50 protein-coding genes (1 of these 50 cut by a window edge) are annotated in these 56,155 nt (G+C 67.8%); 24 read left to right on the top strand and 26 right to left on the bottom strand.

Annotated elements, in window-relative coordinates:
• Positions 1-756 carry the 3' portion of an ABC transporter ATP-binding protein gene (locus A9974_RS03775; protein WP_183002822.1) on the top strand. It extends 36 nt beyond the left edge of the window, so the window shows 756 of its 792 coding nt (coding positions 37-792); the start codon falls outside the window, past its left edge; the stop codon is at positions 754-756.
• A 30-nt stretch (positions 757-786) separates the two neighbouring features.
• Here the strand turns inward: A9974_RS03775 and A9974_RS03770 are convergent, their stop codons facing one another.
• Positions 787-1,311 (bottom strand): DUF4952 domain-containing protein, encoded by a 525-nt coding sequence (locus A9974_RS03770; protein ID WP_220805831.1) that lies wholly within the window; start codon positions 1,309-1,311, stop codon positions 787-789.
• 67 nt (positions 1,312-1,378) lie between these two features.
• On the bottom strand, positions 1,379-2,347 hold the full coding sequence (locus tag A9974_RS03765; protein WP_183002821.1) for a LysR substrate-binding domain-containing protein: 969 nt from the start codon (positions 2,345-2,347) through the stop codon (positions 1,379-1,381).
• Positions 2,348-2,441: 94 nt separating this feature from the next.
• Here A9974_RS03765 and A9974_RS03760 point away from each other — a divergent pair, with 94 nt between their 5' ends.
• Together A9974_RS03760 and A9974_RS03755 are read left to right on the top strand one after the other, a co-directional pair.
• Positions 2,442-6,068, top strand: coding sequence for an ABC transporter ATP-binding protein (locus A9974_RS03760; protein ID WP_183002820.1), 3,627 nt, complete (start codon positions 2,442-2,444; stop codon positions 6,066-6,068).
• 478 nt (positions 6,069-6,546) lie between these two features.
• The gene (locus A9974_RS03755; protein WP_183002819.1) at positions 6,547-8,445 is read left to right on the top strand and encodes an ABC transporter ATP-binding protein; all 1,899 of its coding nucleotides are present in this window, start codon (positions 6,547-6,549) and stop codon (positions 8,443-8,445) included.
• A 63-nt stretch (positions 8,446-8,508) separates the two neighbouring features.
• Here A9974_RS03755 and A9974_RS03750 read toward each other — a convergent pair whose 3' ends face one another.
• On the bottom strand, positions 8,509-9,138 hold the full coding sequence (locus A9974_RS03750; RefSeq protein ID WP_183002818.1) for a LysE family translocator: 630 nt from the start codon (positions 9,136-9,138) through the stop codon (positions 8,509-8,511).
• 133 nt (positions 9,139-9,271) lie between these two features.
• Here A9974_RS03750 and A9974_RS03745 point away from each other — a divergent pair, with 133 nt between their 5' ends.
• Positions 9,272-9,754, top strand: coding sequence for an Lrp/AsnC family transcriptional regulator (locus tag A9974_RS03745; RefSeq protein ID WP_183002817.1), 483 nt, complete (start codon positions 9,272-9,274; stop codon positions 9,752-9,754).
• A gap of 51 nt (positions 9,755-9,805) precedes the next feature.
• Here the strand turns inward: A9974_RS03745 and A9974_RS03740 are convergent, their stop codons facing one another.
• Positions 9,806-10,486: a DJ-1/PfpI family protein gene (locus A9974_RS03740; protein WP_183002816.1), complete on the bottom strand. Its 681-nt coding sequence runs from the start codon at positions 10,484-10,486 to the stop codon at positions 9,806-9,808.
• Here A9974_RS03740 and A9974_RS03735 point away from each other — a divergent pair.
• Positions 10,481-11,455: a GlxA family transcriptional regulator gene (locus tag A9974_RS03735; protein ID WP_183002815.1), complete on the top strand. Its 975-nt coding sequence runs from the start codon at positions 10,481-10,483 to the stop codon at positions 11,453-11,455. The two genes, A9974_RS03740 and A9974_RS03735, sit on opposite strands and share 6 nt — an antisense overlap.
• Before the next feature lie 25 nt (positions 11,456-11,480).
• On the opposite strand, the gene A9974_RS03730 is transcribed toward A9974_RS03735, so the two are convergent.
• Positions 11,481-12,119, bottom strand: a complete 639-nt coding sequence (locus A9974_RS03730) for an alanyl-tRNA editing protein (RefSeq protein WP_183002814.1) — start codon at positions 12,117-12,119, stop codon at positions 11,481-11,483.
• Between the two features lie 138 nt (positions 12,120-12,257).
• On the opposite strand from A9974_RS03730, the gene A9974_RS03725 reads away from it, so the two are divergent.
• Positions 12,258-12,653 carry a hypothetical protein gene (locus A9974_RS03725; RefSeq protein WP_183002813.1) on the top strand — a complete coding sequence of 132 codons (396 nt, stop codon included), beginning with the start codon at positions 12,258-12,260 and terminating at the stop codon, positions 12,651-12,653.
• Between the two features lie 72 nt (positions 12,654-12,725).
• On the opposite strand, the gene A9974_RS03720 is transcribed toward A9974_RS03725, so the two are convergent.
• Positions 12,726-13,448, bottom strand: coding sequence for an SDR family oxidoreductase (locus A9974_RS03720; protein WP_183002812.1), 723 nt, complete (start codon positions 13,446-13,448; stop codon positions 12,726-12,728).
• The gene (locus A9974_RS03715) at positions 13,445-14,440 is read right to left on the bottom strand and encodes a tripartite tricarboxylate transporter substrate binding protein (RefSeq protein WP_183002811.1); all 996 of its coding nucleotides are present in this window, start codon (positions 14,438-14,440) and stop codon (positions 13,445-13,447) included. The genes A9974_RS03720 and A9974_RS03715 overlap by 4 nt, the downstream gene beginning before the upstream one ends.
• 185 nt (positions 14,441-14,625) lie before the next feature.
• Between A9974_RS03715 and A9974_RS03710 the strand changes: the two genes are divergently transcribed.
• From A9974_RS03710 to A9974_RS03695, 4 genes are all read left to right on the top strand, one after another.
• Positions 14,626-15,654: a cyclase family protein gene (locus A9974_RS03710; protein ID WP_183002810.1), complete on the top strand. Its 1,029-nt coding sequence runs from the start codon at positions 14,626-14,628 to the stop codon at positions 15,652-15,654.
• 3 nt (positions 15,655-15,657) lie between these two features.
• A complete protein-coding gene (locus A9974_RS03705) occupies positions 15,658-17,265 on the top strand; it encodes an AMP-binding protein (protein WP_183002809.1) in 1,608 nt (535 codons plus the stop codon).
• An 11-nt stretch (positions 17,266-17,276) separates the two neighbouring features.
• The gene (locus A9974_RS03700) at positions 17,277-18,020 is read left to right on the top strand and encodes a GntR family transcriptional regulator (protein ID WP_183002808.1); all 744 of its coding nucleotides are present in this window, start codon (positions 17,277-17,279) and stop codon (positions 18,018-18,020) included.
• A 108-nt stretch (positions 18,021-18,128) separates the two neighbouring features.
• Complete coding sequence (locus tag A9974_RS03695; protein WP_370539576.1) at positions 18,129-19,418, top strand: ABC transporter substrate-binding protein; 1,290 nt, start codon at positions 18,129-18,131, stop codon at positions 19,416-19,418.
• Between the two features lie 83 nt (positions 19,419-19,501).
• Here A9974_RS03695 and A9974_RS03690 read toward each other — a convergent pair whose 3' ends face one another.
• From A9974_RS03690 to A9974_RS03675, 4 genes are all read right to left on the bottom strand, one after another.
• A complete protein-coding gene (locus A9974_RS03690) occupies positions 19,502-20,101 on the bottom strand; it encodes a 2-hydroxychromene-2-carboxylate isomerase (protein ID WP_183002806.1) in 600 nt (199 codons plus the stop codon).
• 7 nt (positions 20,102-20,108) lie between these two features.
• Positions 20,109-21,437 carry an MFS transporter gene (locus tag A9974_RS03685; protein WP_183002805.1) on the bottom strand — a complete coding sequence of 443 codons (1,329 nt, stop codon included), beginning with the start codon at positions 21,435-21,437 and terminating at the stop codon, positions 20,109-20,111.
• Between the two features lie 38 nt (positions 21,438-21,475).
• Positions 21,476-22,267, bottom strand: a complete 792-nt coding sequence (locus A9974_RS03680; protein ID WP_183002804.1) for an aldolase — start codon at positions 22,265-22,267, stop codon at positions 21,476-21,478.
• Between the two features lie 149 nt (positions 22,268-22,416).
• Entirely contained in the window at positions 22,417-23,292 is an 876-nt protein-coding gene (locus A9974_RS03675) for a LysR family transcriptional regulator (RefSeq protein WP_183002803.1), read from the bottom strand.
• A gap of 225 nt (positions 23,293-23,517) precedes the next feature.
• Between A9974_RS03675 and A9974_RS03670 the strand changes: the two genes are divergently transcribed.
• Positions 23,518-24,021, top strand: coding sequence for an NUDIX hydrolase (locus A9974_RS03670; RefSeq protein ID WP_220805837.1), 504 nt, complete (start codon positions 23,518-23,520; stop codon positions 24,019-24,021).
• A 98-nt stretch (positions 24,022-24,119) separates the two neighbouring features.
• On the opposite strand, the gene A9974_RS03665 is transcribed toward A9974_RS03670, so the two are convergent.
• Genes A9974_RS03665 through A9974_RS03645 form a run of 5 tightly spaced genes read right to left on the bottom strand, consistent with a single transcriptional unit; the run spans position 24,120 to position 28,773 of the window.
• On the bottom strand, positions 24,120-24,980 hold the full coding sequence (locus tag A9974_RS03665) for an amidohydrolase (RefSeq protein ID WP_183002801.1): 861 nt from the start codon (positions 24,978-24,980) through the stop codon (positions 24,120-24,122).
• A 14-nt stretch (positions 24,981-24,994) separates the two neighbouring features.
• Positions 24,995-26,056, bottom strand: a complete 1,062-nt coding sequence (locus A9974_RS03660; protein WP_183002800.1) for an isocitrate/isopropylmalate dehydrogenase family protein — start codon at positions 26,054-26,056, stop codon at positions 24,995-24,997.
• 33 nt (positions 26,057-26,089) lie between these two features.
• Positions 26,090-27,094 carry a tripartite tricarboxylate transporter substrate binding protein gene (locus A9974_RS03655; RefSeq protein ID WP_183002799.1) on the bottom strand — a complete coding sequence of 335 codons (1,005 nt, stop codon included), beginning with the start codon at positions 27,092-27,094 and terminating at the stop codon, positions 26,090-26,092.
• A 32-nt stretch (positions 27,095-27,126) separates the two neighbouring features.
• Positions 27,127-28,113 carry a tripartite tricarboxylate transporter substrate binding protein gene (locus tag A9974_RS03650; protein WP_183002798.1) on the bottom strand — a complete coding sequence of 329 codons (987 nt, stop codon included), beginning with the start codon at positions 28,111-28,113 and terminating at the stop codon, positions 27,127-27,129.
• A 27-nt stretch (positions 28,114-28,140) separates the two neighbouring features.
• Positions 28,141-28,773, bottom strand: a complete 633-nt coding sequence (locus A9974_RS03645) for a GntR family transcriptional regulator (protein WP_255467993.1) — start codon at positions 28,771-28,773, stop codon at positions 28,141-28,143.
• Between the two features lie 120 nt (positions 28,774-28,893).
• Here A9974_RS03645 and A9974_RS03640 point away from each other — a divergent pair, with 120 nt between their 5' ends.
• Both A9974_RS03640 and A9974_RS03635 read left to right on the top strand, forming a co-directional pair.
• The gene (locus A9974_RS03640; protein ID WP_183002797.1) at positions 28,894-29,703 is read left to right on the top strand and encodes an aminoglycoside phosphotransferase family protein; all 810 of its coding nucleotides are present in this window, start codon (positions 28,894-28,896) and stop codon (positions 29,701-29,703) included.
• A 116-nt stretch (positions 29,704-29,819) separates the two neighbouring features.
• On the top strand, positions 29,820-31,214 hold the full coding sequence (locus tag A9974_RS03635) for a GntP family permease (protein ID WP_183002796.1): 1,395 nt from the start codon (positions 29,820-29,822) through the stop codon (positions 31,212-31,214).
• Here A9974_RS03635 and A9974_RS03630 read toward each other — a convergent pair.
• Positions 31,193-32,104, bottom strand: coding sequence for a LysR family transcriptional regulator (locus A9974_RS03630; protein ID WP_183002795.1), 912 nt, complete (start codon positions 32,102-32,104; stop codon positions 31,193-31,195). The genes A9974_RS03635 and A9974_RS03630 overlap by 22 nt on opposite strands.
• Positions 32,105-32,212: 108 nt before the next feature.
• Here A9974_RS03630 and A9974_RS03625 point away from each other — a divergent pair, with 108 nt between their 5' ends.
• Both A9974_RS03625 and A9974_RS03620 read left to right on the top strand, forming a co-directional pair.
• Positions 32,213-32,956 (top strand): SDR family oxidoreductase, encoded by a 744-nt coding sequence (locus tag A9974_RS03625; RefSeq protein ID WP_183002794.1) that lies wholly within the window; start codon positions 32,213-32,215, stop codon positions 32,954-32,956.
• A 160-nt stretch (positions 32,957-33,116) separates the two neighbouring features.
• On the top strand, positions 33,117-34,043 hold the full coding sequence (locus A9974_RS03620; RefSeq protein WP_183002793.1) for an alpha/beta hydrolase: 927 nt from the start codon (positions 33,117-33,119) through the stop codon (positions 34,041-34,043).
• Here A9974_RS03620 and ftrA read toward each other — a convergent pair.
• Complete coding sequence (gene ftrA, locus A9974_RS03615; protein WP_183002792.1) at positions 34,006-34,995, bottom strand: transcriptional regulator FtrA; 990 nt, start codon at positions 34,993-34,995, stop codon at positions 34,006-34,008. The two genes, A9974_RS03620 and ftrA, sit on opposite strands and share 38 nt — an antisense overlap.
• Positions 34,996-35,120: 125 nt before the next feature.
• Here ftrA and A9974_RS03610 point away from each other — a divergent pair, with 125 nt between their 5' ends.
• Complete coding sequence (locus A9974_RS03610) at positions 35,121-35,534, top strand: rhodanese-like domain-containing protein (RefSeq protein WP_183003091.1); 414 nt, start codon at positions 35,121-35,123, stop codon at positions 35,532-35,534.
• Between the two features lie 65 nt (positions 35,535-35,599).
• On the opposite strand, the gene A9974_RS03605 is transcribed toward A9974_RS03610, so the two are convergent.
• On the bottom strand, positions 35,600-36,457 hold the full coding sequence (locus tag A9974_RS03605; protein ID WP_183002791.1) for a LysR family transcriptional regulator: 858 nt from the start codon (positions 36,455-36,457) through the stop codon (positions 35,600-35,602).
• A gap of 87 nt (positions 36,458-36,544) precedes the next feature.
• Here A9974_RS03605 and A9974_RS03600 point away from each other — a divergent pair, with 87 nt between their 5' ends.
• Positions 36,545-36,925: a tautomerase family protein gene (locus tag A9974_RS03600; RefSeq protein WP_183002790.1), complete on the top strand. Its 381-nt coding sequence runs from the start codon at positions 36,545-36,547 to the stop codon at positions 36,923-36,925.
• Between the two features lie 683 nt (positions 36,926-37,608).
• On the opposite strand, the gene A9974_RS03595 is transcribed toward A9974_RS03600, so the two are convergent.
• On the bottom strand, positions 37,609-38,466 hold the full coding sequence (locus A9974_RS03595; protein WP_183002789.1) for a dienelactone hydrolase family protein: 858 nt from the start codon (positions 38,464-38,466) through the stop codon (positions 37,609-37,611).
• Positions 38,467-38,691: 225 nt separating this feature from the next.
• Here A9974_RS03595 and A9974_RS03590 point away from each other — a divergent pair, with 225 nt between their 5' ends.
• The 3 genes from A9974_RS03590 to A9974_RS03580 all read left to right on the top strand — a co-directional run bounded on the left by A9974_RS03590 (position 38,692) and on the right by A9974_RS03580 (position 41,998).
• Complete coding sequence (locus A9974_RS03590; protein WP_183002788.1) at positions 38,692-39,492, top strand: enoyl-CoA hydratase; 801 nt, start codon at positions 38,692-38,694, stop codon at positions 39,490-39,492.
• Positions 39,489-40,637 carry a CaiB/BaiF CoA-transferase family protein gene (locus tag A9974_RS03585; protein ID WP_183002787.1) on the top strand — a complete coding sequence of 383 codons (1,149 nt, stop codon included), beginning with the start codon at positions 39,489-39,491 and terminating at the stop codon, positions 40,635-40,637. The genes A9974_RS03590 and A9974_RS03585 overlap by 4 nt, the downstream gene beginning before the upstream one ends.
• Positions 40,638-41,113: 476 nt before the next feature.
• On the top strand, positions 41,114-41,998 hold the full coding sequence (locus A9974_RS03580) for a crotonase/enoyl-CoA hydratase family protein (protein ID WP_183002786.1): 885 nt from the start codon (positions 41,114-41,116) through the stop codon (positions 41,996-41,998).
• 90 nt (positions 41,999-42,088) lie between these two features.
• Here the strand turns inward: A9974_RS03580 and pdeR are convergent, their stop codons facing one another.
• Positions 42,089-44,086 carry a cyclic di-GMP phosphodiesterase gene (pdeR, locus tag A9974_RS03575; protein WP_183002785.1) on the bottom strand — a complete coding sequence of 666 codons (1,998 nt, stop codon included), beginning with the start codon at positions 44,084-44,086 and terminating at the stop codon, positions 42,089-42,091.
• A gap of 353 nt (positions 44,087-44,439) precedes the next feature.
• Complete coding sequence (locus A9974_RS03570) at positions 44,440-45,435, bottom strand: tripartite tricarboxylate transporter substrate binding protein (RefSeq protein WP_183002784.1); 996 nt, start codon at positions 45,433-45,435, stop codon at positions 44,440-44,442.
• Between the two features lie 220 nt (positions 45,436-45,655).
• Here A9974_RS03570 and A9974_RS03565 point away from each other — a divergent pair, with 220 nt between their 5' ends.
• A complete protein-coding gene (locus A9974_RS03565) occupies positions 45,656-47,431 on the top strand; it encodes an IlvD/Edd family dehydratase (protein ID WP_183002783.1) in 1,776 nt (591 codons plus the stop codon).
• Between the two features lie 19 nt (positions 47,432-47,450).
• Positions 47,451-48,134, top strand: a complete 684-nt coding sequence (locus A9974_RS03560; RefSeq protein ID WP_183002782.1) for a GntR family transcriptional regulator — start codon at positions 47,451-47,453, stop codon at positions 48,132-48,134.
• 69 nt (positions 48,135-48,203) lie between these two features.
• Here A9974_RS03560 and A9974_RS03555 read toward each other — a convergent pair whose 3' ends face one another.
• Positions 48,204-49,112, bottom strand: coding sequence for a LysR family transcriptional regulator (locus tag A9974_RS03555; protein ID WP_183002781.1), 909 nt, complete (start codon positions 49,110-49,112; stop codon positions 48,204-48,206).
• 136 nt (positions 49,113-49,248) lie between these two features.
• Here A9974_RS03555 and A9974_RS03550 point away from each other — a divergent pair, with 136 nt between their 5' ends.
• Together A9974_RS03550 and A9974_RS03545 are read left to right on the top strand one after the other, a co-directional pair.
• The gene (locus A9974_RS03550; RefSeq protein WP_183002780.1) at positions 49,249-50,211 is read left to right on the top strand and encodes a 3-hydroxyacyl-CoA dehydrogenase family protein; all 963 of its coding nucleotides are present in this window, start codon (positions 49,249-49,251) and stop codon (positions 50,209-50,211) included.
• Positions 50,208-51,062, top strand: coding sequence for a 3-keto-5-aminohexanoate cleavage protein (locus A9974_RS03545; protein WP_183002779.1), 855 nt, complete (start codon positions 50,208-50,210; stop codon positions 51,060-51,062). Before A9974_RS03550 ends, A9974_RS03545 begins: the two co-directional genes overlap by 4 nt.
• Positions 51,063-51,141: 79 nt before the next feature.
• Here the strand turns inward: A9974_RS03545 and A9974_RS03540 are convergent, their stop codons facing one another.
• The 3 genes from A9974_RS03540 to dsrO all read right to left on the bottom strand — a co-directional run.
• Entirely contained in the window at positions 51,142-54,327 is a 3,186-nt protein-coding gene (locus A9974_RS03540) for a tetrathionate reductase subunit A (RefSeq protein WP_183002778.1), read from the bottom strand.
• 31 nt (positions 54,328-54,358) lie between these two features.
• The gene (gene nrfD, locus A9974_RS03535) at positions 54,359-55,393 is read right to left on the bottom strand and encodes an NrfD/PsrC family molybdoenzyme membrane anchor subunit (RefSeq protein WP_183002777.1); all 1,035 of its coding nucleotides are present in this window, start codon (positions 55,391-55,393) and stop codon (positions 54,359-54,361) included.
• 14 nt (positions 55,394-55,407) lie between these two features.
• Positions 55,408-56,155, bottom strand: a 748-nt coding sequence (gene dsrO, locus A9974_RS03530; RefSeq protein ID WP_183002776.1) for a sulfate reduction electron transfer complex DsrMKJOP subunit DsrO, incomplete at its 5' end; no start/stop codon positions are given.

The following is a 56,155-nucleotide window of genomic DNA, read 5'->3' as shown; positions in this document are numbered from 1 at the left end:
CGCGACGTGTCCAAGGCGTATGGCGACATCACCGTGCTGGACAAGGTGGACCTCGAGGTCAAGCGCGGCGAATTCCTGGTGCTGCTGGGCGCTTCAGGCTGCGGCAAATCCACCTTGCTGAACCTGATGGCCGGCTTCATCACCCCCAACACCGGCACGGTGGCCGTCAACGGCAAGCCGGTCACGGACGTCACCGCCGCCTGCGGCATGGTGTTCCAGCAGTACGCCCTGTTCCCCTGGCGCACGGTGCAGGAAAACGTGGAATTCGGCCTGAAGATGCGCGGCATGTCCCGGCAGGAACGCGCCCCCATCGCCCGCAAGTACATCGAGATGGTGGGCCTGAAGCAGGCGGCCGACAAGTACCCGCACGCGCTGTCCGGCGGCATGAAGCAGCGCGTGTCGATCGCGCGGGTGCTGGCCAACGACCCGGACGTGATGCTGTTCGACGAACCCTTCGCCGCCCTGGACGCCATGACCCGGCAGGTGCTGCAGGACCAGCTGCTGTCGATCTACGAGCAAAGCGGCAAGACGATCGTCTTCATCACGCACTCCATCGACGAAGCGTTGACGCTGTCCACCCGCATGGCGGTCATGGGCTCCAAGCCCGGGCGCATCGTGCAGGACATCCAGAACGACCTGCCCCACCCGCGCAGCGCCGACGTGCAGTTGTCGCCCCGCTTCGTCGAGCTCAAGCGCGCCATCTGGGAACGGGTGCAGGAAGAAGTGACGCGCAGCATGGAGCTGGCTGCGGACTGAACGGCGGGACCCGCGTAGCGCGCCGGTATCTCAGATATCTTCGGTGTACAGCTCGACCCGGATGTGGAAGTTCTCGATCCGCCCCCACTGCGAGCGCGACGAATAGAGGGTTTCCTCGGAGCCGAAACCGATCAGGTATTCGCGCCCCGTGCTCGGGTCGCGCCAGGATTGCGGCGCCGTCTGCCAGCCGCAGCACTGGAACCGCAGCGGCGCGATGCCGAATTTGCGCTGCAAATAGCTTTCCGCCTGGGCGGCCGACGCGCCGTCCAGGCGGTAGCGCGCCACCAGCGGCTTGCCCTGGGCGCGCAGTTCCAAGCGGCAGCCCTGGTATTCGATGAAATCGGGCTTGCCGCCCAAGGCTTCGAGGAAATCCTGGCAGCCGGGCGTGGGCGCGGCCTGGGCCTGCGCGTCCGATGACAGCAATAGGGCTGGCACTGATAAGACCGGCAGAGATAAGACCGACAGCGCCACCAGCGCGCCAGGCGATACCCGCAAGGCCAGTGGCAACAGCAGCGCGCGCAGCGGGCGCAACAGCAATGCGATCAAGGTATTCAAGGACGCCTCGACAGGAACGGGCCGCGGAAACTTGCCCTATCGCCAGATGGCGCCGCGGGCCGGCGCGCTAGGCGCGCGCCGCAACCGGATTCTGCCACGCCGCGGCGGCGCGGCCCTCTTCAGCCAGAAATTCCACCAACGCGGGCAGCGATGCGTCCATCGGCCGGTTGGCGTGGATGCGCATCACATAGCCCCACGAGCCCGCCATGCGCAGGCCCGGCGTCAATGCCACGAGGCGGCCGCTGGCCAGTTCCTCGTCGATCAGCGGCGCGCGGCCTAGCGCGATGCCCACGCCCGCCGCGGCGGCGGCCACCACGGTGCTCAGGCCGGACAGCACCAGCGGGTCCTGCCCGGCGCTGGCCGGCAGGCCCAGGCGCGGCCGCCAGGTGCGCCAGTCGGTTTCCGGGCTGTCGATGTGCTTTTCCTCGAGCCAGCGGTGCCGCGCGAAGACGCCGGGGTCGTCGCGGTCCTGCGGCGCCACCAGCGCCGGGCTGCACACCGGCACCACGGTCTCGGTCATCAGCGGGATGTCGCCGGGCGCGGCCAGGTGCGGGCCCAGGGCGCGCACATGCAGGAAGGCCAGGTCGATGTCCTGCGCCTTCCAGGCGGGGTCCTGGCTGGCGTGCAGGAACACCTGGATGTCGATATCCGGATGCAGTTCGATGAAGCGGCCGATGCGCGGCGCCAGCCACAACGCCGCCAGCGAGGGGTTGGCCGACACGTTCAGGTTGTAGCGGCGCTTGCCCCGCGCGCTGGCCCGGGCATTGCGGCAGGCGGTCTCGAGCAGGGTCAAGGCCTGTTGTACCGACGCCAGCAGCGCGGCGCCGGCTTCGGTGGTTTCCGCGCGACGCACCGTGCCGCCCCGCCGCAGCAGGCTGACGCCCAGGTCCGCCTCCAGCGCCCGCAACTGGTGGCTGACGGCGCTTTTGGTGACGTGCAGCTCGATCGCGGCGCGGCTCAGGCTGCCCAGGCGGGCAACGGCTTCGAAGGCACGCAACGCGGCCAGCGGCGGTGTATGGGTGGGCAGATCGGACATAGGGTTGAGTTTATCTCAACCCATGATTGAATAACTATCGCTTTCGCGCCGGCGGCGGATGCGTAACCATGCAAGCTCTGTTGGGAGCATTGATATGTATTTCGATTCCAGGCTTTGGCGTTTGACCGAAGGGCTGCGCGCCGCCATGGCGGGCGGCATCCTGCTGGGCCTTTTGGCACTGGCCGCGGGCATCGCCCGCTACGTTTTCCTGGGCCAGTTGCTGGCGCGCGTGTTCGACGGCGCGCCCTGGCAGAACTGGCTCGCGCCCGCCGTCTGCGTCGGCGCCATGGTGCTGCTGCGCGCCCTGTTCGATCACCTGCGCACCGTGCAGGCCAACCGCTGTTCGGCCGACGTACAGCAGGCGCTGCGCGCCCGGCTGTACGACCGCCTGGTCGCGCTGGGGCCCGCCTGGTTCGCCAACCAGCGCACCGGCGGCGTCATGCTGACGGTCGTGGACGGCGTGGAACAGCTGCAGACCTTCTTCGGCCAATACCTGCCGCAGGTCGCCATCGCGGCCGTCGCGCCGTTCGCCATCTTCGCCGTGATCGCCTTCTGGGACGTGCCTACCGCGCTGGTGTTCCTGGTGGCCGCGCTGTTCGCGCTGTTCGGCCCGATGTCGGTGCACATGCTGGACCGCCGCGCCAGCCTGGCGCGCACCCGTTCGCTGAATGAATTCGGCGAGGAATTCCTGGACGCCGTGCAGGGCCTGCCCACGCTGAAGTCCTATGGCCAGGGCAAAGCCTGGGGCGAACGCCTGGCCGCCCGCGCCCGCAAGCTCTCGGACAATACCTTCTGGGTGCTGTCGATCAGCCTGCTGACGCGCGGCATCAGCGACCTGGGCGTGGCCCTGGGCGCCGCGCTGGCGCTGACGGTAGGCGCCTGGCGCGTGGCCGCCGGCGATATGAGCGTCGAAGCCCTCTTGATCGTGCTGATGGCCGGCACCGAAATCTTCCGCCCGCTGCGCGACCTGCGCTCGGTCCTGCACCGCGGCATGCTGGGCCAATCCGCCGCGCTCAGCATCCACGCGCTGATGGATGCCCGCCCGCAAACCGCCGCACCCGACGTGCCCGCGGGCGCCGTCCCGTCGCACCTGGCCCCCACCATCGAATTCGACGACGTCGCCTTCTCGTACACCCCGGAACGCCGCGCCCACCAGGGCCTGTCGCTGCGCATCGCGGCCGGCGAGCGCGTCGGCATCGTGGGCCCCAGCGGCGCCGGCAAGTCCACCATCGTGCGCCTGCTGCTGCGCGAATGCGTGCCGCAATCCGGAACCATCCGCGTCGGCGGCCACGACGTCAACCAGCTGGACACCCAGACACTGCTTGGCCAGATGGCCCTGGTCAGCCAGGACATCACGCTGTTCCACGGCACCATCGATGACAATCTGCGGCTGGGCCGGCCCGACGCCAGCCACGAACAGGTGCGCGCCGCTGCCCGCGCCGCCAACATCGATGACTTCATCATGGCGTTGCCGCAGGGTTACGCCACCCGCATCGGCGAACGCGGCCTGCAGCTGTCGGGCGGCCAGCGCCAGCGCGTGGCCATCGCCCGCGCTTTGCTGCGCGATGCGCCCATCCTGATCCTGGACGAGGCCCTGTCGTCGGTCGACACCGAAAACGAAGCCTTGATCCAGCAAGCGCTGGACCGCCTGATGGCCGGCCGTACCACCCTGATCCTGGCGCACCGCCTGGCCAGCGTCATCGGCGCCGACCGCTGCCTGGTGCTGGACCAGGGCCGCGTGGTGGAACAGGGCACGCACGCCGACCTGATGCAACAGCAAGGCCTGTACTACCGCCTGATGCATGAGCAAGCGGTGGCCCTGGCCGCGCCCGCAGCGGCCACGCCGGTTGCCGAGCCGCTGCGCGCCGGCCCCGACAGTGCGCCCGCCGACGCCGGCCAGGACAGCAGCGGCCAAGGCCCCGCCCTGCGCCCGCTGGATGCCGACGCCGATCAGGTTGGCTGGCGCGCCACGCTGGGCACCCTGCTGTCCGTCGTGCGCCCCTGGCGCGGCACCCTGATCGCCACCATCCTGCTGGGCGTGGCGCGCGTGGCCGCCTTCATCGGCGTGGGCGTGCTCAGCGCTCTGGTCGTAGCCGCCATCCGCGATGGCCGCGACACCTCGTCATTGATCATCGGCCTGCTCATCGCCGCGCCGCTGGCCGCGCTGTTCCACTGGCTCGAATCCTGGCTGGCCCACGCCATGGCCTACCAGTTGCTGGCCGACATGCGCGTCAAGCTCTACGACAAGCTGGAACGGCTGGCGCCCGCCTATCTGCTGCAACGCCGCTCGGGCGACCTGGTCGCGCTGGCCACGCAAGACGTCGAGATGGTCGAGTACTTCTACGCCCACACCATCGCGCCTGCCATCGTCTCGGTGCTGGTGCCCCTGTCGGTACTGGGCTTTCTGGCCGTCTACAGCTGGCCCGTCGCCCTGGCCCTGCTGCCCTTCCTGGCCTACGCCCTGATCTCGCCCATCAGCGGCCGCCGCAAGGTCGACGCCCTGGGCGACCGCGCCCGCCACGCGCTCGGTGAAATGAGCGCCCACACCACCGACACCATCCAGGGGCTGGCCGACCTGACCGCCTTCCAGGCCACCGGCCGCCGCCGCGCCGAATTCCTCAAGGTCGCGGACCAGTACCGCGGCCGCCGCCTGGACATCCTGCGCGACCTCTCGCGCCAGACCGCGTGGTTCGAAGTGGCCATGGGCCTGGGCGGCCTGGCGGTCGCCGTCGTCGGCGCCCTGCAGGTCTCGGCCGGCACCCTGTCCGCCAGCATGCTGCCGCTGCTGGTGCTGATCGCGCTGGCCACTTTCCTGCCCGTCTCGGAGATCTCGCAGGTCAGCCGCCAGTTGGCCGACACCATCGCCGCCACCCGCCGCCTGCACGTCGTCAACAACGAGCCCGAGCCCGTCACCGACGGCCCCCTGCCCCCGCCGGTCGCGCCGCACGGCCTGTCACTGGCCTTCGACCACGTCTACTTCGCCTATCCCGGCAAGCAGCAAGACACCCTGCGCGACCTGTCCTTCACCGCCCCCGCCGGCGCCACCATCGCCGTCGTCGGCGCCTCCGGCGCCGGCAAAAGCACCGTCGCCAGCCTGCTGCTGCGCTTCTGGGACCCGCGCCAGGGCACCGTCAAACTCGACGGCGTCGACGTGCGCCAGCTGCAGCTGGACGGTCTGCGCGAACGCGTCGCCCTGGTGACGCAAGACACCTACCTGTTCAACGACACCCTGGAAGGCAACATCCGCCTGGCTCGCCCCGACGCCAGCCGCGAAGACCTTGCCCGCGCCCTGGAGCAAGCCGCGCTCACGCCCTTCGTCGCCACCTTGCCCGACGGCCTGGCCACCCGTGTCGGCGAACGCGGCATGCAACTGTCCGGCGGCCAACGCCAACGCATCTCCATCGCCCGCGCCTTCCTCAAAAACGCCCCCGTCCTGATCCTGGACGAAGCTACCTCCCACCTGGACACCCTGTCCGAAATGCAGGTCCGCGGCGCCCTGGACATCCTGATGCGCCACCGCACCACTCTCGTCATCGCCCACCGCCTCTCCACCATCCGCGACGCCGACCTGATCCTGGTCCTGGAAAACGGCACCCTGGCCGAAGCCGGCACCCACGACCAACTGCTGCGCAAACAAGGCGCCTACGCCAAACTCGCCAGCCACCAGGGCGCCTACGCCCAGGACCGCAACACCGGCAACACGGCGTCGATACCGACCTGACCCACCACGTCAACAACCCAGGCGTCGCGGCCAACTACCCCCGCGACGCCCCCCAACGCCCGCCAATAAGGCACTACGCGAGCCCGTCGCCGCCGCGGCGGGCGTCACCAGTACGCCCCCCCCTGCAAGCCGAGACACAACACAATCGTTAGAAAAACCCCACAAGCCCTCAAGCACCCAGTTGATTCCCCTACACCAAATCGATAGAATCATCAATCCGGGCCTACGCCCATGTTTTTCCCTTCACCTACACCTGGGAGGCGCAAGATGATGAATCCGCATACCGCCATCCCGCGCGTATCTCCGCGACGCCATTAAGTAGTCGTCGCCCGCGCGGACCCATCGCCATGCTATTTGGCGACTGGTCCTCCGTGCCCGCTCCAACCCCCTGAACGCAATGCCCGCGCCTGACGGCGCAGGTCGTATCACCCCCTTTCCCACAAGGAATCCGGCATCCCCGCGTTGCCGGCCAATCGCAATGAATCGAACAAAAATCGATCTGCGAGGACAAGCCTTCAAGGACGTCCTCGGCTTTACTTTCCGCTATTGGCGCGCCCAACCCTGCCGCACCGCCGTCATCGTCGGCCTGGCATTGCTGTCCGCGCTGGCCGACGTGCTGACCCCGCTGTATGCGGGCCGGCTGGTCGACGCGGTCGCCTCCGGCGCCGCCGCCGACGAGATGATCTGGGGCGCGGCCATCACCTCGTTCTGGCTGCTGATCGCCTTGGGCATCGGCGGCACGCTGCTGCGCCAGGGCGTGTTCCAGAACATCATCACCTTCACGCTGAAAATGATGAATGAGATGGTGTCCAACGCCTTCTACCGCGTGCAGCGCTTTTCCACCGACTGGCATGCCAACAGCTTCGCCGGTTCCACGGTGCGCAAGATCACGCGCGGCATGTGGGCGGTGGACGTCCTGAACGACACGCTGCTGGTGGCCTTGCTGCCGTCCATCGTCATGCTGGTCGGCGCCACCGCGTTGCTGGGCGTGCACTGGCCGATCATGGGGTTGGTGGTGGGCCTGGGCTCGGTGCTGTACATCGCCGTCACCGCGGCGCTGTCGCTGGGTTATGTCGCGCCGGCCGCTCGGCTGGGCAACGCCTGGGACACCCGCATGGGCGGCGCCCTGGCCGACGCGGTCAGCTGCAACCCGGTCGTGAAGGCCTTCGGCGCCGAAACGCGCGAAGAAGCCCGCCTGGGCCGCGTGGTCGACAAGTGGCGCCGCCGCACGCGCCGCACCTGGGTCCGCGCCACCATCAACGGCGGGGTCCAGGGCGCGATGCTGGTGGCCATGCAAGCCGGCATCCTGGGCGCGTCGCTGTTCCTGTGGTCGCGCAACCAGGCAAGCGTCGGTGACATCACCTTCGCACTGACGATGTTCTTCATGTTGCAGGGCCACCTGCGCGACGTGGGCATGCACATCCGCAACCTGCAGCGCTCGGTCAACGACATGGAAGAACTGGTGGCGATGGCCAAGCACCCCTTGGGCGTGGACGACCGTCCCGGCGCGGGCGAGATCCGCATCGGCGCCGGTGAAATCCGCTTCGAGGACGTCACGTTTCGCTACGGCAGGCACGACACGGCGCTGTACGACCATTTCTCGGCGCGCATCGCGCCGGGAGAGCGGGTCGGGCTGGTCGGGCATTCCGGCTCGGGCAAGACCACGTTCATCAAACTGATCCAGCGTTTGTACGACGTGAATGGCGGCCACATCACCATCGACGGGCAGGACATCGCCCAGGTGAAGCAAGCGTCGTTGCGCAGCCAGATCGCGATCGTGCAGCAGGAGCCGGTGCTGTTTCACCGCACGCTGGCCGAGAACATCGCCTACGCCCGTCCCGGCGCGACGCAGGCCGATATCGAGCAGGCCGCGCGGCTGGCCAGTGCGCATGACTTCATCATGGCGCTGCCCAAGGGCTATGAAACGCTGGTAGGCGAGCGCGGCGTGAAGCTGTCGGGCGGCGAACGCCAGCGCGTGGCGATCGCCCGGGCGTTCCTGGCGGACGCGCCCATCCTGATCCTGGACGAGGCCACTTCCAGCCTGGACAGCGAAAGCGAAGTGCTGATCCAGCAGGCCATGGAACGCCTGATGGAAGGCCGCACGACGCTGGTGGTCGCGCACCGCCTGTCCACGGTGCGCGCGCTGGATCGCCTGCTGGTGATGGACCATGGCCGCATCATCGAAGAAGGCAGCCATGACCAGCTGATCCGTTTGAAGGGCGGCCTGTACCGGCGCCTGTTCGAGCGCCAGGCCCTGGAACTGACCAAGGGCCTGACGCAGGCGGAAATGCTGGCCGACGGCGCCCAGCCCAAGCCCCCGCGCACGGACGGCGAGGACGAAGACCAGGACGAAACGTCCTTCGCCTTCGGCAAGTAGTGAAACGGGCCTGACATTGTCAGGCCCGTTTTTTTGGGTCCGGGCGGCGCGCAGCCTTCCCCGCTAGCGGCTCAACGTCAAGCGCAAGCCGAACCCGATCAACGCTGTGCCGAACACCGCGCCCTGCCACTTGCGCATGCGCGGCCGGGCAGCCAGCCAGCGGCCCAGCGCGCCGCCGGCCAGCGCGCACAGCACATCGAACGTCAGCCCCAGGCTGACCAGGATCACGCCCAGCACCGCGAACTGCTGGCCGATGGGCCCTTGCGCGGGCGACACGAATTGCGGCAACAGCACCGAGCAGAACAGCAACGCCTTGGGGTTGAGCACATTGGTCAGTACGCCGCTCAGCAACGCCGCGCCCAGGCCCTTGCCGCGCGCGGCCGCCTGCGCCTCGGCGGCGACGTCATACGACAGGGGCCCGGCGCGCAGCAGGCGCACGCCCAGCCAGACCAGGTAGCAGCCGCCCACGGTGCGCGCCGCATCGAAGGCCCAGGGGTGCGTCTTGAACAGCGCCGCCAACCCCAATGCGGCCAGCGTCACATGGGCGGCGCGGGCAATCGCCAGGCCCAGCGCCACGGCCAGCGCCGGCGCACGGCCGCGCAGCGCGCCGGTTTCGAGCAGCAGGATCATGTCGGGTCCCGGCACCACATAGACAATCAATAACGCCCCGAGAAACAACGCCATATCGGCCATGACCGCCCTCCCCGCACCCTGTTGACGAGCGGTCATTCTAGGGAAAAGGCGCCAGCATGTGCTTGCTATTCCTGCCACCATGATTATCATGATTGGCATACTGAACCAATTATCTAACCGATATCTTTATTCCATGCCAAAACGAGAATTGGACGCCTACGACCGGCGCATTCTGGAAGCCCTGCAGAAGAACGGCCGCCTGACCAATGTCGAACTGGCCGAGCAGATCGGCCTGTCGCCGTCGCCTTGCCTGCGGCGGGTGCGGCTAATGGAAGAAGCCGGCGTGATCCAGGGCTACGAGGCGCGGCTGGCGCCGGACGAGGTCGGCCTGGGCCTGACCGTGTTCGTCGGCGTCAAGGTCGAACGCCACCATGAGCGCGACGCCGCCCAGTTCCGCAAGGAGGTCAGCGCCCTGCCGGAAGTCGTGGCCGCCCACCTGGTGTCGGGAGAATCCGATTTCCTGTTGCAGGTGGTGGTGCCGGACCTGCGCGCCTATGAGACCTTTCTGCTGGGCACCTTGCTGAAACTGACCGGCGTGAAGGACATTCGCAGCAACTTCGCGATTCAGACCGTCAAGCCGCAAAGCCCGCTGCCACTGGATCACTTGGGGCGGTAGGCGTTCGACCTGGGCTGCCTGCCCGCCCCGTTCCGCTGCCGCATGCCACGGCTAGTCCCGCGGCATCGCCGCCGCGGCCCGCTCGACCGCCGCGCGGCGCGACTCGAAGCGCGCTTGCGACAGATCCAGGTAGCGTTGCACGATGGCGGATTCCGACGTCTTGGGCGTGCCGCCCGGAAACGGCGGCTTAGGGTCGTATTCGATCTGCAACTGGATCCGCTTGGCCACGTCGTCGCCGCACAGCGTGGCAACGACCAGCAAGGCCATGTCGATGCCCGACGTGACGCCGCCGGCGGTGAAAAATTTGCCGTCCACGCAGAGGCGCTCATCGGCAGGGATGGCGCCGAAATACGACAGCAGTTCGCGTGCGCGCCAATGGCTGGAAGCGCGCCTGCCGCGCAACAGGCCCGCCGCGCCCAGCAGCAGCGACCCGGTGCAAATACCGAACACGTGGCTTGCGGCCAGCCCCTGGCGACGCGTGAAGGCTACCCAGTCCGGATCAACAATGGCATCATCCGTGCCCGGTCCGCCCGGCACCACCAGCAGGTCGCACGGCGGCGCCGAGTCCAGCGCCTGGGTCGGCACGAAACGCAGGCCCCGATCGCTGCGCACCGGCGCGGTCGTTTTTGCGACAAAATCCACGGTAACGTCGGGCGCAGCGGCCAGCACCTCGTAAGGCCCCGTCATATCCAGCTGGGTCAGCCCTTCGAACAAGAGAATATTCACATGCATGACGATGCTCCTTTGCACAATGAAAATGCCAGCGTAGGCGGACGCGCCGGCGAGCGGGCGCCAAATGCGGCCGCGATCGCGCCAAAACACATTGTCTTCCTGCTGTACGACGGTTTCCAGCCGCTGGACCTGGCCGGGCCCTGGCAGGCCTTCAGTGCCGCCAACGAGGAAGGCGGCGCGAACTACCGGCTGACCACCGTGGCGGCCGCGCCCGTGGTCGCCACCTGGGAACAGGGCCTGCGCATGCAGGTGGACGCCACCCTTGGCCAGGACGACGACACGCCGATCGACATGCTGTTCGTGCCGGGCGGCCCCGGCATCGACCAGGCCAGCGCCCATGGCGAAACCCTGGCCTGGTTACGCCGCCGCAGCCCGCAGGCGCGCCGCACCTGCAGCGTCTGCACCGGCGCCTTTCTGCTGGCCACGGCCGGCCTGCTGGACGGCCGCCGCGTGACGACGCACTGGCGCTCGGCCGACCGGCTGCGCCAGCTGCACCCGGGACTGCGGGTGGAAGACGATCGCATCTATATCGAAAGCGGCGCGATCTGGACATCGGCGGGCGTGACGGCGGGCATCGACCTGGCGCTGGCCCTGATCGAACGCGACGTCGGCCCGCAAGTGGCGCAGGACGTGGCGCGCCGCCTGGTGGTGTTCATGCGCAGGAACGGCGACCAGCGCCAGTACAGCCAGTCGCTGCGGCTGCAGGACCGCATGGCCGCGCCGTTTCGCGATCTGGTGGAAAAGATCGAGGCCAGCTTGTCGGCGCGCTGGTCGGTGGACGACATGGCGGACGCCTGCCATATGTCGCGCCGCACCTTCCAGCGCAAATTCGCGGCGCATTTCGGCGTGACGCCGGCCGAAGTGCTGCGCCGGCTGCGGCAGGAACGCGCCGGAATGCTGCAGGCCTCGGGCAAGGTGTCCGGCAAGACGCTGCGGCACATCGTCGGCCAAAACCGCCCCGCTGCCTGAGGCCCGGCCGGACAGCCCCCGCGTGTCAAGCCAGCATGATCTCGACACGCTCGCTATTGCGCCCCGGGTTCTTGCGCTTGAGCGCGAGGCCTCCGACCTCGCCCGTGGTCCGCGGATGGGTGCCGCCGCAAGCCATTCTGGCGAAGCCGTCGACCTCCCAATAGCGGCGCTCGGCGGCCAGGTCGCTGAACGCCGTGACGATGGGATGGTCGCCGTCGATCCACGCCTGCGCCTCGCGCGCGATGCCGGCCAGTTGCGGCGCCAGGCTCTGTTCATGGGTGAAATCGATCCGCGCCTTGGCCGGTGCGATATGCGCGCCGGTGCGCAGGATGCCCGGACAATGCCGGTAGATCAGTTGCAGCACCATCTCGGCCGCGAAATGCAGCCGCATCAGCCGGTAGCGGCGCTCCCAGTCGATGCGCGTCGTCACCGCGTCGCCCGCTTGCAGCGCGTGACCGGCGGGCAAGGTGTACACGATCTCCAGGCCGCGCTTGGCGGCCTGCAGCACGGGATAACCGCCGATCGTGCCGGCATCGCTTTCCTGGCCGCCGGAGAATGCGAACAGGATCGTCTGGTCCAGCAGCACCTGGGCGCCGTCCACGTGCGCGACGCGGGCCTCGAGCGTCGTCAGATAAGGGTCCTGCCAGAAGATCTTGCGGGTCATGGCGGCGGCGCCAGGCGGGAGATGCTCGCATCATAACGACGGCGCGCGTGGCCGCACCGGTACACTTTGCCGGGTTGCGGCCCGGTACAGCCAGTATCATCAGGCTGTTCCATCGCCCCCCTTTCTCGCGCCCAAGCCATGACCGAACGAATCACGCGTTCCCCTTGCCCCGAGTGCGGACAACCCCAAGTCGTGAGCGCACAGGGCATGAGCCTGATCGCGCGCTGCCCGGCCTGCGGCTGGATGGTGGCCACCACCAACCCCGATCATCCCTTCCACGACCGCACGCCCTATACGCTGCGGGTCGCGCCCGGCGGCCTGGGCACGGCCATCGCCATCGCCCGCTTGTCGGCCGCATTGGGAACCGGCGTCAAGCACGCCCGCGACCTGGTCGCGCAACACCAGCCTGTGGCGGAAAACATCCTGGCGCATGAGGTCATCCGACTGCACCAAATGCTGTCGCAACAGGGGCTGCAGGTCACGATCACGCCGGACTTCCCGTGGCCGCTGGATGGCCGCAGCGTCGTCGACTGACCCGGCTGACCCGGCGGCGCGCGCCTGCCGGCGGCGGCCCCCGCCATGGCATGCCGGGGCCGCCGCCGTCTCCTACCCTGCCAGCCCCACCGACATCCCGCCGCACACGTACAGCACCTGCCCGGTCATGAAGCCGGCGCGCGAGTCGAGAAACCCGGCCACCGCATGCGCCACGTCTTCCGGCCGGCCGATCCGCCCGACCGGAATCGACGCTTCCAGCGCCACGGTCTTGGGCTCGCCCGGCGGGTTGGACTGGTCGAACAGTTCCGTGGCGATCGGCCCGGGCGCCACGGCGTTGACCGTGATGCCGGCCTTGCCCAGCTCCAGCGCCCAGGTGCGCGTCATGCCGACCAGGCCCGACTTGGTGGCGCCGTAGACGCTGCGGCCCGGCTTGCCCAGGGCTGCCCGGCTGCCGATGTTGACCACCCGCCCGTAGCCCGCCTGCCGCATGCCGGGCAACAGCGCCTGCATCAGCAGGAGCGGCGCGGTCAGGTTCAGCGCCACGGTGCGCGCCAGGTCTTCCTGAGTGACGGCGTCGATGTCGGCCACCTGGATCATGCCGGCGTTGTTGACCAGGTGCAGCACGGGCCGCTTTGCGACCAGCGCGGTGGCCGCGGCGACGGTGGCCGACGCGTCGCCCAGGTCCACGGACTGGAAGATTTCGCCAGGCAGCGCCTCGTCGGGCGGGCGGCGGCTGAAGTTGACGACGTCAAAGCCGTCCTGCAGCAGGCGCGCGACGATGGCGCGGCCAATGCCCCGGCTGCCGCCGGTGACCAATGCGATAGGGGCAGTCATTGCGCGGTGATTCCTTTGTCTTTGATGAGGCCGCCCCACTTCTTGCGTTCGTCGCGCTCGAAGGCGGCCAGGTCGGGGCCGAACAGCGTACCGGGTTTGGCGCCCATGGTGGCGAAATTGGTCGCGATGGCCGGCGTGGCCAGGCCGGCGCGGGCCGCCTCGATCAATTGCTTGACCACCGGCTCGGGCGTGCCGCGCGGCGCGTACAGCGCGAACCAGGCGGTGACGTCGAACCCCGGCAGGCCGGATTCGGCGACCGTGGGCAGATTCGGCAGCGACGGATCGCGCGTGGCCGAGGTGACGGCCACGCCGCGCACCAGGTTGCCGTCCTTGATCTGCGCCAGCGCGCCCGGCAGGTTGTCGAACAGCAGGTCGACCTGCCCGCCCGCCACCGCCGGCAGCGACGCCGACGTGCCCTTGAACGGCACGTGCAGCATGGTCACGCCGGCCATGGCCTCGAAGTAGGCGCCGGTCAGGTGCACCGACGAGCCGATGCCCGGCGAGGCATAAGTCAGCTTCTTGTCCTTGGACTGCCTGGCCGCCTGGATCACGTCGGCCACCGTCTTGTAGGGCGACTTGGCGCCGACGGCGATGACGTTGGGCGTGGTCGACACCAGCGCGATCGGCACCAGGTCGCGCGCGGGATCGAACGTCATGTTGGCGTACAGGAACTGGTTGATGGTCTGCGTGCCGATGGTGCCCAGGCCCAGGGTGTAGCCGTCGGCCTTGGCGCGGGCCACATAGGCCATGCCGATATTGCCGCCCGCGCCGGGCTTGTTCTCGACCAGCACGGTCTGCTTCAGCCCAGGCTGCAAGGCATTGGCGATGGCGCGGCCAAAGATGTCGGCGCCGCCGCCCGGTGGATACGGCACGACCACGGTGACGGGATGTTCCGGGTAACCGGCGGCGTGCGCCGCCGAGCCAACCAGCGCCGACAGGGCGGCCGCGGCCAGCGCGCGGCGCCCGGCACGGCCATGCAGGGATTGCGTCATGGATCTGTCTCCTCGCGAATCCGCTTGAATCGCGGATTTCTTTTGGGTCCGCCGGCGGCGGATCACCCTCTGTTGTCGCTCGCCGGTCATGGCGGCCTGGGCCGTTTCAACCGGCGGCACTACCTATAGTACGTAAATACGTACTATATTCACAAGCACACGAAAAACAGACCGGAGACAAGCCCATGAAACGCTGGACGCAACGGCCCGAAGGATCCACCTGGGGCGATTTCGGCCCCGACGACGAACTCGGCCGCCTGAACCTGCTGACCGAGGAAAAAGTGCTGCAGGCCGTGCGCGAGGTGCGCACGGGCAAAGTGTTCTGCCTATCGCTGCCGCTGGACCTGCCGGGCGGCAACGTGCTGAACCCGCGCCGCCACGCGCCGGTGCTCAAGCCCACGTTCCGCGATGGCGCGCCCTACCTGAACTTCGCCATGTCGCGCCTGCAGCCCGAGGCCGTGGACGTGCTGTCGGACGACCAGGTCACGCTCAGCATGCAGTACTCGACCCAATGGGATGGCCTGTGCCACGTGGGCGCGCAGTTCGATATCCAGGGCGACGGCCAGGCGCGCCGCGTCTACTACAACGGCTACGCGGCCGGCGTGGACGTGTTCGGCGGCGACGATGCCGACGCCTGCTGCCCGCCGGGCGGCTCGTACGCGCGCAGGCTCAGTGTCAGCCGCTACGCCGAAAAAGGCATGCAGGGCCGCGGCGTGCTGGTCGACCTGGCGCGTGCCTTCGGCCCCGGCCGCACGCTGGTGGGCCATACCCAGCTGCAGGCCGCGATGCGTGAACAGAAGGTCGTGGTGGAGCCCGGCGACATGCTGGTGCTGCGCACGGGCTTCGCCGAAACGCTGGTGGAAATGAACGGCCAGCCTGACCCTCACAAGCTGGAACAGACCGGCGCGGTGCTGGACGGAGCCGACCCGGCGCTGCTGGGCTGGATCACCGACAGCGGCCTCGCGGCGATCTGCGCCGACAACTACGCGGTGGAATCGTATCCGGCGCGCACCTCGGGCCCCGGCCATTCGATCCTGCCGCTGCACCATCACTGCCTGTTCAAGCTAGGCGTGCCGCTGGCCGAGCTGTGGTACCTGAAGGCGCTGGCCGACTGGCTGCACGCGCAGGGCCGCAACCGCTTCCTGCTGACCGCCCCGCCCCTGCGCATGCCCGGCGCGGTGGGCTCGCCCGTGACCCCGATCGCCACCGTATAAACCATGACGCCGCAAGCCTCCACGTTTTCCCAGCACCTGGACACCCTGGCCGCCAGCCATCCCGATCAGCCCGCCCTGATCGACCGCGACCAGCCCATCAGCCACGCGCAACTGCGGACACGCAGCCGCGCCTTGGCCGCGGGCCTGGCGCGCGCCGGCGTGCAGCCCGGCGACCGCGTGGCCGTGTGGCTGCCCAACTGCGCCGCCTGGGTCGAGTCGTTCCTGGCCGCCGCCCACCTGGGTGCGCTGGTGCTGGCCGTCAACACGCGCTTTCGCGCGCTGGAAGTCGCCGACATCCTGGGCCGCGGCCGCGCCGACTGGCTGGTGTTCTGGCCCGGCTTCAAGGGCATCGATTTCCAGGGCATCCTGAACGATGTCGCCCCGGAACACCTGGCGCGCCTGCGGGGCATCGTGGCCGTGGCGGAAACGGACGAGGCCGTGCCAGCGACCGTGCGCGACCGGCCCGTGCACCGCTACGCCGATCTGCGGGCCGGCGCCGACGCTCCGCCCGCGGCCCAGCCCAATGCCGGCGTGCTGTGCTTCACCACGTCCGGCACCACCTCGCAGCCCAAATTCGTGCTGCACGACCAGGCGACGCTGCTGCGCCATGGCGCGGCGGTGGCGCAGGCCTTTGGCTACGACGCGCGCACCCGGGTGCTGGCCAGCGCGCCGTTCTGCGGCGCGTTCGGCTTTGCCACGCTGGCGGGCGGTCTGGCGCAGGGCGCGCCGGTGGTCTGCGCGCCGGTGTTCGACGCCGCCGAATCCGCCGCGGCGGTGCAGCGCCACCAGGTGACCCACACCTATGCCAACAACGAGGCGCTGGTCGCCATGATGCGCGCGGCCCAGCCGGGCGGCTTCGCGTCGGCGCAACTGTTCGGCTTTGCCAGCTTCACGCCGGCGCTGGACCACATGCTGGATCTGGCGCGCGAGGCCGGCGTGCCGCTGACGGGTCTGTATGGCTCCAGCGAGCTGATCGCGCTGGTCGCCGGCCAGCCGCGCGTAGCGGCCAGCGGTGATGTGTCGGCGCGCCACCTGCCCGGCGGCACCCTGGTCTACCCCGACGCCCGGGTACGGGCCCGCGACCCGGCCAGCGGCGCGGTGCTGCCGCATGGCGAATCGGGCGAACTGGAAATCCTGTCGCCCAGCCTGATGCAGGGCTACCTGGACAATCCCGACGCCACCCGCCGTGCCTGCACGGAGGATGGCTATTTCAAGACCGGCGACCTGGGCTACACGCTGAACCCGCGCCAGTTCGTGTTCCAGACCCGCATGGGCGATTCGCTGCGGCTGTCCGGCTTTCTGGTGAACCCGGTCGAAATCGAACAAGTGGTGGAAACGCTGCCCGGCGTGCGCGCCTGCCAGGTGGTGGGCGCCACGCGCGGCGGCAAGACGGTGCCCTACGCCTTCGTGCTGCTGCAACACGGCGCGCACGCCGACCCGGCCGGCTGGACGGCTGCCTGCAAGCAGGCAATGGCCGGCTTCAAGGTCCCCGCCGGATTCACCGTGCTGGACGCGTTTCCGTCGGTAGAAAGCGCCAATTCGGTCAAAATCCAGAAACACCGGCTGCGCGACATGGCAGACGCCCTGCTCGCCGCCCCCAACCCTTCCTGACCGCACCGACCATGCCCGCGCGCAAGCTTTTCTCGCACAGCCCCCAGCCTCTTTATCTGCAGGCGGCCGCGCTGTTTCGCAGCCACATCCAGAACCGCACCTGGCGGCCGGGCCAGCAGATCCCGCCCCTGGAATCGCTCATGGATACCTACGGCATTTCGCGGGCAACCATCCGCCAGGCGTTCGGGCTGCTGGAACAGGACGGCCTGATCCGGCGCTCGCGCGGGTCGGGCACCTTCGTCAATGCCGCCTTGCCGGAAACGCCGACACTGCTGATTCCCAAGACCTGGGCCGAAACGGTGGAACTGAGCAACCAGCTGGGTACCGTATCGCTGGTGGAATCCAGCGCCGATTCGCCGCTGCCCGACACCCTGGGCATGCCCTGCGAGGCGCAACGCGGCGGCAGTTTCCAGTACCTGCGGCGGGTCCACACCACCGACGCCGGCCCCTTCTGCTACAGCGAGGTGTTCCTGGAAAGCAGCCTGTTTCGCAAGCACCGCGCCCGCATCCAGAAAAGCACCGTGGCGCCGGTGCTGGACCAGTTCTACGGCGCGCGCATCAGCGAGGCGCGCCAAGTGCTGAACGTGATCGAGGCCGGCCAGGAATCGGCCGAATCGCTGCAGATTCCGGTGTCCTCGCCCGTGGCCGAGCTGCGCCGCTACGCCTGCATCGACGGCCGCGTGGTGTATTTCGCGCGGCTGGAATTCCCGTTCCGTAAGGTGCGCATGGAGTTCGATCTGCTGAGCCAACGCTAGCCGCGCCAGCCTCATCCCCTAGAAAAGCGCGGGCCCTGGCCCCAAGCGCCCGCAGTCCCTTGCAAGCATCCGGCATAACCATAAATGGAGACAACCATGACCCGACCCATGCCCCGGATTTGCCCGCAGCAACGCAGCACGCTTTCCCGCAACCCATCCCCCCGCCCGCGCCTGGCCGCCCTGACGGCCGCCTTGGCGTTGGCCGGCGCCGCATTCACGGCCACCGCCTCGGCCCAGACCGCGCCCGCCATTTCAGACGACATCGTCCGGCTGGGCCTGATCCTGGACATGAGCGGCGTCTACGCCGACGTGACCGGCAAGGGCAGCGCCACGGCCGCGCAGATGGCCATCGATGATTTCGGCGGCACGGTGCTGGGCAAGAAAATCGATCTGCTGGTGGCCGACCACCAGAACAAGGCCGACATCGCCGCCGCCCGCGCGCGCGAGTGGTACGACACGCAGAAAGTGGACGCCGTGATGGACGTGGCCGGCTCCGCCCCGGCGCTGGCCGTGCTGGAAGTGGCGCGCGAGAAAAAGAAGATCGTGGTCTTCAGCGGCCCCGGCACCGAGCGCATCTCCAACGACCTGTGCTCGCCCTATTCGGTGCACTACACCTACGACACCTGGTCGCTGGCCAACACCACCGCCCGCGCCGTCGTCGACCGCGGCGGCAAGAGCTGGTACTTCCTGACGGCCGACTACGCCTTCGGCCACACCCTGCAAGCGTCCGCCACCGAAGTGGTCAAGGCCCGCGGCGGCACCGTGCTGGGCGCCGCGCGCCACCCGCTGGGGTCCAGCGACTTCGCCTCATACCTGTTGCAGGCGCAGTCCAGCCGCGCGCAGGTCGTGGGGCTGGCCAATGCCGGCGGCGACACGGTCAACGCCATCAAGGCGGCCAGCGAGTTCGGCCTGACCCAGGGCGGGCAGAAGATGGCCGGCCTGCTGCTGTACATCAACGACATCCACGCCATCGGCCTGGAAGCGGCCAGCGGCTTGATGCTGACCGAGGCCTTCTACTGGGACATGAACGACCAGACCCGCGCCTGGTCGCAGCGCTACTACGACAAATTGAAGAAAATGCCCAACATGAGCCAGGCGGGCACCTATTCGTCGGTGATGCACTACCTGAAAGCGGTACAGGCCGCCGGCACCGACGCGCCGGATGCCGTGATGAAGCAGATGAAGGCCATGCCCATCAATGACTTCTTCGCCACCAACGGCCGCATCCGCGAAGACGGCCGCATGGTGCACGACATGTACCTGTTCGAAGTGAAAAAGCCGTCTGAATCCAAACGTCCCTGGGACTACTACAACCTGGTGGCCACGGTGCCGGGCGACGAGGCCTTCATGCCGCTGTCCAAGTCCACCTGCCCGCTGGTCAAGACAGCGGCGAAATAAAAAGGGTGCAACGCCCTGGCCCGCGCCGGCCAGGGCGGCCGCATGCGCCGCAGTCCGCAGCCGCTGCGGACTGCGGCAGGCCGTCACACCGGCGCGGCCACCGCCTCTTCCAGCATGTCCAGCCGGTCCTGCCCCCAGAACAGCTCGCCGCGATACACGTACGACGGCGACCCGAACACCCCGGCCGCGACCGCGGCGTCCGTATTCTGGCGGTAGATCCGCTCGGCGTCGGGCCGCTCGGCCGCCGCCAGCAAGGCGTCGGCGTCCAGCCCTTGCCCAGCCACGATGGCGTGCAGCGTGGCCGGCGACGAGACGTCCTGCTCGTCGCACCACTGCGCCTTCAGGATGGCCTTGTACAGCGCCGCCACCGGCAGGCCGGCACTGTCAGCCGCGATGACGATGCGCGAGGCCAGCCCCGCGTCCGGGCACATGAAGGCCGGCGTGGGATTGACGGGGATGCCCAGCTTGCGGCACCAGCGCGCCAGTTCCGCCACGCGGTAGGCCTGGCGCTCGGGCGCGCGCTGGCTGAGCAGCACGCCGCCGGTGCGCGAATACACATTGGGCAGGTCCACCGGCAGGTAGCGGATGCGCGCCTGGTGGCGGGTTGCCAGGGCTTCGAGACGGTCGGCGCCCAGATAGGCCCAGTCGGAATTCAACCAGAAGTAATAGTCGATCGTTTTCATGTCGTCCTCAGGTCCGCGCGCCGGCCGGGACGGCCAGCGCCGCGCGCGCCGGCGCGTCGCCGCGCATGCGCCACGCGCTGAACACGGCGATGACGCCCAGCGCGCTCAGGTACCACACCACGTACTTCGGATCGCCGCCGGCCCGGGCCAGCAGCCAGGTCGCGACGATGGGCGCGAGCCCGCCGCCTATCGCCCCCGACACCTGCACCGCCAGCGAGATGCCGGTGTAGCGCACCTGGGCCGGGAACTGGCTGGAAAACAAGGTGCCTTCCGGGCCGTAGAGGCAAGCGTAGACCAATCCCACGGCCAGGCAAACCGCCACGATGATCCAGGTCCGGTCGCCCGTGGCCAGCAATTGGAAGAAAACCGGTGCGCAGGCCAGGATGCCCACGGCGCCCGCCATGAAGACCCACTTGTGGCCCACCTTGTCGCCCAGCACGCCGAACAGCGGCATGGTGAACAGCGCCAGCGCCGCGCCCCAAATGGTCGCATCCAGCATCACCGACCGCGGCACCCCCAGCGTGCCGGTGGCGTAGGCCAGCGAAAACGTCACCACGGTGTAGAACCAGGTCACTTCCGCCAGCCGGGCGCCCACCACGGTCAGCAACGCGCGGCGGTGATGCTTGAGCACCTCGGCCACCGGCACTTCGACCTTGGCGCCCTTGTCGCGCATCTGCTCGAAGTCGGGCGATTCGGCGACCTTGACGCGGATGAACCAGCCCACCCCCAGCAACACCACGCTGGCCAGGAACGGCAGACGCCAGCCCCAGGCCAGCATGTCGGCTTCGGGCAGCCCGGCCACCGCGCCCATCGCCAGCGACGACAGGATCAGGCCCGGCGCCACGCCCGCCTGCGGCAGGCTGCCGAAAAAGCCCTTCTTGCCCTCCGGCGCATGCTCGACCGCCATCAGCACCGCTCCGCCCCACTCGCCGCCCACGGCGATACCCTGCAGGAAACGCATCAGCACCAGCAGCACCGCGGCCCAATAGCCGATCTGGTCGTACGACGGAATCAGCCCGATCAGGATGGTGGGCACACCCATCAGCAACAGCGTGATCAACAGCATGGACTTGCGGCCGATCTTGTCGCCATAGTGGCCGAAGATCACGCCGCCCAGCGGCCGCGCGAAAAATCCCACCGAATAGGTGGCAAAGGCCGCCAGCGTGCCCGTCAGCGGATCGAACGAGGGAAAGAAGATCTTGTTGAAGATCAGCGCGGCGGCCGTGCCGTACAGAAAAAAGTCGTACCACTCGATGGTGGTGCCCATCATGCTGGCCAGGCCGGCGGTGACGTAGTCGCGGCGCGAGCGCGCAGGCGTTGTCTTGGTCGTCATCATCGTGACTCCCCTTGAAAGTGTCGGTGTGGAAATTGCGCTTAGCGGGCGGCAGGCAAGGACGGCAGCGGCGCGATACCGTGCGTCTGGCGGCACCAGTAGTCGAAGGTGGCGCGCACGATGGACGGCTTGAGCAGGTAGTCATGCGCCTCGCGCGCCAGGGTGTCGTCCACCGGCGTCAGCGGGCCGAAGGCCTGCGCGCGGATCTGCATGCGCGCCGCGCGTTCCAGGTACACCGACAGGTAGGTCGCTTCCTCACAGCTGGCGCCCGCCGTCAGGTAGCCGTGATGCGCCAGGATGATGGCGCGCTTGGCGCCCAGCGCGGCCGAGATGATCACGCCCTCCTGGTCGGCGATCGGCACCCCGGGCCACTCGCCCAGGAACGCGCAGTCGTCGTGCAGCGGCGTCATGTCCATCTGCGAAATCACCAGCGGCTGGCGCGCCGCGGCCAGGGCCGAGGCCCACGGCGAATGGGTGTGGATGATGGAACGCACGTCGGGCCGGGCCTCGTACACCCACAGGTGAAAACGCGTGGCCGGGTTGGCCATGCCCTCGCCCGTCAGCGTGTTCAGGTCGCGGTCGACCTCGATGAAATCGGCCGGCGTGGCCTCGTCAAAGCCCAGGCCGAAGCGCAGCGTCCAGTAGGCGCCCGGGCGCTCGGACCGCACGCTGATCTGGCCGGCCAGGCCGGCTTCCTGTTCCGTCATGGCCAGGATGCGGCAGGCGTAGGCCATGGTCTCCTGGGCGCTGCGCGGCACCGCGCGCAGGTGCTGCGCCATCTCTTGGGTGGCGCGGGTGTCGAAATAGGCCTTTTCCCGCAATGCGTTGTCCATGCTGTCTCCTGTTTTTCTGGACGGCGCGGGCGGACGCCGCGCCATGGAAAACAGTATGGAAAGCTTGGCCGCATCAAGCCATGCAGCGCGGGTCATAGCAGCTATTCGGCAAGCCGCGACGGGTGGGGTCTGACCCTGCCCCCGGCCTCCTACCCCCGCGCGATGCGGCGCGCGCATTCCAGCAGCTCACCGACCAGCGGTAACGGCTGGCGCTGGGCCAGTGTGATGGCCACCACCCGGCGCCGCAGCACCGGGCTGGCGATGACGACCTTGCGCAGTCCGTAGTCGGTCAGCAGCTTCTCGGGAATGCGCGACGGCAGGATACAGGCGCCCACGCCGGACGACACCAGCTTGAGCATGGCGTCGATGGTTTCGGCCTCGGCCACGAATTCAGGCTGCAGGCCGGCGCTGTGGATCATCTTGCGCAGCGCGTAGTGCGGCGGAAACCCCACCAGCCGCAACGCCATGGCGCCCAAGTCGACGCGGTCCGCCACCTCGACCCCGCGTCGCACGATCAGGCACATGTCGTCGTCGAACAGCGGCGCGGACGCCAGGTTGTCGGACGCCACCGCCGCGTCGTAGACAAAGCCGATATCGGCCTTGCCGCTTTCCACCAGCGCCACCACCTCGGGCGAGCTGCGGCCCATGACGGACAGGTTGACGTGTTCGCGGCTGCTGACGAACTGCGCCACCACATCGGCCATGAAGTAATAGCTGAGCGTATGCACCGTGGCCAGCCGGACCGAGCCCTGCGTCACGCCTTCGCGCTGGCGCACCGCCTCCAGTGTCTGGTCGATGCTGCGGTAGGCCGGCAAGATGCCGTCCAGCAGGCGCGTGCCGGCCTCGGTCAGTTCGACGCCGCGGCCGGTGCGCACGAACAGCGGCTTGCCCACGTAAGCCTCCAGCGCGGCCAGCTGGCGGCTCAGGCCCGACTGGGTCTGGTCCAGGTCTTCGGCGGCGCGCGAAAGCGATTTCAATTCCGCGATCCGCGCGAAATAGCGCAATTGGCGGTCTGGCGTGTCCATGCGGCTTCCCCGGGGGCCCAGGCGCGGGCCCTGTCGTTATCGATCGCGCTCGTGGCGGCGCGGCTGACAGTGTGCCCCAAGGGCCGCGGCGCCACTACCGGGATTTGCGCTAGGGCCTGGCACGATGACTTGCCAACGGCCGGTGATCGCCTCATGAATTGATCGATGATAAATTAACAGGCTGAACCCGGAGACCCTATGGCCAGATTGCAACGCGAACCTGCCATGCCGCCGCCCGCGCCCCGCCAACTACATTCCGGAGTTCCCGTGCAATCCCCCCCGCAACGCCCCATCGCCGCCACCATCGCCGCCGTGGTGCGCGACGGCCACATCCTGCTGGTGCAGCGCGCCAACCCGCCCGACCAGCACCGCTGGGCCTTTCCCGGCGGCAAGATCGACGCAGGCGAGCGCCTGGAAGACGCCGCCGTGCGCGAGCTCTTCGAAGAATGCGGCGTGCGCGCCGAACCGCTGCGGGTCTTTGACGCCGTCGACGTGTTCGACCGCGACAACAGCGGCGCGCTGCGCCGGCACTTCATCCTGATCGCCGTGCTATGCCGCTGGCAGTCCGGCGAACCGGTGGCCGGCGACGACGCTCAGGACGCCCGCTGGGTGCCGCTGGCCGAGCTGGACGGCCAGGCGCTGGCGACCAGCTTCGGCGTGGCCAGCATCGCGCGCAAGGCCGCGGCGCTGATGGCGCAGGCCTCGGATCCGGACGCTATCCGCCCCTAGGCCCCCGCCCGCGGGCCGCCATGACCGGCACGGCCTGGGGTGATGTCCGGACGCAACCAGTGGCGGACGCGAAAAATCCGCCGCGCGGCGGCTGATCGTTACAGGCCGTACAGCACCGCGGGATTTGCCGTCAGCACCTGCCGCCGCGTGGCAGCTTGCGGCAGCCACGCGTTCAGTTCGGCGCGCAGGCCTTGCGCCGGAACACGGCGATAGGCGCTGACCTCGGTGGCCGGCTTGCCCGGTTCGCGCTGGGTATGCGGCCAGTCGCTGGCCCAGAGCACCCGTTCCGGATTGCAGCGCACGATGGCCTGCGCCAACGCGGCCAGCCGTGAGGCCTGGGCAAGGTCGGCCGGATCCGGACAGACCCGGTAGGAAGCCGACAGCTTGATATAGGCACTGCCGTCGCCCACCCGTTGCAGCACGGCCTGCACCCGCGGGTCATCCAAGGACGCATGCGCCGGAATCATCGCGAAATGATCCAGCACCACCGGCACCGGCAAACGGCCGAACGCCGGCGCCGCCGACGCGATGGCGTCCAGCGAGGCGTAGATCTGGATGTGCCAGCCCTGCCCCGCAAGACGGCCAGCCCAGGCCGCCAGCGCCCGGCGGACCGACGCCGGATCGCTCGCGCCCACGCTTTCAAGATTGACCCGCACTCCGCGCACGCCGGCATCATGCAGCCGGACCAATTCCGCATCGGTCACGTCGGTGTCCAGCACCGCCACGCCGCGCGCGGCGCCGTCAAGCGCATGCAGACTGTCGATCAGCAGGCGGTTGTCGGTGCCGTAGATGCTGGGTTGCACGATCACGGCATGCGCCAGGCCCAGGCGGGCCAGGTGCGCCCTCAAGTCCGTGACCGAGGCCGGGCCCGGTGTGTAGGGGCGATCGGCCGTCATCGGATAGCCGGCCTGCGGCGCCACCACGTGCACGTGGCAGTCGCAGGCATGGGCGGGAAGCATGGCCGCAGGCATGCTCAAGCCGCCGACAAACGGGCCACGAACGCCGCGCCGGCTTCGCGCGTGCCCAGCGTGCCGCCCACATCACGGGTGCATTCCCCCGCCAGGATGGTATCGGCGATGGTGCGTTCGATCGCCGCGGCCGCCTGCAGGAATTGCGGCTGGCTGGTCTTCTGGCCATGCCAGTTCAGCAGCATCGCGCCCGACAGGATGAGCGAGATCGGATTGGCGATGTTCTGGCCAGCGATATCGGGCGCGGACCCATGGGCCGCCTGCCCCATCGCGTAGTCGCGTCCCGCATTCAGCGATCCGCCCAACCCCAGGCTGCCCGACAGCTCAGCCGTCAGGTCCGACAGGATGTCGCCGAACATGTTGGTGGTGACGATGACGTCATAGCGCTGCGGCGCGCGCACCACGTGCGCCATCATGGCGTCGACGATCACATCGTCCACGCGCACATCCGGAAATTCCTGCGCCACCTGGCGGCACATCTCCAGGAACATGCCGTCGCCCAGCTTGAGCACATTGGCCTTGTGCACCATCGTGACGTGCTTATTGCGCGTCATGGCCAGCTCGAACGCCGTGCGCGCGATGCGCTCGCAGCACTGCCGGGTAATGCGGCGCAGCGACACCACTACGTCCGGCGTGATCAGCATTTCGCTGCCGCCGGAAGCAATGTTGCGGTCGGCATAGAAGCCTTCGGTGTTCTCGCGCACCACCACCAGGTCGAACTCCCCCAGGCGCGCGTTCATGCCGGGATAGGTTCTGGCCGGGCGGATATTGGCGTGCAGGTCGAGGTTCTTGCGGAAATACATCGACGGATTGATCTCGCCGCGGGCCTCGTCCTTGAAGTCATAGGTAGCCATGGGGCCCAGCATCAGGCCGTCGGCGGCCTTGACCTTTTCCAGCAGCGCGGGCGTCACGGTCGCGCCGTGCTGCTTCAGGCTGTCATGGCCCGCTATGTCGTGGTCAAAGCGAAGGCCCAGGCCGAAGCGGCGCGAGGCGGCGTCCAGCACATCGACGGCGACCGCCATGGTTTCGGGGCCGATACCGTCGCCGGGGAGTACAACGATTTTCATGGAGCGTGTTCCTGTTGGGTTGAGCGGTCAGGCTTATTCGACCTGGATCCCGGTGGCTTGCACCAGGCGTTGATACTTGGCGGCTTCGCCGCGCACGAAAGCGGTGAATTGCTGGGTGGAGTTCGGACGCACCGCGGCCCCATCGCCTTCCAGGCGCGACTTGATCGCGGGTTCGGCCAGGATGGCGTTCAGCTTGGTGTTCAGCAACTCCACGATAGCAGCGGGCGTCTGCGCAGGCGCGAACACGCCGCCCCACAGGCTGAACTGAAAGTCCGGCACAGCGGCCTCGCTGACCGTCGGCACCTGGGGCAACACGCCAAGCCGCTCCCGCGAGGACACGGCCAGCGCCCGCAAGCGCCCGCTATTCAGGTGCGGCATGACCGCGGATGCGCTGGAAAAGAAGAAGTCCACGTGGCCACCGAGCAAATCCGACATGGCCTGGCCAGCGCCCTTGTACGGGGCGTGCAGCATGCGGGTTTGCGTCCCCAGCGCCAGCGCGGCCGCGGCCAGGTGTCCCGGCGTGGCGGTGCCCGACGAGGCATAGGCCAGGGCGTCCGGCTTGGCGCGGGCGGCGGCGATCAGCGCCCCCAGGTCCGCGTAGGGCGATTTTTCCGGCACCGCCAGAACCAGCGGGGAATCGCCCACCAGGATCACCGGGGCAAATTCACGTAAGGGGTCGTAGCCCAGCGCTTTCATGGCATAGGGATTGACCGCGATCTCGCCGGTCTGGCCCAGCAGCAGCGTGTAGCCGTCGGCGGGCGCGCGCAGCACCAGCCGGGAGCCCACCGCGCCGGATGCGCCGGGACGGTTTTCGACGATGACGGTCTGGTTGAATTCCGTGCCCAGGCGTTCGGCCAGAATGCGGGCGAACACATCGCCCTGTCCGCCAGGCGCGTAGGGCACGACCAACGTCACCGGTCTGGCGGGATAGGAGTCGGCGGCGCGGGCCGCGCCGGCCAGGGCGCAGGCCCATCCGGCCGCGGCGCCTTGCAGCAGGCGCCGGCGCGACGGGCTGTATGGTTCAGAGGTCTGGCTCATGAGGTCTCCTTCGTGTGCTTATGCGGGGCGCATCAATCCAGCGCCATGCCGGATTGCTGGACGACGCCACGCCACATCCGCAGCTCGGCCGACAGGGCCTGGCCGAAGTCGTCGGGCGAACCGCTGATCGCCTGCGCGCCCTCGTGCTGCAAGCGCTCGCGCACCAGCGTGTCGGACGCAGCGGCATTGATGGCCTGGTTCAGCTTGCCCACGACGTCGGACGGCGTGCCAGCCGGGGCCAGCACCCCCCACCAGGTCGTGATGTCGAAATCGGCGACGCCCGCTTCGGCCACGGTCGGGGTGTCGGGAAACAGCGGCGAGCGCGTCTTGCCGGTCACCGCCAGCAGATCCACGCGCTGATCGCGCACTTGCGACAGGATGGTGGGAACGGTCGCGAAGAACACCTGCACGCGTCCGGCCAGCAGGTCGACCGTGGCCGGACCGCTGCCCTTGTAGGGCACGTGCGTCATCACCGCGTTCGCCTTCTGCTTGAACAATTCGCCGGCCAGGTGGTTGATGCTGCCGTTGCCGGCCGAGCAGAAATTCAAGTTGGCTTCGGGCGTGGCGGCAAGCTTGCGCAGATCGGCAACGGAGCGCAGCTTCAGGTCTTTGGCCGTCACCACGAACAAGGGGCCCCGTCCCAGCATCGCGATGGGCGCAAAGGACTTGAGCACGTCATAGCTGGTGCTGATGCCCGCGGCGGCGTTGGTCACGAAGGTCGACGTCGCGAACAGCAGCGTATAGCCATCGGGACGCGCATTGGCGACCATGCCGGCGCCGATCGAGCCGCCCCCGCCGCCCCGGTTCTCCACGACGACGGACTGGCCCAGCTTGTCGGCCAGGGTGCGCGCCATGTCGCGCGCGATGCTGTCCGTGCCGCCGCCCGCCGAAAAAGGCACCACCAGCGTGATGGGCCGGCTGGGGTAGACGTCGGCCGCCATGGCCGGCGCGCAAAACGCGGGCAAAAGCAGGGCCAGCCCCGCCAGCAGACGCTGCGGGGATACTTGGGACTTGCTCATCGATTTGTCTCCGATCGACGGCCGCGCTTATCCCTGGCGCAGCATCTTTAGGCGTTCCAGCAGGGCCTGGTGAATATGGTGGCGAGCGGCGTCTTGCGCGCCTTGCTCGTCGCGGGCGCGGATGGCGTCCACGATGGTCTGATGTTCTTCGTTGGAGCGGCGGGCGCGCTCGGGCGCACTGAGCGTGCTGCGCCCCAGCAGATAGGTGGTCTCGGTCAACGATTGCAGCGACCGGATCAGATAGCGGTTATGCGCGGCGCTGTAGATGGCTTCGTGAAAGCGCAGATTCTGCGCAACAGGGTCGCCGCCGTCGCCCTCATCGAGAATGGCCTGCATGTGGGCGACATCGGCGGGGGTTGCGTGGCGCGCGGCGAAGGCGGCGGCCGAGCCCTCGAGCACTTCGCGCATGGAGTAGAGCTCGCCGACTTCCTGCTGGTCCATGGTGGTCACCACCAGGCCCCGGCCGGGCTCGTGCGTGATCAGGCCTTCGTCCTGGATGCGCTTGAGCGCTTCGCGCACCGGCGTGCGCCCCATGTCGAGCAGGCCGGCGACCTCGACTTCGCGCAGGCGGTCGCTGGCCGTGAACATCCCCGCCAGGATGCGGCGCTTGATCTCGTTGTAGGCAGCAAAGGCCTGCGAATTGCTCTTGACGATGGGCATACGAGTCTCGGCTGATTTTTGTATATTTTTGCATACAAAAAATCGAAGCGCAACGACGCCGCTGAAAACCGGGTGTTCCCGGACCTTTTACTATAGGAGTCCCGCAGCCCCGCTCCCGCCATGTTCGACACCTACCTCTCCCGCTGGAACCTCGTGCCTGACGGCGCCCCTATCACCACCCCCGCCGCGCGGCTGCTGCCGGTGCGCCAGGACGGCGTGCCCGCGATGCTGAAGGTGTCGGTCGAGGAAGACGAGCGCCAGGGCGGCGTGCTGATGACCTGGTGGAACGGCCGCGGCGCGGCGCGGGTGCTGGCGCACGATGACCACGCCATCCTGCTGGAACGCGCCACCGGCACGCGGTCGCTGGCCGCCTACGCCCGCAACGGCCGCGACGACGACGCCACCCGCATCATCTGCGGCGTGCTGCGCGAGCTGCATGCGCCGCGCGCCCAGGCCTTGCCGCCCCTGCGCCCGCTGGAAGAATGGTTCGTCGACCTGTGGCCCATGGCGCAGGCGCGCGGCGGCATCCTGGCGCACAGCGCCCGCCACGCCCGCGCCCTGCTGGACCACCCGCAAGACCCGGTCGTGCTGCATGGCGACGTGCATCACGACAACATCCTGGATTTCGGCGAACGCGGCTGGCTGGTCATCGACCCCAAGCGGCTCCATGGCGACCGCGGCTTCGATTACGCCAATGTGTTCTGCAACCCGGACCTGGCCGACCCGAACCCGCCCGTGGCCATCGTGCCGGGGCGCTTCGAGCGCCGTCTGGACATCATTGTCGAAGAATCCGGCCTGGACCGCCGCCGCCTGCTGCAATGGGTGGTGGCCTGGTGCGGACTGTCGGCCGCCTGGTTCCTGGGCGACGGCGACGACGCGGCGATCGACCTGAACATCGCCGCGCAAGCGCAGGCGCTGCTCGAAGGCTAGCGCGGCTGCGGCCCAACCACGACGGGCCGCAGCCTGCCCCCTGTCAAACGACCATCCGGATCGATCGGTTAAGGTGTAGCTCCACACCCCTTAACCTCTCATTCCAGGAGTACCGGATGACCGGATTGTTTATCGTGGTGGCGGCGCTGGCGTTCTTGATGCTGGCGGCGTATCGAGGCTACAGCGTGATTCTTTGCGCGCCCATCGCAGCCATGGGCGCGGTGCTGCTGACAGACCCGTCTGCGCTGGCGCCCGTGTTCTCGGGCATCTTCATGGAGCGCATGGCGGGCTTCGCCAAGCTCTACTTCCCCGTCTTCCTGTTGGGCGCCGTTTTCGGCAAGCTGATCGAGCTGTCGGGCTTTTCTCGCGCCATCGTGCAGGCCGTGCTGCGGCTGATCGGCGCCGAGCGCGCCATCATGGCCATCGTGCTGGTGTGCGCCGTGCTGACCTACGGCGGCGTATCGTTGTTCGTGGTGGTGTTCGCCGTCTACCCCTTCGCGGCCGAGATGTTCCGCCAGGGCGGCATCCCCAAACGCCTGATGCCCGGCGCCATCGCACTGGGCGCGTTCACCTTCACGATGACCGCACTGCCCGGCACGCCGCAGATCCAGAACATCATCCCCACCACCTTCTTCGAGACCACCACCTGGGCCGCGCCCTGGCTGGGGCTGATCGGCTCGGCTTTCACGCTGACCGCCGGCATCAGCTATCTGGAATGGCGCCGCAAGCGCGCCGCCGCCGCGGGCGAAACCTACGGCACCGAGCTACGCAACGAACCGGCCACGCCCCCGGACGGACGCGAACACCATCCGCTGGTGGCGCTGTTGCCGCTGGTGGTCGTGGGCGTGGTCAACTTCCTGCTGACCCGCTGGATTCCGGGCTGGTACCCCGCCGGCGCCCAGGTCGAGCTGCCCGGCCTGCCCCAGCCCCTGCCCGTCAATGCCGCCGACCAGGTGGCCTTGTGGGCCGTGATGGGCGCGCTGATCGCGGGCATCTTCACCATCCTGGCGTTCTCGTTTTCCAGCATCAAGGCGCACTTCGCCGAGGGCAGCAAAAGCGCCGTGTCCGGCGCCCTGCTGGCGTCCATGAACACCGCCGCCGAATACGGCTTTGGCGGCGTCATCGCCGCGCTACCAGGCTTTCTGATGGTGGCCAGCGCGCTCAAGGCCATCCCCGATCCGCTGGTGGGCGAAGCGGTGGCGGTGACCTCGCTGGCGGGCATCACCGGATCGGCGTCCGGCGGCATGAGCATCGCCCTGGCGGCCATGGCGCAGACCTTCATCGACAGCGCCAACGCAGCCGGCATTCCCATGGACGTGCTGCACCGGATCGCCGCCATGGCCAGCGGCGGCATGGACACCCTGCCGCACAACGGCGCCGTCATCACCCTGCTGGCCGTCACCGGCCTGACCCACCGCCAGTCCTATGGCGACATCTTCGCCATCACCCTGATCTCGACGCTGTCGGTCTTCCTGGTGATCGCGGTGTACTACCTGACCGGCATTGTCTGAGCGAAGGCCTGGCCGAAAAGCTCGGCCAGCCATAGGCTGAACACCCGCACCCGCGCCGACACCTGGCGGTTCTGCGGGTACAGCACCGACACCGGCATCGGCGCGGGCGGCATATCGGGCAGCACCACCGTCAGGCGCCCGGCCGCCAAATCGTCCTCCACGCGATAGCGCGGCACCTGCACCAGCCCCAGGCCGGCCAGCGCCGCGCTGGCGTACAGCTCGGCGCCCGTCACGCTGACCACGGCGGCCGGGCGCAACAGCACATTGCGCCCGTCCACCATGAAATCCAGCGGCAGGCTGCGGCCCGTGGACGATGACAGGTAATCCACCGCCAGGTGATTCGCCAGATCGTCCAGGCTGGCGGGCACCCCATGGCGTTCCAGGTAGGCGGGGCTGGCCACCGTGACCTGCGGCATCAGCGCAATCTGGCGCCCCACCAGCGACGAATCCTGCAGGGTGCCGGCGCGCAGCACGCAGTCCACGCCTTCGCGCACCAGATCCACCAGACGGTCGTCCTCGCCCAGATGCAGCACGATGTCGGGATAGCGCGCCAGGAACGCCGGCAGGCCCGGCACCACGAACACCCGCGCCAGCGTGCCCTGCGCGTTGACCCGCAACAGCCCCTTGGGCGCGGTGTTCAGGAACGCGCCGTCGGCCTCTTCCAGGTCCGCCAACAGGCGCACGCAGCGCCGGTAGTAAGCCTCGCCGTCATGGGTCAGCCGCACCTGGCGCGTGGTGCGCTCCAGCAGGCGCGCGCCCAGGCGCTTTTCCATGCGCTTGATCAGGTTGGTGACCGTGGCGCGGGGAATCTGCAGGTCTTCCGATGCCTGGGAAAAACTGCGCCGCTCGGCGATACGCACAAATACCTGCATTTCCTGGAAGCGATCCATGCGCAGCCCCTATTATTAATGCAAATGAAATTATGTTAGCAAAAACCGGGTAATTATCTTTGGTTTGGAATAGTCCATGATTCGTCTCACTCACTCACGGAGAACTTCATGAACACCCAAGCCTTCCAACGCGTTGCCCTGGTCACCGGCGGATCCCGCGGCATCGGCGCCGCCATCGTGCGCCGCCTGGCCGCCGACGGCTTTGCCGTCGCCATCAACTACGCCTCCGGCGCGGCCGACGCCGACGCCCTGGCCGCCGAGATCCGCCAGGCCGGCGGCCGTGCCACCGCCGTACGCGCCGACGTGTCCAAGGCCGCCGACGTGCGCGCCATGTTCGACCAGGTCGAAGCCGACTTGGGCCGCATCGACGTCCTGGTCAACAACGCCGGCGTGCTCAAGCTGCAGACGCTGGCCGACACCACCGACGAGCAGTACGACCAGACGTTCGGCATCAATACCCGCGGCACGTTCAACACCCTGCGTGAGGCCGGCGCCAGGCTGGCCGACGGCGGCCGCATCGTCAACGTGTCCAGCACCACGTTGGCGCTGAACATGCCCACCTACGGCATCTACATCGCCAGCAAGGCCGCGGTCGAAGGCTTCACCCGCGTGTTCGCCAAGGAGCTACGCGGCCGCCACATCACGGTCAACGCCGTCGCGCCTGGCCCGGTCGCCACCGACCTGTTCAGGAAAGGCAAGAGTCCCGAACTGATCGAACATTTCGCCAAGATGCCGCCGCTGGAACGCCTTGGGCAGCCGGAGGATATTTCGGGTGTGGTGTCGTTCCTGGTCAGCCAGGATGGGGGATGGATCAATGGCCAGGTGCTGCGCGCGAACGGCGGTATTGCCTGATCGCGCAGCTAAGGATTCGAATGCGCGGGACCGCTCCGGAGACATGCAAAAGCCGTATCCGGTAGGATGCCCAATCCTACCGCTGCGCACGCACGCCCCGCGCCATTGATTCGGATCATTTCCATACGCCCCGTGCAGCGCTCATCGACGAAGAGTCCCCATGCATCGACGTTTTCCACACGCCTTGTTGATCGCCCTGACGACCTGCTTCGGCGCCGTCGTCTCTCCGGCGCGCGCCCAGGCCCCATCGACGCCCAAAGTACAGCCTGGTGACGGGCACCCTTACGAGATCGCCGACAGCGAGGTATGGGACGTGCCCGATCCCGTTTCCCAACGTGGCTACCAGGTCTTCGTTGCGCTGCCGCCCTCCTACGCCAAGCAGCCGCAGCGGCGCTACCCCGTGCTGTATGTGACCGACGCCGACTACGCTTTCCCGATCATCCGCCAGCTGGCGCGCCGCCTGAATGTCGAAGGCCCCCGGATCGAGGAATTCATTCTCGTCGGCCTGTCTTATGGAAAAGGCGAGGATGGCGGCGCCAGCCGCCAGCGTGACTACACGCCGACACCGAACGGCCCGAGTACGGCCCCGCCCGGCTCGATCCATGGCCAGGCGCAGGCCTATCAACGCTATCTGCGCGATCAGGCAAAGCCCTTCATCACCGCTCGCTATCGGACGGATCCCGCCAGGGAAATCTTCCTGGGCCACTCCTACGGCGCGCTGCTAGGGACACAGATCCTGTTCACGGAGCCCGGCTTGTTCAGCGGCTATATCCTCGGCAGTCCGTCTCTCTGGTACGACAAGCGACATGCCTTGAAGCTCGAAGCGAGCTACGCCAAGCAGAACCAGGACCTGAAGGCGAATGTCTATCTGTATGTCGGCGCCTACGAAGCCTTACGCAAAGGCGATCGGCGCTACAACCAGACGGTGGACATGGTCGCCGACAACCGGGCATTGGAGGCCGCGCTGCAAAGCAGAAAGTACCCAGGCTTGAAACTGAAGTCAGTGGTCTTGAACGACGAGGATCATCTCACCGTCGCACCACGCGGCTTCACGCAGGGGTTGAAGTATCTGCTGCCCGTGCGCTGAATCGGCCAAACTTCTCCCGATAGGCGGTCGGGCTCGTCAGCACAATCCGCCGAAAATGCCTGCGCATCGACTCCTCCGACCCAAACCCCGCCAGCTCGGCAATGCGGCCGATCGGCAACAAGGTCTGCGCTTCGAGCATCTCACGGGCCACCGCCACCCGTTCACGCACCAGCCATTCATACGGCGCCATGCCGGTGGCATCATGAAATTGCCGTTGCAGCGTACGCGGACTCATCGCCGCGCGTTCCGCGAGCGAGCGCAGCGTGTGCGGCAAGGCAGGATACTGACGCATCCAGTCCATCAACTTCGTCAAGCGCCCGCTTTCATCTTGCGGCATGGGGCGCGGCACAAACTGCGCCTGGCCGCCTTCCCGGTGCGGCGCCACCACCAGCCGCTGCGCCACCCGGTTCGCCACGGCGCCGCCGTAATCGCGCCTGACCAGGTGCAGCAACATATCCAGCCCCGCCGCGGAGCCCGCCGACGTGATGATCTGGCCTTCGTCGATGTACAGCGCGTCCGGCTTGACACGCACTTGCGGATAGCGCCGCTGCAGCGCTGCGGCGTATCGCCAGTGGGTGGTCACGGTCTTGCCGTCCAGCACCCCTGCCGCAGCCAGCACGAATACGCCGGAGCAGATCGAACACAGCCGCGCCCCACGCTGGTAGGCCTTGCGGATGCGTTTTAGCAGGGGTTCGGGCGGCAATTCGTCGGCATCGCGCCAACCCGGCACCACGATCGTATCGGCGCGATCAAGCATGTTGAGCGTATAAGGCGCGGCGACCGTGATGCCACCTGCGGCGCGCAACGGACCCGGCTCGCTCGCGCATACGGCGAAGCGATACCAATCTACGTCGAGCTCTGGCCGTTCAAGTGCGAACAGTTCCGTCGCGCAGCCGAATTCGAAAGTACAGAGCCGGTCGTAGGCCAGCGCCACGACAAGATGATTATCCATGGCGTAATATTACCGAAGAATGGCAATTACGCCACTACTGCGGATGGCGGCTAACCGCCAGAATGTGGCACCTGAATCTGTACTTCAGGCACTTTTCCATCGAACCATCCATGCAGAGTTCAACCATGTCGACTCCCAACGCCGTCACCGCGATCCCCGCCGCCCACAGCGACGCCGCGCTTGCCCACTTTCGCGCGGCAATGCAGTTCGAGACCGATTGTTCCGACGTTGCCGGCGCGCTCGCCAGTGGCGCGCCCGGTTTCGTATTGCTTGATGTCCGCAGCCCCGCGCTGTTCGCGCGGGGCCATGTGCCGGGCGCGCTAAATCTGCCGCACGGCAAGATCGTCGCATCCAAACTCGCGGACTATCCCGCCGATACGCTCTTCGTCACGTACTGCGCGGGGCCGCACTGCAATGGCGCGACGCGTGGCGCGTTGCGGTGTGCCCAACTGGGGCGGCCGGTGAAGGTGATGATTGGCGGAATCACCGGATGGCTCGACGAGGGCTTCGACCTGGCGACGGGCGATGCCGCGCCGTGAAGAATCCCGGCCTTGCCGATAGTCGAGCACGACGTGGCGGTCCCGCCGGACGGACATTGCGTCGGCTACCCTCGGACCGCGCTCCGAAACGCTGCTGACAGCGCGGCAAGCGCGGCCTGCGTTCGGGCATCCTTGCTTCTGGTATGAAGCAGGATCGGCAGATGCGGCAATTGCGGAAGTCCGAGTTTCGATCCGATATCCATGGCGCCGAATGGCAGCATCCTCGGCGCCAGTGCGGCCACGCCCAATCCCGCCATGACCGCCGCGGCGACGGCCGCCACGCCGCCACCGACAAAGACCTCTCGCCAGGGCACTTGCGCCGTATCGAGTAGGCTTGCGGCCAGCGCGCGCACACCGCAAGGCTCCGCCAACGTGGCAAGTGGCAGGGGTTCATCCGCTCGATACTGCCAGCCCGGCGCTGCGAACCAGCCGAGTCTTTCCTCGGCAATCAGCTCTCCATCGCTGCGGCCTGCGTTCAGGCGGACGATGACCGTGTCCAGTTCGCGCCGATCAAAGCTTTGAAGCAGGTCACCGGACGATCCGATCCGGATTTCGACCAGCAACTCGGGATCTTGCGCGTTCATGCGCGCGATCAGCGCGGGGAGTTCCGGGCCCGCGACATGATCACTGATGCCAACGGCAATACGCTGCCGCGAGCTGGAAAAGGCGGCCAGGGCCCGGTCATGGGCCGCCAGCAGCTCGCGCGCATGTTCAAGGAACATTGCCCCCATTGCGGATAGTTCGACATACCGGGGCGTGCGCTCGATGAGCCGGTAGCCAAGCCTTTCTTCCAGCCGCTTGAGCTTCAGGCTGATTCCGGCCTGCGTTGTCTGCAAGGCTTGCGCAGCCCGCGTAAAGCTTCCAAGCTGCACGATGCGGACGAACGCCTTCACGGCATCCAGGTCCAGGGAGGGCACAATCATTTCAGATAGCTATCGTTGAAATAAACCTGCATAGCGTATCAGAATGATTAGTATGGAACGGCACCCACAAAGAGGAGATAACCCGCTATGCCACTCGTTCATATTTCACTGCGCACCGGAAAGACGGAAGCCTATAGGCAGGCCATCTTCGACAGCGTCTACCGCGCGCTGCGTGAAACGTTCAACGTTCCCGAGGACGACCAGTTCATGACCATTACCCAGCATGAAGCGGCGGACTTCCGCTACGGCAAGACTTATCTGGGCGTTGCGCGTAGCGATGACCTGGTGTTCATCCAGATCACTGCCAATAACACCCGCAGCCTGGAACAGAAGAAAGCGCTGTTTGCGCGGACGGCGGAACTCCTCGGCGACAGCCCCGGTATTCGCCCGGAGGACGTGTTCGTGAACCTGGTGGAGGTTGCGAAAGAAAACTGGTCGCTAGGCAACGGGCTCGCGCAATATGCGTGAGCGCCTGGACGCCAGACGTTGATCGAACGCGCCCCCTGATTGCCGCGCAGCGGCCCTTGACGACCGACGGCAAACCGCGATGCGGCCATGTGAAAGGAATCCAGGGCTTGTTTGCATGGGTCGCACACCCCGGCCCCGCCTTGGCCGCCGTTGCGCTGACGCTGTTCCAGGTTCTTGACGGCGGCGCACTTAAGACATGTTTGTTTTTTTAGCAACGCAGGATAGATATTCCCCACCCTTATGTATGGCTTTTTTTTAATTTATAAAGCCATAAAATCCATACAAACATAACGATTCAACAATTTGTATGGATATTGGCGGTAGAATTTGGCTGCCTTGGGGAAGCAAGACGCTCGCGCTCCCCACTACCAACCGCTGTCAGCGTTGCCTGTTGAGCAGCCACCAGATGACGGCATTGGAAAAAGCCTTCGGGTTCGGTCTACGGCACCTGCTAGCTGCTGAAGCAGCGTTTTGAGGAAATGATGAATTTTTGGGTCCCCGTAATCTTCGGTACGTTCAAGCTCCTCGTGTTGGGCACCGGCATGTTTTTCGCCATCAAGTCGCACTACGATGGAGAAAAAAAGGACAAGGCGAAACAGAAGGAGATGGAAACCCCGTAGGGCAGACCTCGGGGCGACAGCGACGTCGGCAAATTCAACACTGGCCGACGTGCCACAGCGTGCTTATTCCGGCATCGAGAAACCCTGCTCGCGCAAAAACTTCGCGACTATCGGCTTCCACTTCTGCGGCGAATGCGTAAACAGGCTGTGGCCGTTTTCTCCATCGGGCTCCATCGGCACGAAGGTGGCCTGGCCGCCCGCCTGGTTATAGGCGGCAACCCACTGCTTGGGCCAGTCGGGGCCCCAATACAGATCGTTTTCCGTATAGATCCACAGCATCGGCACGCGGGTCGTCTGGCCGTAGGCGGCATAGGTGGCCTGCAGGCGATCGGGCCCGCAGGACTTACCGGGCGATCGCACCGGGTCGCCGCCCGCGCCGCCGGCGAAGTTGATGGCCGCCTTCACGCCCGGCGGATTCTGCGCCGCCAGCGCCACGGTCGAGCCGCCGCCCACCGATTGGCCCAGCACCGCGATATGGGATGCGTCCACGTCAGGGCGCTGCGCCATCGCCTGCACCACCTGCCCGATCTGGCTGGCGGCACGGTCGAAGGTGGCCGTGAAGCGCCGGTCGGCGCAACGGCCGCTGCCTTCCAGGTCTGGTCCGCCGGTGACGCCGTAGCCCAGCCGTACCGGCACGGCCACGACGAATCCGGCTTCGGCGAAGAACTGCGACGCGGCTGAGTAGCGCGCCCGGCCCAGCTTGGCGCGGCCAGCCGGGTCGCCGGCCCGGCCATGGTTGATCACGATCAGCGGGTGCTTGCCCGGCCCGGCGGGCGTGAACACCGTCACGACCAGGTCGCCGGCGGCCATGCCGCCGTTGTCCAGCGCCACGGTCACCGGCACCTTCTGCACGCTCTCGTTGGCCGCCAGCTTGGGCGGCGGCGCGGCGCAGGCCGTCAACAGTCCAACGCTTGCGATCATCGCGATTCTTGACCATGCACCCATGTTGACCTCGTCAGGAACAGGCTCGCCGCCCGGGTAGCCGCAAGACTACTCCCGCGGCGGACGGGCCGCCATTACCGCGAACCCCACCCGGCCGATTCATTCCACTTCAGACTTATTCCATGAAAATTACTTGTTTGTCGTGATCAACGGCCGGGCCTAGGATGGCTGGCAACGCCAACGATTCCACGGAAGACACTTGCCATGAGCCCCCCCATTCCCGCCTTTCCCCATAGCCTGATCCAGCGCGACGCGCGCGGCGTCTATACGTTGCAGATCCACGACGCCAAGAGCCTGAACATCCTGGCCACGCCCGTGACCCTGGGCCTGACGCAAGCGGTGCGCTGGATCGCCGCGCAAACCGACGCCCGCGCGCTAGTGATCCGCGGCAGCGGCGACAAGGCCTTCGTGGGCGGCGCCAATATCTATGAGATGGCCGAGCTGGACCCGGCCGGCGGCCGCGCCTTCATCACCAACCTGCGCCACCTGTGCGACGCGGTGCGCGACGTGCCCGTGCCCACCATCGCCCGCCTGCCCGGCTTCTGCCTGGGCGCCGGTATGGAGCTGGCGGCGGCTTGCGACATCCGCCTGGGGTCGCGCGACGGCGTGTTCGGCATGCCGGAAGTGCATGTGGGCATACCGTCCGTGATCCACGCCGTGTTGCTGCCGGCGCTGATCGGCCCGGGCGCCACCAACTGGCTGCTGTTGACCGGCGCCACCGTCGACGCCGAGCAGGCGCTGCGCTGGGGCTTCCTGCAATTCCTGTGCGATACGGGGGCCGAGGCGCTGGATGACCTGATCGAACGCACCGTCGGCGCCATCGCCGCTTGCGGCCCGCTGGCCGTGCGCTCGCAAAAGGCGCTGCTGCGCTATTGGGAGACATCCACCGTCGAGGCCGGCCTGGACCGCAGCGTGGATGCCTTCGGCGCCGCCTTCACCACCGACGAGCCGCGCCGCCACATGGCGCCCTTCCTGGCCCGCAAGCGCGCCCCGGAGGCGCAATGACGGCCGTCACCGCGACTGGCCCGCTGGCCGGCGTGCGGGTGGTGGACATGACCTCCGTCGGCATGGGGCCCTACGCCACCCAGATCCTGGGCGACATGGGGGCCGACGTCATCAAGGTGGAAGCGCCCGAAGGCGACGTGTTCCGCGCTTCGGTGCCGGCCGCCTCGCCGGGCATGGGCGCGGTCTACCTGAACCTGAACCGCAACAAGCGCAGCGTCACCCTGAACGCCAAGGATCCCGCCGACCTGCAGCACCTGCTGCAGTTGATCGACGGCGCCGACGTCTTCATCTCCAACGTGCGGCCTCGCGCGCTGGCGCGGGCCGGGCTGGACGCCGCCAGCCTGTGCGCCCGCCATCCACGGCTGATCTATTGCTCGGCGGTGGGTTTCGGCCAGGACGGGCCGTATGCCGCGCAGCCCGCCTTTGACGACATCATCCAGGCCATGAGCGGCCTGGCGGACCTGCAAGGCCGCAACAGCGGCGCGCCCGCCTATATCAACACCATCATGGCCGACAAGGTGGCCGGGCTGACCCTGGCCTACGCCATCCCGATGGCGCTGTACGAACGGGAAAAGTCCGGCCGCGGCCAGACGATCGAAGTACCCATGTTCGAAACCCTGGTGTCGTTCACGCTGATCGAACACCTGGGCGGGCGCACCTTTGACCCGCCGCGCGGCGAGATGGGCTACCGGCGCGTGCTGTCGCCCGAGCGCCGGCCCTATCGCACCCTGGACGGCTATCTGGCGCTGCTGCCCTATACCGACGCGCAGTGGCAGCGATTTTTTGCGCTGGCCGGCCGCGCCGACCTGGCCGCCGACCCGCGCTACGCCAGTCCCCCGGCACGGGCGCGTCATTTCGATATGCTGTACGCCGACCTGGCCGCCATCGTCCAGCTGCGCACGACCGGCGACTGGCTCGCGCTGCTGGCTGACGCGGACATCCCGCATTCGCGCATCAATACGCCGGAAACGCTGTTCGACGACCCGCACCTGGCCGCAACGGGCTTTTTTCAGCGGGTGGAGCACCCCACCGAAGGCACCCTGACCACGCCGGCCATCCCGGTGCGTTTTTCCCGCACGCCCGGATCGATCCGCAGCCTGGCGCCGCGCCAGGACGCGGATCGCGATATGCTCGGTCCGCAATAGGCGCTGCCCATCCTGACCATGAATATCACCCTGAAGCAGTTGCGCGCGTTCTGCGCGCTCTACGAGTTGCGCAGTTTCACCGCTGCCGCCTGACCGACGAAGACAGGCCTTCGGTTTCCAGGTTTTTTGTGTTGCAGCACCACAACGACGCTTTTTTCCGGCCTCGGCCATCGCGGCATGGCGAGCGCGGCGCGCCCTGCCTCCCCTCCATTTGCATGAGTCCGGCGCATGCCGCCCGGGCCGCCCGATTCTCGCGAATTCGCGACGGTCCTCATCCGCATTGACGAGGCGCGCGTCATCCAGGCGCATGACACCCGCGCCGCCAATGCAACGTTTTCAAAACAATCACTCGGATATTTGCACTACGGAGAACTCTGGCCGGCCGAACGAGGTTTGCATGAGGGAGACACGGCGGCAGCTGTATTAGGCTGGCCTCGCAGTACTCCGACTCACCTTGATCGATTGGACGAAAGCTAATGACTGAACTCATTCATCCGGATTGCCATCCCTTCACCGCAGCAGGCAATTTGAAGCAAGTCTCCGCGTTCTACGAAGAAGGACGACGCGTCATGTGGATGATGCTGCGCGCCCAGCCGCGCCCCTGCTTTAACCATGAACTGATCGACGAAATCATGACCCTGGCGCGCGCCGCCAAGGATTCCGGCCTGCCCTTCGACTTCTGGGTCACGGGCTCGCTAGTGCCGCAGATCTACAACGTGGGCGGCGATCTGAACTTCTTTGCCGAAGCCATCCGCACCGGCCGGCGCGAGGCGCTGCGCGCCTATGCGCGCGCGTGCGTGGATTGCGTGCACGCGGCCACGCGCGGTTTCGATACCGGCGCGGTGTCGCTGGCGATGATCGAAGGCACGGCGCTGGGCGGCGGTTTCGAGGCAGCGCTGGCGCACCACTTCGTGCTGGCGCAGAACAACGCGCGCATGGGCTTCCCCGAGATGGCCTTCAACCTGTTCCCGGGCATGGGCGGCTATTCGCTGGTGGCGCGGCGCTCGGGCATGAAGCTGGCCGAGGAACTGATCGGCTCGGGCGAATCGCACACCGCCGAATGGTTCCAGGCCCGCGGCCTGGTGGACGTGGTGTTCGAGCCCGGCGATGCCTACAAGGCCACCCGCACTTTCATCGACGTGATGCGGCCCAAGCTGAATGGCATGCGCGCCATGCTGCGCGCGCGCCAACGCGTGCTGCAGCTGACGCGTTCCGAGTTGATGGACATCACCGAGGACTGGGTGGACGCCGCCTTCATGATCGACCCGAAGGACCGGGCCTACATGGAACGTCTGGTGATGGCGCAGAACCGGCGCGCATCGGGCGGCGCCGAGGCGGTCCTGGACGCGACGATGCATTGAGGATGGCGGCCCGTCGCGGCGCTTGGCCGCCGTGAAGAGCCCACGGGACGGGGGCGACAGACTGCCCCCAGACCGCGGCCCGCAGCCGCGTCAGGCGATCAGGTGCAGCCGCCGGCGCTGCGCCAGCCAGGCGGAAAACTCCGCGGCGGGCATGGGCTTGGCGTACAGGTAGCCTTGTTTGGCGTCCACGCCCAGGGTATCCAGGAAGGCGGTTTCCTCCTGGGTCTCCACGCCCTCGGCGATCACCTTCAGTTCCAGCGTGCGCGCCACGGCCACGATGGCCCGCGCCAGCGCCTGCGACACCGGGTTTTCGTTCACGCCGCGCACGAAGCTGGCGTCCAGCTTGATCGCGTCCAGTGGAATGCGGGCCAGTTGCGACAGCGAGGAATAGCCCGTGCCGAAGTCGTCCAGGTGCACCCGCGCGCCCAGCTGGCGGAACTGCTTCATCAGCTCGATGGCCGCGACTTCGTCTTCGATCAGGCAGCTTTCGGTCAGCTCGATATCCAGCAGGCACGGGTCCAGCCCGGCATCGCTGACCGCGCGCATGAATTCGCTGACCACCCCCTTGTCGTCCAGCTGCCGCGCCGACATATTGACGGCCACGCGCAGGTTCAAGCCATCGCGCTTCCAGGCCGCGGCCTGGCGCGCGGCCTCGCGCATCACCCACACGCCCAGTTGCGAGATCAGGCCGGATTCCTCGGCGTAGGGAATGAACACGCTGGGGCAGATCATGCCGCGCTCGGGCGAGCGCCAGCGCAGCAGCGCCTCGACCCCATCGACGTCGCCGCCGCGGCCGGCCAGCTTGGGCTGGTAATACAGCATCAGGTGGCCTTCGGCCAGCGCCTTGCGCAGATTGGTGTCCAGCCAGACATAGTCGGCGTTGCGCCGGTCCATCTCGGGCTGGAACACGCGGTAGGTGTGGCGCCCGGCCTCCTTGGCCACGTACATGGCGATGTCGGCGCTGCGCACCACGCTGTCCAGGTCTTCGCCATGCTCCGGATACATGGCGATGCCGATGGAGCAACTGGTGTAGACCTCGATCAGTTCCTGGCGGAACGGCTCGCGCAGGCGTTCGATGATGCGTTCGGCGGTGGCTTCCAATTGCCAGGCCTGCGCCTCTTCCTGCAGCACAATGAATTCGTCGCCGCCCAGCCGCGCCAGCGTCTGGCCTTCGGATAGGCAGCTGGAAATGGCCACCGCCACCGACTTGAGCAGGCGGTCGCCGAAGCCATGGCCGTAGTGGTCGTTGATGCGCTTGAAGTTGTCCAGATCCAGGAACAGCACGCCGCCGCCCGCGCCGCGTCCGTCGGCCAGCGCTGCCTGCAGCCGCGCCGTGATGGCGTGGCGGTTGGGCAGGTTGGTCAGCATGTCGGTGTTGGCCAGCACCCGCAAGCGCTCCTGCGCCTGGCGCTCTTCGGTGATGTCGGTGCCCGAGCAGATCAGGTAGACGCGCTTTTCACCGCTGCCGCTGGTGACGAATTTGTTGCGGAACAGGAACAGCCGCGGGCCCTTGACCGTGTTGATCAGGCGCTCGACCTCGTACGACTGGCCGCGCTTATAGAACTCGGCGATATTGCGGCGCGAGGCGGTGGCTTCTTCGCGGGTCATGAACATCTCGAACACGCTACGCCCGACGATGTCCTGCTCGCGCTTGCCCGTGTATTCCTCGCTGACTTTGTTGAAGCGCTGCACCCGGCCGTGCTGGTCGACGATGACGATGACCGAGTTGGCCTCGGACACCACGGTTTCGGCGAACGACAGGCCCTCGACCAGGTCGCGCGCGACCGAATCGGTATCCGTGTGCGCCGACGCGGTGCCGGCCCATTCGGTGGGGTTGATCTTGCGCCCGACCAGATGCAGCTGTATCGGATCGCCGTACAAGCTGATGTCGATGCGCAGGCTGGCGGTGATGCCGGTCAGGGCGCGGATGGCCTGCGCCTGCTCGGGCTGCAGCGCCATCGCGATGTTGGTCGCGCCCTTGACCGCGGAAAGTTCGATCGCGTCGCTATCGGCCGCTAGCCTCCAATACGGGCTAGGCGTACCGAAATGCAGGTACAGGATCGATTTTTCGTCCTGAGTCTCAGTCATTGGTGTCCCCCGCCGTCCTAGGAAGGCCTGCGAAGCACATTACGGTGTAGTCAGTTTGGGGTCAACCACCCGGCGGGCGGCGGCCGATGCTGTATTGCGGAATATTTCATATGCGCGTGCAACTGTGCTGCCAGCGTCCCGGCCTGCGCTATGAACGACTCCCCAGGAGAACTCAGGCGTCAGGTCTGTTGCGTGACACGTTGCCATGCACGCAAACAATATCGCCGAAAATTTGTGACTATTTTTGGCAAGTTGCACAAAAGCGACCGCCGCGGAGCATGAAATAGCGGCCCGCCGCTACCGGGGGGCCGCTCTCAGGTGACCACATGGACACCCGTTGATTCCCGATCCGCTTATTCCGGCTTGACGCCGGCTTCGTCGATGACCTTGGTCCAGCGCGCCAATTCGGACGACACGCGGGCGCGGGCATCGGCCGGGCTGGTCCATTCGGCGATGGCGCCCTGGGCCAGCAGCGATGCCTTGACCTGGGGCTTGGCCAGGATCTTCTTCAGCTCGCCGTTCAGGCGGTCGATGACCGGCGCCGGGGTATTGGCGGGCGCGACGATGCCGAACATGGAGCTGACCTCGAAGTCCTTGAGCCCTGCCTCCGCGGCGGTGGGCACGTCGGGCAGCGCCTCGACGCGTTGCGGCGACGTGACCGCCAGCGCGCGCAGCTTGCCGGCCTTGATGCTGGCCTGCGAGGCGGGCACGGTTTCGATCATGCTGAGCACCTGGCCGCCCATCAGGTCGGTCATGGCCGGGCCGCTGCCTTTGTACGGCACGTGCAGGATGTCCACGCCGGCGGCGCGCTTGAACATTTCGCCGGCCAGATGCTGCGGCGAGCCGTTGCCGGCCGATGCCATCGTGACGTAGCCCGGGCGCGACTTGGCCAGCGCGATCAGCTGCTGCAGATTGTTGGCCTGCACCGACGGGTTGACCACGAACACCAGCGGCACGGTGCCCACGATGGACACCGGCGCGAAGCTCTTTTCCACGTCGTACGTGACCCGGCCGCGGTACAGCGCGGCGTTGATGGAATGACTGGTCAGCGCGCCCATCAGCAACGTGTAGCCGTCGGGCTGCGCCTTGGCCACCTGGTCCGCGCCGATGTTGCCGGCCGCGCCTGCGCGATTTTCCACGATCACCGATTGCCCCAGCGCGCCCGTCAGTTCCTGCGCCAGCACCCGGCCGATCACGTCGGTGGCGCCCCCGGGCGGGTACGGCACGATCAGGCGGATGGGCTTGTCGGGGTACGCATCGGCAGCAAGCGCGGGGGTCGCGGCGCCGGCACAGACGGCCAGCAGGGAAAGCAGCAAGGCGCGGCGAGGCCGCAGGCGCAGGTCTGACATGTAGGTCTCCTGCCGGGATGAGTATAGGAATGGAACGGACGCCCGGCTCGTCAACCGCGCCAGTGTAGGAGGCCAAACTTGATAGATGAATCAGAATTTTTCTATCGACTGATCTGTTTTAAAGATCAATAAATTTTCTCCAACAAACTGCTTGCGCCGCTTTTCAAAGGGTAGATATGATCATGCCCCTGGATTATCAATAATATTATCGGGAAGAAAAATGACGGACGACACCAAGGGCGGCAAGCCCGCCAAGGGGCCCTTCGACAGCGACGGCGCCCGGTCCCGCGGCGTGGCGCGCGGCCTGACCAACTACGGCGACGTCGGCTTTTCGCTGTTCCTGCGCAAAGCCTTCATCAAGGGCGCGGGTTTGTCCGACGACGCGCTGGCGCGTCCCATCATCGGCATCGTCAACACGGGCAGCAGCTACAACCCCTGTCACGGCAACGCGCCGCAGCTGATCGAAGCGGTCAAGCGCGGCGTGATGCTGGCCGGCGGCCTGCCGATGGATTTCCCCACCATCTCGGTGCACGAGAGCTTCTCGCAGCCCACCAGCATGTACCTGCGCAACCTCATGTCGATGGACACCGAGGAAATGATCCGCGCCCAGCCCATGGATGCCGTGGTGCTGATCGGCGGCTGCGACAAGACCGTGCCGGCCCAGCTGATGGGCGCCGCGTCCGCTGGCGTGCCCGCCATCCAGCTGGTGACCGGCTCCATGCTGACCGGCTCGCACCGCGGCGAACGGGTCGGTGCCTGCACCGACTGCCGCCGCTACTGGGGCCGCTACCGCGCCGAGGAAATCGACGCGCCCGAGATCGCCGACGTCAATAATCAGCTGGTCGCCAGCGTGGGCACCTGTTCCGTCATGGGCACGGCCAGCACCATGGCCTGCATTACCGAGGCGCTGGGGATGATGGTGGCGGGCGGCGCGTCCGCCCCGGCCGTTACCGCCGACCGCGTCCGCGTGGCCGAGCGCACCGGCGCCACCGCCGTCGCCATGGCCGCCTCGCGCCTGACGCCCGATCGCATCCTGACCGGCAAGGCCATCGAAAACGCGCTGCGCGTGCTGCTGGCCATCGGCGGCTCGACCAACGGCATCGTCCACCTGACCGCCATCGCCGGCCGCCTGGGCATCGACATCGACCTGGCCGGGCTGGATCGCATCAGCCGCGAAACCCCGGTGCTGGTCGACCTGAAACCCTCGGGCCAGCACTATATAGAAGACTTCCACCACGCCGGCGGCATGCCGGCCCTGCTGCGCGAGCTGCGGCCGTTCCTGCACCTGGACACCCTGACCGTGTCGGGCCGCACCCTGGGCGAGGAACTGGACGACGCCCCCGCCCCCTTCACGCAGGACGTGATCCGCAGCGCCGCCAACCCGATCTACCCGGTGGGCGGCCTGGCCGTGCTGCGCGGCAACCTGGCGCCGGGCGGCGCCATCATCAAGCAATCGGCCGCCAACCCCAAGCTGATGGAACACGAAGGCCGCGCGGTGGTGTTCGAAGACGCCGAGGACATGGCCCGCCGCATCGACGACGATGCCCTGGACGTGACCGCCGACGACGTGCTGGTGCTCAAGCGCATCGGACCCACCGGCGCGCCGGGCATGCCCGAGGCCGGCTACATGCCGATTCCGAAAAAGCTGGCGCGCGCCGGGGTCAAGGACATGGTGCGCATTTCCGACGGCCGTATGAGCGGCACGGCGGCCGGCACCATCGTGCTGCACGTCACGCCCGAGGCGGCGATTGGCGGCCCGCTGGCCTACGTGCAAAATGGCGACCGCATCCGCCTGTCGGTGGCGCAGCGCGAGATCGCGCTGCTGGTGGACAACGCCGAACTGGCCCGCCGCAGGGCGGCCCAGCCGATCGAGCGCCCCACTGCCGACCGCGGCTACCGCAAGCTGTTCCTGCAGACCGTGACGCAGGCCGACCAGGGCGTGGACTTCGACTTCCTGCGCGCCGGCGTCACCCAGGACACCGTGCCCAAGAAGTAACCTGACCGGACCCGCGCCCATGAACGCCATCACGCCTGACGCCCTGCAACCGCAAGCGCCCGACGCCGTCTCCCTGGCGGTCGCCGCGCTGGAAGAAGACATCGTCTTCGGCCGCCTGCACCCGCGCGAACGCCTGACCGAAGACGACCTGATGGCCCGCTTCGGCATGAAACGGCACGCGGTGCGCCAGGTGCTGGTGGAGCTGGAGCTGCTGGGCGTGGTCGAGCGCAAGCGCAACGTGGGCGCGGTGGTGCGGGCGTTCGCGGTCAGCGAGGTGATGGAGCTGTACGCGCTGCGCGAAGTGCTGGAGGTGCACGCCGCCAGCCTGATGCCGCTGCCCGTACCGCCGGCGCGGCTGGCGGCGCTGATCGCGGTGCAGCGCGAGCATGACGCGGCCGTGGCAGATGGCGATGCGCGCCGCGTATTCCGCAGCAACCAGCGCTTTCACCGCGAGTTCTTCGGCCTGCTGGACAACGCGGTACTGGGGCAGGCGATCGAGGAATATGCGCGCCGCACCCACCCGATCCGCTTTGGCTCGCTGGCCGCAGCCAACTACCGCGAACGCGCCCGGCAAGAGCACTGGGCCATGATCCACGCGCTGCGCGATGGGGATCGCGAGACGCTGATGGCGGTGTGCCGGGAACACCTGCTGCCGTCGCGCGATGCCTACCTGGCGTCGGAACAGGCCCGCCGCGGCACGTGAGACAGGCGCCGGCGCGGTGGGCGCCTTGCGGGATTCGGCGCCCTGCCCCCGGCCCCCCTGGGCGCACCGTCAACGCGCCTGATCCGCCAGATATTCCCGCAACATCGACACCAGCGCCGCCGCGGCCGGCGGCAGGCTGCGGTTGCGCGCCGTCACCAATCCGATCGAGCGTTCGGCAACGGGGCCGGTCAGCGGCCGCTGCACGATGCCGTTCTGCGCCACCGCGCCCGCCGCGATCTCGGGCAACGCCGCCACGCCAAAGCCGCATTCGACCATGGCCACGATGGTAGTCAGGTGCTCGGCCTCGAAGGCCGGCGTGAAGCGGATGCGGTTCTGCAGAAAGGCCCACTCCGTGTACTGGCGCACACTGCTCGGATGCACCATGGACACATGCGCGGCCGATGCCGTGTCGGCCCAGCGCAGCGGCCCGCGCGACTTGGCCAGCGGATGCGCCTGGGGAATCAGCAAGATGAAGCTGTCGGACATCAGCGGCACGTAGTGCAGGTCGGCGTGCTGCGGATCGGCGGCGGTCAGCGCGAAGTCCACTTCGCCCGCGCGCACCAAGTCAAAGGCCGGGCCAGACAGCGTGTCGCGCACTTTCAGCGCCACCTGCGGGTGGGCCTGACGATACGCCATCAGCACCCGCGGCAGCAGCCGCGCGGCCAGCGACGGCAGCGCCGCCACCGACACCTGGCCATGCTCGGCGCTGGCAATGCCGCTGACGGCGGCGATGGCGTCGCGAAACGCCACCTGCAGGGCCGCGGCCTGCTGCATGAAGACCTCGCCGGCCGCCGTCAGGCGCACGCTGCGGGTGGTGCGGTCGAACAGCTTCACGCCCAGCGCGTCTTCAATGCGCTGGATCTGGGTGGACAAGGCGGACTGCGACAGATGCAGCTGTGCGGCCGCCTGGCGGAAATTGAGCGTGCGGCCCAGCACCAGCGTGGTGTCGATGTCGCGCATCGAAAGATTGATCTGCATACCTGCGGCTGCCTCGGTTATTGATCTAATTTTTCGATCATTCTATCCAAAAAATCTGCTTCATCAATCAAACAAGCTTCTCTACACTCGGCGCCCAATACAGATGCAGCAGCGGTTTCAGAACAAGGAGCGAACCATGCAGACGGATACGAAGGCCCTGCCCAATCCGGGCGCGGCGCATGCGGTGGTGGTGGGCGGCGGCACGATGGGCGCCGACGTGGCGGTAGTGCTGACGCGCGCCGCCTGCCGCACGACGGTGATCGAGCCGGACGCTACGCGCGCGGCCGCGCTGCCGGGCCGCGTCGCGGAAAATCTGAAGACCATCGGCCGCGAGGCCAATGCGCCGCTGCTGGCCACGGCGCCGAGCCTGGACGCGGTGGACTGGGCCAGCGTGGACCTGGTAATCGAATGCGTGCCGGAACGCCTGGACATCAAGCAGACGCTGTTTGCCGAGTTGGTGCGCCGTGCGCGGCCGGATGCGGTGCTGGCGAGCAACAGCTCCAGCTTCCCGATCAGCGCGATCGGCCAGGGGCTGGCCACGCGCGAACGCATGCTGGGCCTGCACTTTTTCATGCCGGCCCACCTGGTGCCGCTGGTGGAAGTGGTGATGGGGCAAGCCAGCGACGAGGCCCGCGCCGACGACCTGATCGCGTTCATGCGCCGTTGCGGCAGCGTGCCGGTGAAGGTGCGCCAGGACCTGCCCGGGTTCCTGGCCAACCGCTTGCAGCACGCGCTGTCGCGCGAGGCATTCAACCTGATCGACCGCGGCATCGCGTCGCCGGAAGACGTGGACGCGGCGGTGCGCTTCGGTTTCGGTTTCCGCTTCCTGGCGGCCGGCCCGGTCATGCAGCGCGACCATGCGGGCATCGATGTGCACGCGGCGGCAGGCGCGACGATGTATCCCACGTTCTGCAACGATGACCACCCGGCGCAATGCCTGGCCGAACGCGCGGCGGACGGCCGCTACGGCATGAAGGCGGGCGAAGGGTTCTACACCTGGACGCCGGAGACCATCGCGGCCGAGCGCGCCCGCTATGACCGGTTGCTGCGCGCAGGCCTGGACCTGATCTCGCCCGAACTGCCGGAGATCCAGCCATGAGCGCCGCACCCCTGACGCGCGCGGCGCTGGCGACATCGCCAGTGATCGTGACAGTGGCGCCCAACGGGGCGTACAAGAAGGCGGCGGACCATCCCGCGGTGCCGATGACGCCCGAGACGCTGGCCCTGGAGGCGCGCGCGTGCCTGGAGGCGGGCGCGGCGATGATGCACATGCACGTGCGCAAGCCGGACGGCAGCCATCTGCTGGATGCACACGCCTATCGCGAGGCGCTGGCGGCGGTGGACCGGGCGGTGGGACGCGAGCTGCTGGTGCAGGTCACCAGCGAAGCGGCCGGGGTGTACAAGGCGGCGGAGCAGATGGCGCTGGTGCGCGAGCTGCAACCGGAAGCGGTGTCGATGGGATTGCGCGAAATCGCGGTGCCGGAGATTCCCGAGACGGAGCTGGCGGCGTTCCTGGCCTGGGTGGCCGAGCGGCGCATCATGGCGCAGATCATTCTGTATGACGAAGGCGATGTGCGGCGCTGGTTGTCGCTGCGGGCGCGGGGGCTGGTGCCGCCGGGCGCCTGGTCGGTGCTGTTCGTGCTGGGGCGGTATAGCGTGGGACAGACGTCGTCGGCTTACGATCTGCTGCCGTTTCTGGCGGCTTACGATCATTCGCTGCCTTGGGCGATTTGCGCGTTTGGGGCCGAGGAGAATGCCTGTGTGACGACGGCGGCGGCGTTCGGGGGGCATATGCGGGTAGGCTTCGAAAATAATCTGAAGCTGCGTGACGGCAGCGTGGCAGCGGGCAATGCTGATCTCGTGCGGCAAGCCGTCGAAGGCGCACGCGCGTTGGGCCGGCCTGTGGCTGACGCGGCACAGGCCCGGGCGATTTATGGAGCGGTCGCCTAAGGCCTGTTCACACGGGAAGGCGCCTCGCACAGGCCCTGGCCTTTGGTGCTGTTGTTGTTTGCCGGTGTGGCGCAGCGTGCTAGGCCCGCTCGATTCGGGCCGGCAACCCCTGCCGCACGGCCGCCCCCGACACCCAATCGATCCATACATTGGCATGCGCCCCGCGCGTAGCATCGCCAAACCCCAGGTCGTTCAGGTTCACGCCCGCCGCCAGCGCCGGGTCATGCGGCATGGCCCGGCCATCCACGACGTGGGCGCGCGCGCCCAGCTCGGTGTGGCCGTAGCCATGCTCGATGCCCACCGCGCCCGGCTGGATGCCGTCGCGCAGCAGCGCCAGGCCGGTGACCGCGCCGCCGGGCGTGACGATGCGCACGGGGTCGCCGTTGCGCAGGCCCAGGCGTTCGCCATCCTGCCGGTTGATCGCTACCGGGTTGTGCGGATGCACCTGGCGCAGCCGGTCCACGCCGATCGACATCGAGCTCATCAGGTTCGACTTGAACGAGCTGAGCAGGAACGGCCACTCAGATTGCGGATACTGCTGGCGCACGTCGCGGCCGTCGGCCAGGCGCGGCGGATACCAAGTGGGGCAGCCGCTGTAGCGCTCGCCCGTCATCGCATGGCGAAAGCCCGCCAGCTCCTCGCTCCAGACTTGCAGCGGCTTGGCCCAGGCCTGGCGCGTCTGGCGCGCGCCGGCCTCGCCTGTCCAGGCGTCCTGCATGCGGTCAAAGCGTCCGCCGCGGCTCATCACCATGGCGACCCGGCGCCATTCGTCGGGCTTGAGCTTCTGGCGCAGCAAGTCACCGTAGCGCGCCACGCCGGTCAGGGCCAGGTCGTCGTCGCTGGCTTCGGGCACGGGGCGGCCGGCGGCAAACGCGATGTTGGCCATGCCGCGCAGGAAGAAATCCTCGGCGGTGTCCAGCGGATAGCGCTGGCCGTCCGCGTCGGCGATGGCGCCTTCGCCAAAGCCCGGCATGCGCAACCGCTTGGCGCAAGCGATCAGGAACGACTCCAGGCACACCGGCGCCCCCTCGGCCGTGCTCGCCACCTTGGGCGTCACAGCGGGCCAGCGCACGGTCGACGCCTTGGCCACCACGTCGGCCCAGGGCGCCGACACGCCCCAGCTTTCGTAGGTGACGGTGTCGGGCACGATGTAGTCAGCCAGCGCGTTGGTCTCGTTGATGAACGGGTTGATCGACACCGACAGCGGCAATATCGCCGGGTCCTTCATCTTGTCCAGCAGCACGTTCTTCAATCCCGCGATACCGTAGACCGGGTTGCTCATGTGGTTGAACCAGACCTTGGCGCGGTACGGATAACCGGCCAGGGCGGATGCCAGCATCTCGGAACTGAGGCCGCCGGTCGCCGGATACCAGGGCGCCGCGGCCGGATAGGCCGGCTGGCCCGCGGCCTGCTTGCGCTTGAACTCGCTGGATTTCTCGTACGGGAACCGGTTGCGGGACAGGCCCACGCCCTTGGGCGTGGCCCGGTTGGGAAAGCCCGCGATGTTGTAGCGCGGCCCCGCGCCGTAGGGCGGGAACGGCCCGGCGTCCAGCACCAGCCCCCCTTCCGTGTTCAGGTTGCCCACCAGCGTGTTGAGCATGGCGATGGCGTAGGCGGTGTAGAAGCCCGCGCCGCTCATGGTGCCGCCGTGCGCGTCGGCCACGGCGCGCTTGCCATGGCTGGTGAAGCGCTCGGCCAGCTCGGCGATCTTGGCCACCGGCACGCCGCACAAGGCGGCGTATTCGTCCAGCGTCTTGCGGCGCGCCTGCTCGTGCAGCAGCGACAGCGACGTGCATACCCGCAGGGCCCCGGGCGCATCCGTCATGCCGGGCGCGGCCACCGCGTCATCGACGAACAGGATGGCCGGCGCGGCCGTGGTGTGCGGCGCCAGTGTGCCGTCTTGCAGACGCACCACGTAGACGTCTTCCCACTTGTCGCTCGCATCGGCGGGACGCGGCCAGCCCATGTCGGCGCCGCGCAGGAAACTGCCCTGGCGCGGATGGTTGGGTTCGGCCACCACCAGGTGCGTGGCGTTGGTCCAGGCGGCCTCGCCGGCCACCTTCATGGCGGCGGGACCGGGCTGCGCCAACGCCCGGGCGTCAAAGCGCTGGTGGTCCAGGATCCAGCGGATCAGGCCCATGGCCAGGGCCAGATCGCCGGCCGGATTGACCGGCACCCATTCGTTGCCCGATCCGGCCGACAGGCTGGACGACGCGGGCAGCACGGGCGACACCACGACATAGGTGAAGCCAACTTCCTCGGGCCGCGTGCGGGCCTCGGCCAATTGACGGGCCTGGCGCTGGAACGGATTGCCGGCCTGGGCCGGCGCCGCGCCGATGAACAGGCCGAAGCGCGCGCGGTCCCAATCCGGCTTGCCATGCGGCATGCCCTTCAGGTCGCCCAGCGCCGCGCCCGCACCGACGCGGAAGCTCTGGCCGCAATACGAGCCGTGGTTGCTGAAATTGACGGTGCCGAACGACTGCCCGGCAAAGCGCTGGATCAGCGGCGTGCGGCCTTCGTTGGACGCGTCCGTGAACAGGAACTGGTTGACCTTGGCGCCGTATTCGGGGTTCGCGGGATCCAGCGGTGTGTCGCGGTCGAAGATGGCGCGCAGGCCGTCGACATGGCCTTCGCCGAACAGGTCGCCGCCTTCGCAGACTTCCTGGACCAGTTGTTCGAACGAGATGCTTTGCCACTTGCCTTCGCCGCGGCCGCCGACGCGTTTCAGCGGTTGCAGCACGCGGTACGGGCTGTGCATCTGCTCCAGCATGGCCGAGCCGCGCGCGCACGAGGTGGCGCGGCCTTCCAGTCCGTTGTCGCCGCCCAACTGCGCATAGACGTCGCGCACGGGCGTGTCCATCGCGGCGGGCCGGGTCGTGGCCAGCGGATGGTAGGGGTTGCCGGCCACGCGCAGGATACGGTTGGCGTCGGTATCCACCCGCAGGCGTACGCCGCACTGGGTCCAGCAGCCGAGACAACTGGAGGGGCTGACGGTCTGGCCGGGCTGCGTGGCCAGCAGGCCCGACAGCGGGTCGATGCGAAACTCCGGCGGCAGGGAATTGCCACGCACGGCGTGGGCGGTGGGCACGCCGGCAGTGCCGTGCGCCAGGCCCTTGACAGCCTTGGCGACGGTGTCGCCGTATCCCACGGCGAACGCGGCCATGCCGCCGGCGACCACGCCGCCCCGCGCGATCAGCTTGCGGCGCGCGGCGTTGTCGGGTTCGTCCGCGGCGGCGGGCTTGTCGTCTGGGTGTTGCTTGTCCATGGCTAATCTCTATAGAAGTCTTTGCAAGGCGTCAGGCCGCCAGGCCGCGGGCGCGCGCGGGGAACAGTTCCAGGGCGTAGGTCACGGCGGCGAGCAGCGCGGCGCACAGGCCCAGCACGCCGACCATGCCGAGCAGGCCGTCGCTGCCCCAGGGCATGTCGTACAGGTACAGGCCGGCGCCGTACTTGGGCACGCCCTGCACGCTCATGAAGACGACCCAGCGGAAGATCCAGGCGGCGGCCAGCATGGTCAGGGCCAGCGCGGCCGACGGCAGCGGCGCGGCCAGGGTGCGCGGCGCGCGTTGCAGTAGCGCGATGATGCAGAAGGCGGTGACGACGGCGCCCGCCAGGCTGGCGCGCCACACCGGAAACTCAGCGAACAGGCGCAGGGCGGCGTCAAACGACGGGTCCAGCCCCAACAAGCCCAGCAAGGCCCAGGCTCCCGCGCCCACGGCCATCGCCGCCACGGCCGCCACGCTCAGCTGGCGCAGCAGGCCGACAGGCAAGACCCGCAGGCCGCCAGGCAGCCAGCGCGCCGCCAGGAACATGGCGCCCAGCGCGCCCAGCCAGGCGGTCAGCGCGAAGTTCAGCGGCAGGAACGGCGTGTGCCACAACGGCCGCGAGCGCAGCACCATGACTTCGGCGCCGGTGTAGACCAGGATGGACACGGCAGACACGGCCAGGGCCACGGCCACCAGGCGTACCCAGGCGATGCGCCCCCACCACCAGGCGGCGCAGAACATCACGGCCAATCCGGTGAAGACGGGCAACAGCAACGCACCCAGCCACATCCACGACCACGGCGTGAGCCGCGTATAGAAGTGCCAGAAGCGGCCCGGCTGGTGCAAGTCGGCCAGCAGCGACACGGGCGCGGCGATGGCGGTGACCAAGAGCACGGTGACGGCGGCGGGCAGCAGCCGGCGCGCGGCCGAACCTTCGCGGCCAAAGGCGGCGCAGGCAGCGGTCAGCGCGGTAGCGGCGCTGATGCCGATAAGAAAGAAATACTGCACGGCCCACGGCAGCCAGGCGGCGTCGAAGACGGGGGTAAGCAATTCGGTGATCTGCATGACGGTCCCCTGGCTCAATGGCTGCCGGCCAGGCGCACGCCGGCTTGGCCGTCGATGTGGTGCACGAAGGCATCGGGCAGGCCCAGGTAGTAGACGTGCGGGTCGGTCTTCATGTCGGGCTTGAGGACCTTGAGGTCGGCACGATGCTCGGCCATCAGGGTGGAAATGGCGCTGTGCGGATCGTTCAGGTCGCCGATGATGCGGGCGCCGCCAACGCAGCTTTCAACGCAGGCGGGCAAGAGACCGGCTTCCAGGCGGTGTTCGCAGAAGGTGCACTTGTCGGCCGTCTGGGTGTCGTGGTTGATGAAGCGGGCGTCGTAGGGACAGGCCTGGACGCAATAACCGCAGCCGACGCAGCGTTCGTTGTCGACCAGGACGATGCCGTCATCACGCTGGAAGGTGGCCTGGACCGGGCAGACGGGCACGCACGGCGGGTTGTCGCAGTGGTTGCACAGGCGCGGCAGCATGACCATGGCACAGGGGCCGCCGTTGTCGGGTTTGACTTCGTACTGCAGGACGGTGGTGCGGAATTGGCCCAGCGGAGGCAGGTTTTCCAGCGAACAGCTGACGGTACAGGACTGGCAGCCGATGCATTTGCGCAGGTCGACAAGCATGCCGTAGCGCTTGCCGGCGTGGCCTGGGCGGCGCGGGGGTTGCTGGTTGATGCCGGTGGCTTCGGCGTGGATGGGGATGAAGGTAGCGGTGGCGGTCAGGCCCAGGAGGCTTTTCAGGAAGCCGCGTTTGGTTGGAAGGGGGTCGGGT

Source organism: Achromobacter sp. UMC71 (genome assembly GCF_014170305.1).
Lineage (GTDB): Bacteria > Pseudomonadota > Gammaproteobacteria > Burkholderiales > Burkholderiaceae_B > Achromobacter.
The sequence above is the reverse complement of the archived record's forward strand: the minus strand, read 5'-3'. Positions and strand labels throughout refer to the sequence as shown.

Bases quoted from the DNA above. Each gene is read 5' to 3' on its own strand.
- A9974_RS03765 (WP_183002821.1), bottom strand. From the start codon at position 2,347: ATGTCCGATCTGCCCACCCATACACCGCCGCTGGCCGCGTTGCGTGCC.
- A9974_RS03760 (WP_183002820.1), top strand. From the start codon at position 2,442: ATGTATTTCGATTCCAGGCTTTGGCGTTTGACCGAAGGGCTGCGCGCC.
- A9974_RS03755 (WP_183002819.1), top strand. From the start codon at position 6,547: ATGAATCGAACAAAAATCGATCTGCGAGGACAAGCCTTCAAGGACGTC.
- A9974_RS03750 (WP_183002818.1), bottom strand. From the start codon at position 9,138: ATGGCCGATATGGCGTTGTTTCTCGGGGCGTTATTGATTGTCTATGTG.
- A9974_RS03745 (WP_183002817.1), top strand. From the start codon at position 9,272: ATGCCAAAACGAGAATTGGACGCCTACGACCGGCGCATTCTGGAAGCC.
- A9974_RS03735 (WP_183002815.1), top strand. From the start codon at position 10,481: ATGCATGACGATGCTCCTTTGCACAATGAAAATGCCAGCGTAGGCGGA.
- A9974_RS03740 (WP_183002816.1), bottom strand. From the start codon at position 10,486: ATGCATGTGAATATTCTCTTGTTCGAAGGGCTGACCCAGCTGGATATG.
- A9974_RS03730 (WP_183002814.1), bottom strand. From the start codon at position 12,119: ATGACCCGCAAGATCTTCTGGCAGGACCCTTATCTGACGACGCTCGAG.
- A9974_RS03725 (WP_183002813.1), top strand. From the start codon at position 12,258: ATGACCGAACGAATCACGCGTTCCCCTTGCCCCGAGTGCGGACAACCC.
- A9974_RS03720 (WP_183002812.1), bottom strand. From the start codon at position 13,448: ATGACTGCCCCTATCGCATTGGTCACCGGCGGCAGCCGGGGCATTGGC.
- A9974_RS03715 (WP_183002811.1), bottom strand. From the start codon at position 14,440: ATGACGCAATCCCTGCATGGCCGTGCCGGGCGCCGCGCGCTGGCCGCG.
- A9974_RS03710 (WP_183002810.1), top strand. From the start codon at position 14,626: ATGAAACGCTGGACGCAACGGCCCGAAGGATCCACCTGGGGCGATTTC.
- A9974_RS03705 (WP_183002809.1), top strand. From the start codon at position 15,658: ATGACGCCGCAAGCCTCCACGTTTTCCCAGCACCTGGACACCCTGGCC.
- A9974_RS03700 (WP_183002808.1), top strand. From the start codon at position 17,277: ATGCCCGCGCGCAAGCTTTTCTCGCACAGCCCCCAGCCTCTTTATCTG.
- A9974_RS03695 (WP_370539576.1), top strand. From the start codon at position 18,129: ATGCCCCGGATTTGCCCGCAGCAACGCAGCACGCTTTCCCGCAACCCA.
- A9974_RS03690 (WP_183002806.1), bottom strand. From the start codon at position 20,101: ATGAAAACGATCGACTATTACTTCTGGTTGAATTCCGACTGGGCCTAT.
- A9974_RS03685 (WP_183002805.1), bottom strand. From the start codon at position 21,437: ATGATGACGACCAAGACAACGCCTGCGCGCTCGCGCCGCGACTACGTC.
- A9974_RS03680 (WP_183002804.1), bottom strand. From the start codon at position 22,267: ATGGACAACGCATTGCGGGAAAAGGCCTATTTCGACACCCGCGCCACC.
- A9974_RS03675 (WP_183002803.1), bottom strand. From the start codon at position 23,292: ATGGACACGCCAGACCGCCAATTGCGCTATTTCGCGCGGATCGCGGAA.
- A9974_RS03670 (WP_220805837.1), top strand. From the start codon at position 23,518: ATGCCGCCGCCCGCGCCCCGCCAACTACATTCCGGAGTTCCCGTGCAA.
- A9974_RS03665 (WP_183002801.1), bottom strand. From the start codon at position 24,980: ATGCTTCCCGCCCATGCCTGCGACTGCCACGTGCACGTGGTGGCGCCG.
- A9974_RS03660 (WP_183002800.1), bottom strand. From the start codon at position 26,056: ATGAAAATCGTTGTACTCCCCGGCGACGGTATCGGCCCCGAAACCATG.
- A9974_RS03655 (WP_183002799.1), bottom strand. From the start codon at position 27,094: ATGAGCCAGACCTCTGAACCATACAGCCCGTCGCGCCGGCGCCTGCTG.
- A9974_RS03650 (WP_183002798.1), bottom strand. From the start codon at position 28,113: ATGAGCAAGTCCCAAGTATCCCCGCAGCGTCTGCTGGCGGGGCTGGCC.
- A9974_RS03645 (WP_255467993.1), bottom strand. From the start codon at position 28,773: ATGCCCATCGTCAAGAGCAATTCGCAGGCCTTTGCTGCCTACAACGAG.
- A9974_RS03640 (WP_183002797.1), top strand. From the start codon at position 28,894: ATGTTCGACACCTACCTCTCCCGCTGGAACCTCGTGCCTGACGGCGCC.
- A9974_RS03635 (WP_183002796.1), top strand. From the start codon at position 29,820: ATGACCGGATTGTTTATCGTGGTGGCGGCGCTGGCGTTCTTGATGCTG.
- A9974_RS03630 (WP_183002795.1), bottom strand. From the start codon at position 32,104: ATGGATCGCTTCCAGGAAATGCAGGTATTTGTGCGTATCGCCGAGCGG.
- A9974_RS03625 (WP_183002794.1), top strand. From the start codon at position 32,213: ATGAACACCCAAGCCTTCCAACGCGTTGCCCTGGTCACCGGCGGATCC.
- A9974_RS03620 (WP_183002793.1), top strand. From the start codon at position 33,117: ATGCATCGACGTTTTCCACACGCCTTGTTGATCGCCCTGACGACCTGC.
- ftrA (WP_183002792.1), bottom strand. From the start codon at position 34,995: ATGGATAATCATCTTGTCGTGGCGCTGGCCTACGACCGGCTCTGTACT.
- A9974_RS03610 (WP_183003091.1), top strand. From the start codon at position 35,121: ATGTCGACTCCCAACGCCGTCACCGCGATCCCCGCCGCCCACAGCGAC.
- A9974_RS03605 (WP_183002791.1), bottom strand. From the start codon at position 36,457: ATGATTGTGCCCTCCCTGGACCTGGATGCCGTGAAGGCGTTCGTCCGC.
- A9974_RS03600 (WP_183002790.1), top strand. From the start codon at position 36,545: ATGCCACTCGTTCATATTTCACTGCGCACCGGAAAGACGGAAGCCTAT.
- A9974_RS03595 (WP_183002789.1), bottom strand. From the start codon at position 38,466: ATGATCGCAAGCGTTGGACTGTTGACGGCCTGCGCCGCGCCGCCGCCC.
- A9974_RS03590 (WP_183002788.1), top strand. From the start codon at position 38,692: ATGAGCCCCCCCATTCCCGCCTTTCCCCATAGCCTGATCCAGCGCGAC.
- A9974_RS03585 (WP_183002787.1), top strand. From the start codon at position 39,489: ATGACGGCCGTCACCGCGACTGGCCCGCTGGCCGGCGTGCGGGTGGTG.
- A9974_RS03580 (WP_183002786.1), top strand. From the start codon at position 41,114: ATGACTGAACTCATTCATCCGGATTGCCATCCCTTCACCGCAGCAGGC.
- pdeR (WP_183002785.1), bottom strand. From the start codon at position 44,086: ATGACTGAGACTCAGGACGAAAAATCGATCCTGTACCTGCATTTCGGT.
- A9974_RS03570 (WP_183002784.1), bottom strand. From the start codon at position 45,435: ATGTCAGACCTGCGCCTGCGGCCTCGCCGCGCCTTGCTGCTTTCCCTG.
- A9974_RS03565 (WP_183002783.1), top strand. From the start codon at position 45,656: ATGACGGACGACACCAAGGGCGGCAAGCCCGCCAAGGGGCCCTTCGAC.
- A9974_RS03560 (WP_183002782.1), top strand. From the start codon at position 47,451: ATGAACGCCATCACGCCTGACGCCCTGCAACCGCAAGCGCCCGACGCC.
- A9974_RS03555 (WP_183002781.1), bottom strand. From the start codon at position 49,112: ATGCAGATCAATCTTTCGATGCGCGACATCGACACCACGCTGGTGCTG.
- A9974_RS03550 (WP_183002780.1), top strand. From the start codon at position 49,249: ATGCAGACGGATACGAAGGCCCTGCCCAATCCGGGCGCGGCGCATGCG.
- A9974_RS03545 (WP_183002779.1), top strand. From the start codon at position 50,208: ATGAGCGCCGCACCCCTGACGCGCGCGGCGCTGGCGACATCGCCAGTG.
- A9974_RS03540 (WP_183002778.1), bottom strand. From the start codon at position 54,327: ATGGACAAGCAACACCCAGACGACAAGCCCGCCGCCGCGGACGAACCC.
- nrfD (WP_183002777.1), bottom strand. From the start codon at position 55,393: ATGCAGATCACCGAATTGCTTACCCCCGTCTTCGACGCCGCCTGGCTG.